The following is a 48,371-nucleotide window of genomic DNA, read 5'->3' as shown; positions in this document are numbered from 1 at the left end:
AAAACAGCGTTTCCACAATTATCAGCTTCATCAGAAACATCACCAGTTACTGATAAGTCGGTAATATCTTGATCACATTCTAAAGTCACTTCAGTTGGAACCGTAAAGGTTGGAGCCGTTGTGTCTTTAATGATTATAGTTTGTGTTTGTATAGTTCCATTTCCACACGTATCTGTTAAAAGCCATGATCTAATGAAAGATGATTCGTTAGCACAAGATCCAGCAGTTACTGGTCCATCAGTGTGCGTTGCTTCTAAACCAGTGTTAGCACAATTATCTGCTTCGTCTGTTACATCACCAGTTAATGTTAAGTCTGTAACATCTTGGTCACATTCTATAGTTACTTTAGGAGGTGCTGTAAATGTAGGAGCAATAGTGTCTTCTATAATGATTGTTTGAGTTTGAGTATTTATATTACCACAAGCATCCGTTACTGTCCAAGTTCTAATAAAGGAGTATTCGTTAGCACAAAATCCTGTGGTTACTGCTCCGTCTGTATACGTTGCTTCAAGTGTTCCAGTATCACAATTATCAGCTTCGTCAGTGACATCTCCAGTTACTGTTAAGTCTGTAACATCTTCATCACATTCTAAAGTTACTGTTGCAGGAACCGTGAAGGTTGGAGCCGTCGTGTCTTTTATATGTATTGTTTGTGATACATTCGTTTCATTCCCACAAGCGTCAGTAGCAGTCCAGTTTTTTGTAATTGAATATTCACCTTCGCAATCTCCAGCTGTTGTTACATCCTCGAATGTTAAAATCACTCGTAAATCGCAATTGTCAGCTCCTTTCGGTTCGGCCCACACAGGAACAGTATCACACTCTATTGTAGTTTCCCCAGGTAGAGCAGTTATTGTTGGAGGAGTAGTATCATTAATTAAAATAGTTTGAGTAGCATTTGCTGTAGAACCACAGTCGTCAGTTATTTTAAATGTTCTAGTTACAGTGATAGGACAAGATCCAGAAGCAGAATCTTGATAAGTTATACTTGCCACATTCTCTTCAGTAAAAACACCGCCTTCAGCAGTAAACTGTGCTTCAGTAATCGAATTTGGTGTTCCATTATATGATAAATCGGTTAAATTACCATTAGTAATATCGCTTGTAGAACACCCTTCAACAGTAATGCTTTCTGGTGCAGTAAGAACAGGAGCAATAGTATCATTTACTAAGATATCAAAGTTTGCAGTTGCAGAGCAACTAGAATCTAAATCATTTACAGTAACTATATAATTACCCGCCGATAAATTAGAAATATCTTGAGTTGTTGAATTCGCTGTATCCTCCCAAGAATAGGTGTAGTTACCAGAACCGCCAGAAACATTAATATCAATAGCTCCATTACTCGTGTTATTACAAGAGTTGGGCGTGTTTGTAATCAAGGTTATGGTGATTTTATCGTAGACTTTTACCACGATTGGAACTCTATTCGGGCTCATACAACTAGCATCGATACCTTCGGCAACATAATAAGTTGTTGTTCCGGGTGTCTCTGTATTAGGTGAAATCGATGATTGCCCATAAGTATTAGGGTTATTATCTGTATAATATAATAGTATATAGTCTGGATTAGAGGGGGTAGCCGTTAAAGGAATGGCAGTCTCGTCTTCACAATACTCAACATCTGTTGCTGTTGGAACCGATATAACTTCTTCTACATTAATTGTGAATTGGTAATAACACGTTGTCGATCCTGGGGGGATAGCATAATAAGTTCCTGATTGTGGAGGGAACGAATTAGAGCTGTTATATTGAATTGTATTGTTTGTTAAGGGGTATTCGTTATAAAATTGTGTTCCTGCCGGAAATTGAGGGGCAACCTCTATTACAGAAATAGGTGTAGAACCAATGTTACAGTAGTAAAAATCTTGAACAGCCGTGTAACTGCCACAATTCTCATTAACAAATTGTGTCGAGTTAATAGGTATTACGGTTGGAGTAGGTATAGGCTCTCCTAAACAATCTCCAGAGGTTTGATACCCTTGTATTAATGGTTGATTAAAAGTAGTTTGAGAGGTTTCTCCAATACCACTTATAGAACCTGTTAACGATACATTAGTACCACAATTAGCATTTACTAAAAGCGCACAATCTGTAGTTGCTACTAAATCAAAAGATAGGTAAGCTAAAACATCACCTGGATTATTGGGTAATGGTAAATCTCCAATTTCCCATACAATGGAACCTGTTGGCCCTAAAGTAATATCAAAGTATGGAGCAGGTACCGTGTTTAAATTTAAGGGAGGGTGAACAGTATAACTAATACTTCCAGCCTGATAGGTAGAAGTATAAGGAATAGGCAGCGTAATTACCGTATTGTTTGTGGTTTCCGTACCGTTATTTGTAATTTCTAAACCATATTGTACACCATCACCCGGTATTACTTCTAAGGGCACAGGATTTGGAGCATCATTTACTGTATTTGCAGTTAAAACACCATTAGTTTCTGGCACGTAAGCGTCCACAGAAAAAGTGACGTTATAAATTATATAAGTATCTCTGGTTGAGCCATATTTAAAACTTGCCGAAGTTTGGTTATTTGCAATTATATTATTGTTTGTATTATCAACATTAAACATACTAATATCCATACCAGTATTGTTTAAAAGATTAGGATTCCTAGTGTTGCCTCCGGTATAAATAGTAGAATTAAAGAAATTACCTGATGAGTTTTCAGGGTGATTTAAACTTACCCAATTATTACTTGTGTTTTTAATTTGAAAATAGTCTCCAGAAATATTTCTATCTCCTTCACCGGCCATCATTCCTAATTTAAAATTAACATCACCATTTTGAACGGCTTTAAATCCTGAGATACCAAAAGTATAATCAGCAACAGTGCTTCCTCTTACATAAGCATACCCATCAAAAACGGTAATATCTCGCCAATTCATTTCAGAATTTTCATAGACCACAACCATTCCCCAACCTCCGTAGTATCCTGTTCCTCCACCGTTTCCTTGAGAGGTTGCAATATCTGCGACAAAATACTCTCCAAGACCGCCGGCTTTAACAGGATCTGTTACTTCTATATAACCTGCAAACATATTGTTATCACCGGGATATTGAATATCATTTGCATTAGCCTCTAAGGTTGTATAAGACGACTGACCAGGAGTTTTAAATTTAACAGTTCTCCTCTCTAAGTTAGTATAATTGTTAGTATTTCTACCCGTCCAATACAAACCCGCATAAATAATGTTAGAACACTCAGGATTCGCACCATTTTCATCTGACAAGTTTAACGTTGCTGAAGATGAGTTGTCCGTAGAGTTATCATTATCAACATCAACATATTTCATTATATTGTTGTTACCAGTATTATCACCGTATGAACTTAATGTAAGGTTCGTGTTCCCTATCATAGTGAAATCACCACGAACATTATAGATCGTTTTTCCAAGAGAATAAATAGAAACTCTTGGGGTAAAGTTTTTTCTTACTTGGCCAAAAGAGTTTCCTACAAAAAAGAGTCCTATACAGAAAGCTATTAAAAAGCGAAAATTATTAAGAGTAAAATTTTTCATAGTTAGTACTATTATTAAGAAGGGATTTCTATTTTAATATATTGCAATATTACGTTAGAAAAACAGTTCGGTTTTGATAATTTTTTTTGGGTATCTAGTTTTGTTTCAATAATGTAAAACACATACTTTAGTGATTTAAACGCAGAAAGTTTAGAACAATCTATACGATCTAAATCGAAGTCTAAATCGGTTACTTTTATTAATAGCATTTCAATGGATTCAGAAAATCGAAACGGTTTATTTAAACGTGATAAATCAGCACTATTTATATATAATTTTTTAATGCCGTTTTCAGCGTTTAAAAAGTGAATTTGGTTGTCTTCAAAATAAGAGATACCAGATTTTTGATCCCCATAAAGTCTTAAAACAGGTTCCAATTTATTCTTAGAAACATAGGCTTTACTATTTAAGTTGGATTCTTTTAATACGACTGGTGTTTGCGCATAGCTGTTGTATGTTACATTTAAAACAAGTAAAAGAAGGAGTACTTTTTTCATATCCTGAAATTTTATTTTTATTACTTAGATTTAGCTGATTATCAATGTAAAAAATAATTTCATATTAAATTAACTACTTTTATTTCGTAAATTAATTGTAATACAACTCAGATTTCACTGTGAAAGGTGGGTAAATAGGTTAATATATAAGAACAAAATTAGATTTGGGTATTGATAATAATAGCTGGTTACAAAATAAACCTGATTTTCAGCACAAAACAAAAAAATGAGGTAAATCACTTAAATAATCGTTAAAAGCGATTACTTAAGTAAATTAACGATAAAAGTATAAGAAAACACGATGAATAACGTAAAAATTTTAATTTTGATTAGACATTCGAAGTCATTATGGCGGCATAACGTGTCAGATATGCAAAGACCATTAAAAAAACGAGGCATTAACGATGCAAATTTGGTTTCAAACTCTTTAAAGGATGGGGCTTCAACTCCAGATGTCATTTTGTGTAGCCCGTCGAAAAGGACGCAAGAAACAGCACAAATATTTATAGATAATTTAGGGTTTAACATAGTAGATTTTAAACTTATAGATAATCTATACGATTTTTCAGGACATGAAGTTATTGAAGTGATAAAATCATGTGATGATATTTTAAATACAATAATGGTTTTTGGTCATAATAATGCCTTAACTGCTATTGCTAATAATTTTGGAAATGAGTACATTGCCAATGTTCCTACTTCTGGTTTTTTAGAAATACATTTTGAGACTTCTTCTTGGAAAAACCTAACTATGGGCCAGACAAAAAAAATAGTATTTCCAAAACATTTAAAATAATCAAATCAATACAATATATTTGTTACTAAATTCATTTTAATGGTTAAGAAAAATTCTAACAAAATATATATAAATCGCGAATTAAGTTGGTTGCAGTTTAATGCTCGTGTATTACAAGAGGCTTCAGATAAAACAGTGCCTTTAATTGAAAGACTGCGTTTTGTTGGTATTTTTTCGAATAATTTAGACGAATTTTTCAAAGTGCGTTACGCCACTATTAAACGAATAGATGAGGCAGGTAAAGCGGGTAAAAGTGAACTTGGAGGAATTACAGCTTCAGAATTGTTAGAGAAAATTACGCAAACCGTAATTACGCAACAATCTAATAGTCTACGAATTTTAAGCGCCATTCAAAGTCAATTAGAAAAAGAAAATATTTTCATCATAAAAGAAGACAATATTAATGAGGAACAGAAAGCGTTCATAAAACAGTATTACATTCAGAATGTTAGTCCGGCATTGGTAACCATTATTCTTAACGACTCTATAAAGCTTCCAAATTTAAAGGATAGTGCAGCCTATTTAGCGATTAAAATGACGTTAACAGATACTGATTATCAATATGCTCTAATAGAGATTCCTAAAAATATAAATCGTTTTGTCGCGCTACCTAAAATAGGTGACAAAAATTGTATTATAATGATGGACGATTTATTGCGTTATTGCTTAGATGATATCTTTAATATTTTTGATTATACTGCTATTTCGGCACATATGATTAAAATAACAAGAGATGCCGAGCTGGATTTAGAAAGTGATTTGAGTAAAAGTTTTATGGAAAAAATTAGCGATAGCGTTAAGGATAGGCAAGACGCCGAACCTGTGCGTTTTGTTTACGATAAAACAATCGATAAAAGCACTCTTAACTTTTTAATGAATAAAATGGGAATTGATGTGTCTGATAGTATTATTCCTGGAGGACGTTATCACAATCGTAGAGATTATATGGATTTCCCAAGTTTGGGACGTGCAGATTTATTATACGCAGCTATTAAACCATTACCAATTAAGGGATTGAGTTTAGAGACTAGTATTTTTACAGACATCGCAAAACAAGATTATTTACAGTATACACCCTACCAAACATTTGCATATACAGTAAAATTTTTACGAGAAGCCGCTCTAGATCCTAAAGTAAAAAGTATTAAAATTACTATTTATCGATTAGCACAAATTTCTCACGTGGCAAGTTCTTTAATAAATGCGGCTAAAAATGGTAAAAATGTAACCGTTTCTATGGAAATTCAAGCGCGATTTGACGAGCATGCGAATATTGAATATGCCGAGCAAATGCAACGTGAAGGCGTGACACTTTATTTTGGCGTTCAAGGTTTAAAAGTTCATAGTAAAATGTGTATTATAGAACGCGAAGAAGATCATAAAATAAAACGTTATGGCTTTATAAGTACTGGAAATTTTAATGAATCTACCGCCAAAATTTACACTGATTATACTTTGTTTACCTCAAATGATAAAATTTTGAAAGACATTAATAAGGTCTTTAATTTCTTTCAAGTTAATTATCGCATCTATCGATATAAACACATTATTACTTCGCCGCATTATACTAAAAACGCTTTTTTTCATTTAATAGATAATGAAATTGAAAATGTAAAAGCAGGAAAGCCAGCATATATAAGGCTAAAAATGAATAGCATTTCGAGCTATAAAATGATTGATAAGTTATATGAAGCGAGTAATGCAGGAGTAAAAATACAAATGATTGTACGCGGTATTTGCTGCTTGGTTCCAGGGGTTAAAGGGTTGAGCGAGAATATTGAAGCGGTTAGTATCATCGATAAATTTTTAGAGCACACACGACTTTACATTTTTTGTAATAATAACGATCCAAAAATTTATATTTCTTCAGCCGATTGGATGACAAGAAATATCGATAACAGAGTAGAGGTTAGCTGTCCAATTTATCAAGATTCTATAAAGTCTGAGATTATGGACACTTTCGATATTTGTTGGAACGATAACGTTAAAGCAAGAATATTAAACGAGACTCAAGATAATACGTATAAACGAAATAACGCCCCAAAAGTACGCTCACAGTTCGCTACTTACGAATATTTAAAAAACAAGCTTAATTAAAAAATATGCTTTCAATAAAAAAATATGGAGCAATAGATATAGGTTCTAATGCTGTCCGACTTTTAATATCTAACATCATTGAAGAAAAAGGTAAACCTGTGCGTTTTAAAAAGAGCTCTTTAGTGCGAGTTCCTATTCGTCTAGGTAGTGATGTCTTTTTAAATAACAAAATATCTAAGGATAATGTTGTTAGAATGATAGATACAATGCAAGCCTTTAAACTCCTGATGAAATCTCATAAAGTTGAAAAATATAAAGCGTGTGCCACCTCTGCAATGCGTGAGGCATCAAACGGAAAAAAAATAGCGGACTTAATTTTAGAAGAAACCAATATTAATATAGATATTATTGAGGGTGAAGAGGAAGCGGCCATTATTGCAGCAACCGATTTGCACGCCTTTATAGATACGAGTAAAACGTATCTTTATGTGGATGTTGGTGGCGGGAGTTCTGAGTTTAGTATTATTGATAAGGGGGAGAAAATAGTTTCAAAATCGTTTAAAATAGGAACGGTTCGTTTATTAAATGATATCGTTAAAAAAGAAACTTGGGGAGAGCTTGAAAAGTGGATAAAAGAGAAAACTAAAAATATTGATAAAATAGATGTTTTAGGTTCTGGAGGAAATATTAATAAAATTTTTAAGATTTCAGGTAAACCTTTGGGTAAACCGTTAACTTACTTTTATTTAACGTCGTATTACAATATGTTACAAACTTATTCTTACGAAGAAAGAATTACGGAATTAGATCTAAATCAAGATAGAGCAGATGTAATTATTCCAGCAACACGTATCTATTTATCGGCTATGAAATGGAGTGGAGCAAAAGATATTTATGTTCCCAAAATAGGGCTATCAGATGGGATCATAAAAAGTATCTATCACGAGACAGTTTTAAGCCATACAAAGTTAAAATAGTACAGTTCGTCTTAATAGTATTTCTTTTCTTAAAAAATTAATATATATTAGCTTGACCAAAATACAGTTAAATTTATTACAAAAAATACACACCAAAAATTATGAAAAAAACATTACTTTTATTAGCACTAGTTATGTGCTCGTTTTATGGCTTTAGTCAAGATGCTTTATACGGAGTTAGAGCAGGTTTCAATATTTCTAACTTAGATTTCGATCCAGAAGTTCCGGCAGGTGTAGAAAATATGCACAGAAATGGTTTTGCAATTGGATTTTTTGGTGAATTTCCTATTTCTAAAGGATTCTCTATTGCTCCAGAAATTCAATTCTCTGCAGAAGGTGCTAAAGAAGAAGCGTTACGTTTAGACTTTATTCAACTTCCAGTGTTATTAAAATTTAAAGTATCAGATCGTATTGCTTTAGGAGTTGGTCCACAAGCAAGCTTAAAAGCACACGAATACCAAGACGGAATTCAAAACTTATCATTCTCAGGTATTGCAGGGTTCGAATATGCTTTAACGGATGAGTTCTTTTTAGATTTTAGATACTCTTACGGTTTAACTAACATTTTTGATGACGAAGTTGAACTAGAAGCAATAAACACTAATATGCAAATTGGATTTGGAGTAAAATTCTAAGCCAAACCTTAACATAATTAAAAAGCCAATATTTACTGAATGTTGGCTTTTTTATGGGTGCTAAGTTCTAACCGTGAATACTTTGGTGTACGCTTAAATCTTTCATTATTTCAGCTTCAAACGCTAATAAGCTTTGCCATTTTTCATTGACTTCTTCAAGGTCTCCATACTGTCTTGCAAAGCCTAAAAACATAGTATAGTGGTTGGCTTCACTTACCATTAATTTTCTGTAAAATTCAGCCAAATCTTTATCTTCTAATTCTTCCGATAATAATCTAAAGCGTTCACAACTTCTGGCTTCAATTAAAGCAGCATAAAGCAATCTGTGTACTAATTGTGTTGTTCTACTACCTCCTTTCGGGAAAAAGGTGATTAGCTTAGCGACATAGTCGTCTTTGCGATCGCGACCTAAAATCCAGCCGTTTTCTAATAACCTGTCGTGTACCATTTTAAAATGACTAATTTCTTCTTTAACTAAAGCTGTCATTTCCTGAACCAAATCAGAGTATTCTGGAAAACTTACTATTAAAGAAATTGCCGTACTTGCAGCTTTTTGTTCGCAAAAAGCATGATCGGTTAAAATATCTTTAATGTTTTTTTCTACGATGTTTACCCAACGCGGGTCTGTTGGTAATTTAAGTCCTAACATAATTATTATCTGTTTCTTTAATGTAAAATGTATTGTCTTTTTGAAAACGCAAAATATATTTTTTACAGCGTTTGTTGCCAGGTTTACAAAACTCTAGATAGAGTTGTGTAGTGTATAATAAGTCTTCGGGCGATTGAAGCAACTCTATATTCGTTAATATATAATCCGTTAACTGAACGTTAATTTGCTGTTCTAAAAACGTTGTATTGATAACTTCAGAGAATATTATTTTTTCTTTTTGAGTGATATCTATATTAGCATTAAAACGTCTGTAATAGTGCTTTATAGAAAGCGCATCGGCTTTGTAGTACTTTATAATACTTGTCGATAAGTCCATATCCGAATAGTATTTTATTTTTACATTATACCCAGAAGCTAAGATCGTATCGTGTTGTATTTCGGTATATTTTTTTGGTGTGAATTGAATACGTTCAGAAAAAGAATCTAACAATTGGTGTCTTTTTAAAACCTCGCTAGCCGATGCATGCCTGAGATCTTGTCCGTCACAACCCAGAATTAACAAGAGGACAATAGAAACGATAACAGCAAGATGTTTTTTCATTTGAAATACAATTGATGCATTATAAAGATACTAGAATTAACGCAAAAAGGGAGAGCCTACCGATTATAAATCTAAATCGAAAGCCTTTCTAAGTAATTCTATATTAGGATTTTTTTCCTTCAACTTTTCGTATTTTTCGTCTGGAGTATAGGCAAATCTACTTTGCATAACTTCATTAACAGTAATTTCTAAGCTAATATCGAAGTTCTTAAGATTTTGTCTTAAAAACTGCATTAAATCATATTGCTGACGCTCAACTTCGACTTTATTTGTAGACGTAGGAAATGTAAGCTGAATTGTAGTGCCTTTCAATTTGGGCTTATCTATCGATAAAATAGAAGCTAAATTCATTTTACCATCGGTTTCTAGCTGTTTAATATAAGCGTTCCAAAACTCATAAAAATCGTCTTCGTGAAATTTTTCGCGAGGCAAATTTTCTTCATCCACCACAACATCCATCTGTTTAATAAGATGCTCTTTTTTTGTACGAATACTTTTTAAAGACAACCCCGAAGTGGCTTTCTTACCACTGTTAATTGTTATTTTTGGCGAAGGTTTACTTGGTGTCTCGCTGTGTTGCGATACCTGATTTTCAACTACAGTGGGTTTTGCAGGTTGCGCTTTAACTGCTGGTTGTTTTACCGGAATAGGTGTAATACCCAGTTTTTTGAAATAAGAGGGCGGGATTATGAAACGACTGCTATTTTTTTTTTCTCCATCGAAAGTGATAGAGGCAAGCTGCATTAAACAAAGTTCAACGAGGAGTCGTTGGTTTTTACTGGATTTATACTTTAAATCGGTGTCGTTAGCTAACTCAATACCTTTTAATAAAAATTCTTGAGTCGCTTTTTTAGATTGTTCTTGATATAATGCTTGCGTTTGTTCTCCAACTTCCAAGAGTTCTAATGTTGCAGGATTCTTGCAGACTAATAAATCTCTAAAATGGGAGGCTAATCCAGCAATATAATGGTGGCCATCGAATCCTTTCGATAAGGTGGTGTTAAATTGCATTAGCAACTCGGGTATTTTGTTCTCGATAATTAAATCGGTACTTTTAAAATACGTTTCATAATCTAATACATTTAAGTTTTCTGTTACCGCTTGTCGCGTTAACTGTTTTCCTGAAAAGCTAACCACACGATCGAAAATGGATAAGGCATCACGCATTGCTCCATCTGCTTTTTGTGCAATTATATGTAAAGCATCGTCATCCGCCGTAATGCCTTGCTCGTTAGCAATGTATTTTAGATACGCTTTAGCATCTTTAACCGTTATACGTTTAAAATCAAATATCTGACAACGCGATAAAATGGTTGGTATAATTTTATGCTTTTCGGTCGTTGCTAAAATAAATATACAATGCTTTGGCGGCTCTTCTAAGGTCTTTAAAAAGGCATTAAAAGCGGCTTGAGATAACATATGTACTTCATCAATAATATAAACCTTGTATTTTCCTACTTGTGGCGGAATACGAACTTGATCGGTTAAACTTCTAATATCATCTACCGAGTTATTTGACGCCGCATCGAGTTCGAAAATATTAAAAGCGTAATCTTCTTCGCCAGTTTCATTACCGTCGCTGTTAATCATTTTAGCTAAAATACGTGCACAACTCGTTTTACCAACACCACGAGGGCCAGTAAATAAAAGGGCTTGAGCTAAATGATTGTTTTCAATGGCATTTAATAAGGTATTTGTAATAGCGTTTTGGCCCACAACATCTTTAAATGTTTGTGGTCTATATTTTCGTGCTGATACTACAAAATGTTCCATTGAAATCTATTTGAAAAACAAAGTTAAAAATTCGATTGTAATTTAGTAAGAATGATTTGCTAAATTAGTACAATTTATTAACAATTTGACTATTTTTGCAGTAAGTAAAGCGCCTTATCGCATCTTATTTATAAGATGAGGAAAGTCCGGACACCGTAGTGCAATATAGTGGTTAATCGCCACCAGTCGTGAGACTAGGAAAAGTGCAACAGAAAGAATGTACAGGTTATGCTGTAGTGAAACCAGGTAAACTCTATATGGTGCAATGCCATGTATACTAATGTTTGAGCGTGCACGCGCGATTGTTAGAGGGTAGGCAGCTAAAGTGTACTAGTAATAGTATGCTCAGATAAATGATAAGGGCTCGAAAGAGTACAAAATCCGGCTTATAGCTTTACTTATTTATACAAAAACCCTTCTTATACCATAAGAAGGGTTTTGTTGTTTTATAAAGTAATGGGTGTTAATACTTTTCTTCTTCTTCTTCTTCTTCTTCGGTGATTTGTTCACCTTCAAAAAAACTGAAGACATTACCACCATAGCTTTTCGAGTAACTAAATTGTGGTAAATGAGATAGTGGCGTGTATTTAGAATGTTCTACAATTAATATACCGCCAGTTTCTAATAAGTTATTCTCGAAAACAAGCGTTGGTATTTTAACGAATGCTTCTAATGGAAAATCGTAAGGCGGATCGGCAAAAATAATAGTTGCTTTTTGTTTCGTGTTTTCTAAAAATTTAAACACATCACTTTTAATGGTCTTAATGGGCATTTCGAAACCTTCAGCGGTATCGTTAATAAACTTAATGCACCCAAAATCTTGATCTATCGCCACTATGTTTTCGGTACCGCGCGATGCAAATTCATAACTTATATTTCCTGTGCCCGAAAATAAATCTAATACCGAAATAGCGTCTAAAAAATATAAATTATTTAATATATTAAACAGTGCTTCCTTTGCCATATCTGTTGTAGGACGGACCGGTAATTTTTTTGGTGCGGTAATTCTTCTTCCTTTAAATTCTCCTGATATTATTCGCATTGTAAGCTTTTTATAAGTGTGAAATCTGAATAACTATTTACTGGTGTTTCAGAGTAATGGTAAGTGTCTAAGCGTTTTCCAAATGTAATATAACGAATGTACTTGTAGGCGATGGTGTATAAATCGTCGTTTTCAATTATAGCTCCTAAAAGTATCGTTTTAATAGTTTCTGGATTGAGTTGTAGTTGTTCGGTAGTGAATAATACGTAATAAATAAAATCTTCTGGCGTCGTGTATTCGAACGTGTTGTAGAGCACTAAATCGCCTTTTGTGACGGCTACTAACTGAAAATGGGTTTTCGAGACGTGTATATATAATTTCGAATCGTTAGCATTTGCTTCAGCATTTAAAATAGCTTCCACCAAAACGGTAGAGTAGTGCTTGAATGTAAAACTGCCAAATTTATCGTAAATATAGTTGTTGATATTTACATAAGGTAAATACACATTTACGCTATCGTTTATAGCAACAGTATCGAAAGTGATGTAATCTGTTTTTAATATTTTAATATTTAATTTTAAATAATCGACTAAAGCATCTTCATTAAAAAGCGCTTTTGGGACTAAAGTCGACCAATCATTTTCGTGAATGATAGTGATTTTATAAAAGGAATCTTTTAAAGCGTCTTCGGTTTCAAATTGCGTTTTAAGTGTCTCTAATAATTCATCTGGCGTTTGCTTTTTAGAGGCGCTGAAATGCTTTAAATGAATAATAGTATTTGTATCTGTGTTAAGAATACAAAAAGAAAGTCCATTCAAACCAAGTTGAATGGACAGTTCTTTAATATGTATTTCGTTTAAAGAATTACTATTTTGTGTCATAAACTTTTGGCCAGTTACCATTAGTTTTTACTTGGTCCATAGAACCAACACGTATAGTATTTCCATTAATTTCTTCAACAGAATTTACTTGGTTTTCTTGAATGATGTAATCTCTTTGCTGATCGTGTAAAATGTCGCTTTTTAAAATAGACGCTTCAAAAACTGCTATTTTTTCACCGACATCTCCAAGCTCACCCGCTTCTAATTTAAATTTAGTACCTTCTTTTGCAAAAGGAACATTCATCATAGTTTTAAAACGTTCAGAAGATTTAAATAAAGAATCTTTTACACTAACAAAACCAAGTGTATCGATAATTCTAATATCTTTCTTCATTTCCACTCCACGATATAGTTTGGTTAATTCTTCGTCTATTATAGTAGAATCTCTACGCTCAATAATAGCATATTGCCCTGTTTCTATAAAGTGTACTAAACTATCGAAGTTATCTGTAAACTTTCCATTAACTTCATTATACGCTAATTCAGAATCTCTAATGTCTACTAGCTTCTCAATAACCTTAACATAACGCTTCTCTTTTACTTGGTTAAATAAAATAGGATTGTAGACCGACATAAAAGTTAAGTACCCTAAATAAGCTATTAGTACCCAAAGGACTATTGTTATAACTGGTTTAATTTTAATTGGTACATACTTATCTATTAGCCAGACTAAGCCAATAGTTACGAGTATTGCAGCGATTGCAATAAGAACAAATGTTATCATAATGATTCTGTTAAATTTAATTAATGATCTACGCAAATCTACAATTTTTTTTTATTCGTAAAAACCAATAAGACTAAAAATCATTATATCTTTGAAGAAAAGCATAAAAAAGAGATCTTTAAATGACCAATTCTGAATTTTATTCCCTTATAAAACAACAATTTCCGTTCGAACCAACTGCTAAACAAGATATTTTATTATTACAGCTTTCTAATTTTATTTTTAATGAGAATTCTGAAGAAGTCTTTTTACTTAAAGGGTACGCTGGAACAGGAAAAACAACAATTGTAGGAACGATAGTAAATAACTTGTCGAAAGCTAATAAAAGTGCGGTATTAATGGCGCCTACTGGGCGTGCGGCAAAAGTGATTTCTAATTATTCTAAGAAAGAAGCGTTTACTATTCATAAAAAAATATACTTTCCGAAGAAAGAAAAAGGCGGTGGTGTAAAATTTGTATTACAACCCAACAAACATAAAAACACCTTATTTATTGTCGATGAAGCATCTATGATCCCGGATACTCCCGGTGATTCTAAATTATTTGAAAACGGATCGTTGCTGGACGATTTAATGCAATATGTGTATTCTGGCCATAACTGTAAATTACTTTTAATAGGCGATACCGCTCAATTGCCACCGGTAAAGCTAGATTTAAGTCCGGCGCTAGACGAGAACACTCTAAGTCTTAACTATAATAAAGACGTCACAAAAATGGAACTTGACGAAGTGATGCGGCAAGGTCAAGATTCTGGAATTCTAGAAAATGCTACCGAAATTAGAGAGGTTATTGCTAGTAATTTTTTCGAAAGCTTTAAATTTAACCTTAAAGGGTTTAAAGATATAGTAAGATTAACTGATGGTTACGAGATACTTGACGCTATAAATGATTCTTACAGTACTTTAGGTAATGAGGAAATGGCAATTATTGTGCGAAGTAATAAGCGGGCCAATTTGTATAATCAGCAAATACGAAGTCGTATTTTATTTAATGAAAACGAGTTGTCGTCTGGCGATTATTTAATGGTGGTTAAAAATAATTATTTCTGGCTAAAACCTACAACAGAGGCTGGCTTTATTGCCAATGGTGATATTATTGAAATATTAGAAATCTTTAGTATTAAAGAACTCTATGGTTTTCGTTTTGCGGAAGTAAAAGTAAGAATGGTGGATTACCCTAATATGCAACCCTTTGAAACTGTTTTATTATTAGATACCATAGATGCTGAAACCCCCTCACTGCCTTACGAAGATTCTAACCGGTTGTACCAAGAAGTGCAAAAAGACTACGAGGACGAAACCAGTAATTATAAAAAGTTTTTAAAAATTAAAGGCAATCCACATTTCAATGCCTTACAAGTGAAATTCTCTTACGCTATAACGTGTCATAAATCTCAAGGTGGACAATGGAATACGGTGTTTGTTGAACAGCCTTATTTACCAAATGGTATCGATAAAGATTATATGCGTTGGTTATATACGGCCGTAACGCGTGCTCAGGAAAAACTGTATTTAATAGGTTTTAAGGACGATTTTTTTATTGAAGAGTAAACTGTGGAATACAGACTTTCCTGGTCTGGTGTGCCGCGCACTCTTTTAAACGCTAAATCAGGTTATTATATAACAGAGCACTTATTTGTTTATTTTAGAAGCTCAATCTTAAAAGCTATGTTATAACAGCGTGGGCCTTTTTAGTGTTGGTTTAGAAATCGGTTTTTTAGTAGCTGTCGATTTTCGCGGTTTTACACTTATTATCTATGCTAAGTTTGGCGGGTTATACCGTTATTTTGATAAGTAATGATTCTTGGCAATGGATTGGAAGTTTGCCTGCAGTATTAATTTTCGGGGAAGTGACTATTATTGATTTTTCCTTTTAAGTTTTATGAAAATTTTAAACGCCGTAAGGCTAGAATAGTCTATAAAATATCCTATTTTTGAAAAAGCAGATTTTGTTAAGAAAAGGCTACATATTTTAAAATTTTATACCATTTGATGAAAATAATTGCAATGATTCCTGCGCGCTATAAAGCCTCTCGTTTTCCTGCTAAATTAATGCAAGATTTAGGAGGCAAACCTGTTATTACGCGTACTTACGAAGCTACAGTAAACACTAATTTGTTTGATGATGTTATTGTGGTAACAGACAGTGATATTATTTATAACGAAATTATAAATACTGGAGGAAAAGCAGTAATGAGTAAGAAAGAACACGAATGTGGAAGCGATCGCATTGCTGAAGCTATCGAATTTATGGATGTAGATATTGTGGTGAATGTGCAAGGTGATGAACCTTTTACAGAAATTGAATCGTTAAAAAAATTAATCAACGTTTTTAAAAAGGATAGCGAAAAAGCTATTGATTTAGCCTCTTTAATGGTCCATATTACAGACGAATACGAAATTAAAGACCCCAATACGGTTAAGGTTATTGTAGATCAACAAAGCTTTGCACTGTATTTTTCGCGAAGTCCAATTCCTTATGCTAGAGATAAAGAAGTGGCTGTAAAGTATTTTAAACATAAAGGTGTTTATGCGTTTAGAAAAGAGGCATTAATGGACTTTTATCGTCTGCCAATGTTAACTCTAGAAGCTTCAGAAAAGATTGAATGCATTCGATATTTAGAATACGGTAAACGTATTAAAATGGTGGAAACAAATGTTCAAGGTGTAGAAATTGATACGCCAGAAGATTTAGAAAGAGCAAAAAAACTTTGGAAATAGACTATAAAAACATAAAAGTTATTGGTTTTGATGCAGACGATACCCTTTGGGTAAACGAGACGTATTTTCGAGAAGCAGAAAATGAGTTTTGCAAACTATTAAGTAATTTCGAGACCTTTAATAAAATAGATCATGAACTGGCTATAAAGCACATGCAACATTTGTCTCTTTACGGCTATGGCGTAAAAGGTTTTATGTTGTCTATGGTAGAAGTCGCTTTAGAATTATCGAACAACACGGTGTCTAGCAAAACTATTAATCAGATTTTAGACATTGGTAAAGAGATGTTAAATAAGCCGGTAGAGCTACTAGACGATGTCGAATTGGTATTAAAAGAATTATCGAAAAAATACAAACTAATAGTGGCCACCAAAGGTGATTTATTAGATCAAGAGCGCAAATTAGAAAAATCAGGATTGTTAGACTATTTTCATCATATAGAAGTATTAAGTGATAAAAAAGAAGCAAACTATTCGAAGTTATTAAATCATTTAGACATTAAACCATCGGAGTTTTTAATGATAGGAAATTCATTAAAATCTGATATTTTACCGTTAGTTAATATAAAAGCGAATGCTATTCATATTCCATTTCATACCACTTGGATTCATGAACAAGTAAAAGCATCTGAGACTAACGGCAAAGTCTATAAAACGATTAATACACTCAAGGAATTAACGGAGCTATTAAATTAAAATGCTGCACCGGTCTTTTAAAAAAATAGTTTACACGAATGTTTAGACAAAAAAAGTATATAAATTAAGAGTTAATGAGTTATAAAAATTTCCCTATGGTTTCCAAAGTGATCTTTGGACGCGGCTGTTTTAACCAGCTAGCAGATATTTTAAGTCCAAGGCGTTTAAATACAAAAGCACCATTTATATTCTTTGTGGATGACGTATTTAAAGGAAATTCGTGGTTAACCTCTCGAATTCCATTATCGTACGACGATAAATTAGTTTACGTTTCTACTAAAGAAGAGCCTAAAACCTCTCAGATAGATCAGTTGGTAGAAGATATTATACTAACGTATAAAGAACGCCCTTCTGGAATAATTGGAATAGGTGGTGGTAGCGTTTTAGATATTGCAAAAGCGGTGGCTATTATGCTTAATAATGATGGGGAATCTAAAGATTATCAAGGCTGGGATTTAGTAAATACGGAAGCCGTTTATCACGTTGGTATTCCTACTATTTCAGGAACAGGAGCAGAAGTATCTCGCACCACTATTTTAACTGGACCAGAACGCAAATTAGGAATTAATAGTGATTTCACGCCGTTCGATCAAGTTCTTTTAGATCCAGAATTAACTAAAGATGTACCAAAAGACCAATGGTTTTATACCGGTATGGATTGTTTCGTGCATTGTATCGAATCGCTTAACGGAACGTATTTAAATGCGTTTAGTAAAAGTTATGGTGAAAAGGCTTTAGAGTTATGTAAAGAAATTTTTATTGATAACGATTGTACTGATGAGGAATCGCAAGATAAATTAATGATGGCAAGCTGGCACGGTGGGATGAGTATAGCCTACTCCCAAGTTGGTGTTGCGCACGCGATGAGTTATGGATTATCTTACTTATTAGGTATAAAACACGGTATTGGAAATTGTATTGTTTTCGATCATTTAGAAGACTATTACCCGGAAGGTGTAGCACTTTTTAAAGTAATGAAGAAAAAACATAATATTACATTACCTCAAGGTATTTGTGCAAACTTGTCTGACGAAGAATTTGATATCATGATAGATGTAGCCTTGAGTTTAGAGCCATTATGGGAAAATGCGATTGGCAAACAATGGAAAAAAATAATTACGAAAGAGAAATTAAAAGCGTTATATTTAAAAATGTAATATGCGTAAACTAGCTCTATTTTTATACTTCAAAGTTTTTGGTTGGCAAATAGTTGGTAATAAAAACTTTTCGAAGGATACAGTAAAAAAAGCAGTTATTATAGCTGCGCCACACACTAGTTTTTACGATTTTTTTGTAGGAATCTGCCTAAGAAAAATAGTCAATGTAAAAACAAATTTTATAGGTAAAAAGGAATTATTTAGGTGGCCTTTAGGTTTGTATTTTAAGTCTGTTGGAGGCGTTGCTTTAGACAGAACGCCAGGTCAAAATAAAGTGCAAGCGATTGCTTTATTGTTTAAAAATAAAAGAGAATTTAGATTAACATTAGCTCCTGAAGGTACTCGGGGCAAAGTTAAAGAATGGAAAACAGGCTTTTACTATATTGCCAAAGAAGCCAATGTGCCAATTATTATGTTTACTTTAGATTTTAAAAATAAACAAAATAAAATTTCAGAACCGTTTTATCCAACTCACGACAGTACTGCCGATCTGGCTTGTATTAGAAGTTTCTTTAAAGATGTTGTGGGTAAGGTGCCAGACTACTCTTAAACTATATATATATCTTTAATTGTTTAAAGCCAATGAGATAAAACTATCTGGAACGGGTGGTAATAAGGTAATTGTGTTTAATGAATATTTACTTTCAATTTCGGGATTAGTAGTATACAAATACTAATTTTAAACGAATATTTAGGCCATAAAAAAAGCTATCTACGAAAGATAGCCTTCTTTTAAGTATTTTAAACTGATTTAGATAACAAGTTAATCAGCACTATTTTCTTCCATAGTGTGATACACGTTTTGCACGTCATCATCTTCTTCAATTTTTTCTAACAGTTTTTCGACATCTGCCGCTTCATCAGGAGTTATTTTTTTTGTCACTTGAGGAATACGTTCAAAACCTGAAGATAATATTTCAATACTGCGCGATTCTAATTCCGCTTGAATTGCTCCAAAACTTTCAAAGGGCGCATAAATTAAAATACCATCGTCATCAGCAAAGACCTCTTCAGCACCAAAATCTATAAATTCTAATTCTAATTCTTCAGGATCTAAACCTTCAGCATCAATTCTAAAATTACACGTATGGTCGAACATAAAAACGACCGAACCTGAAGTTCCTAAACTCCCGTCGCACTTGTTAAAATAACTACGCACGTTAGCTACAGTTCTTGTGTTATTATCGGTTGCTGTTTCTACTAATATGGCGATACCGTGTGGCGCATACCCCTCAAAAACAATTTCTTTATAATCACCTAGACTTTTGTCGCTCGCTCGTTTTATAGCGCGCTCCACGTTGTCTTTAGGCATATTTATCGCTTTCGCATTTTGTATTATCGCTCTAAGCCTTGAATTGCTGTCTGGATCTGGGCCTCCTTCTTTAACAGCCATTACAATATCTTTTCCAATGCGTGTAAAGGCCTTACTCATTGCAGACCAACGCTTCATTTTACGTGCTTTACGAAATTCAAAAGCTCTTCCCATAGTATTTGTTTTATATTTTCTTTTTAGAAAATAGTATTTAATTAATGTTACACAAATTTAAAAATAAATATGAACTGCCTTCGTCTTTTCTTATAAACTAAGTAATAAAAGTGTGTAAAAATCGATTTAAAAGAGTTTTACAACGTCATCTGTTAACGCTTTAGTTTCATATTATAGTCGGTTCTATAATGCATTTACCATAGTTTGTAAAAGCTAGCTAATTTAACAACGTACATTTTAATTGTTGTCCTTAAATTATAAATTAGACAAAAACCGGATCGCGATTGCCCCGAACTGATAAATCACAGTATTTAATTCTTTTAATATTAAAGTTTAAAGTCTATGTACGTAAGGACTATCCTTAAATTATTCCTCTTCTTCTTCTTCAACAATCAATTCAATGGCTTCTGCTAATTTAAAATCTTTTAAAGTCACACCATCAACGTCGTGAGTATTTAGAGAAATTTTAAGCACATTATAAACATTAGTCCATTCCGGATGATGGTTTAAAGCTTCACATTCAAAAGCAATTCTGCTCATTGCGCTAAAGCAATCTTTAAAGTTTTCGAATTCGAATTCTGCGTGAATAGCATTATCGTAATATTCCCATTCTGGAAGGCGTATTAATCGTTTTTCAATATCTTCTTCTGATAATTTTGACATAATAGATGTGTTTTTTGTAAGGTGAATATGTGCTAATAAAATTACGTTATTTTAAATGAAATCGGTTGTATTTTATACCTTTTTAACTGTAGTTATAAAATGAATGACACCTTAAATTTTAATAGTCCAACTCTTCTAAAATTAGAGAGCTCTCTAACTGAAGGTGTTTTGGAAGCGTGTTGCTTTTGGCTAAAATGGCTAAATATCGGTTATCGTTGGTGGTAAAAACCTGTTTAATTAGTGGCCTATTTACGCCTAAAGCCTCAATAATCTCTTTTGTAAAGTCGTCGTGATGCACCAAATCGGTGCTTCCTAAATGAAATACGCCATATTTATTTTGGTTTATGATATAATGAATCTGTTGGGTTACTTTAGTCTCGGTGGTAACATTCATTATTAAATTGGGAAATACTTCTACCGGAAGTCCTTCTTTTACAAACGCTTTAATTTCTTTAATTCGCGGTGATTGCGCTCCAAAAACCATTGGCAATCGTAAAATTGCTACTTGATGAATAGGCAAACGCAGCAGCATATTTTCAATTTTTATTTTAAAATGACCATACGAGCTGTGACTTAGTGTTTTGTCTAATTCGTAACTAGGGAATTTACTGTAAGCATCAAAAACATTGGCAGACGATAAATAAATAAGTTTAGCATCGCTAACTATAAGATATTCTGCGATATGGTGGTGCGCAATAATCTGGGCTGAGAAATTGCCGCGTAACGCCGAAATTATAATAGTAGGCTGTACGGCTTCTAAGATTTCGAAGATATCATCCTCTTCAAAATTATATTGAAAATAATGTTGATTTTTATCGTAGCTATAATTGTCCGTTCGGTAGGTTCCAAACGTTTTAAAATAGGGGCATAGTTCCTTATAGATGGCTTCACCTATAAAGCCGCTGGCGCCTAGAATTAAAATTCTATGTTTGGTATTTCTTTTTATCATTACCCGTTTAACGTTTAAAAAATAGATAAATTGGTTTGCGAAGTAAATTGCTCTAAGGCTTGCATTCCTATTAACGAGTTGCCTCTAGGATTTAATCCTGGTGCCCAAGTAGAAATTATAAAATTATTGGGTAATAGGGCAACGATACCGCCACCAACACCACTTTTTCCTGGTAATCCTACCTCGAAAGCAAATTCACCGGCCTCGTCATAAAACCCGCACGTAAGCATAATTGCATTGATACGTTTGGCTTGCTTTTTAGTAATATGTTTTTTACCCTTCATACATTTTCCACCGTTGGCGAATAAATAAAAGGCTTTAGAGAGTTGCGCGCAACTCATTTCTAGAGAACATTGATGAAAATAAAAATCTAGAACGTCCTCAACTTTGTTATTTAAATTATTGAAGGATTTTAAAAGATAAGCGGCAGCAAAGTTGTTAAAGCCTGTACTTTCTTCAGAATCGGCTACCTTAAAATTATATTTTATGGTTTGATCGTTAGTTATATCGCGAACATAGTTTAAAAAATCTTCTTTCGGGTTTTCTAAGTGTGAAACTAAAATATCTGCAATTACCAGAGCTCCAGAGTTTATTAAAGGGTTTCTAGGAATCCCGTTTTCTAGCTCTAATAAGGATAAATGGTTAAAAGGATTTCCTGAAGGTTCCACATCAACACGTTCCCATATTTTATTGTCCTCGTAAGCAATAGCTTTGGAAAGGGCTAATACTTTAGAAATACTTTGTATGGAAAAGGGCGTAAAAGCATCGCCGGCAGAAAACGATCTGCCGTCGACGTGTTGCATAAATAGTCCAAGGGTATTCACATCCTTTTTCGACAACTCGGGAATGTAAGAGGCCACAATACCTTTTACTTCTTCCGCTTTTAAATCGTCGTGTATGCTATTTAATATACCTTGAAAATCTACCATAACTTATCTTTTATGCTTTGTAAAACGGTGGTTTTACTATGGTTGCAGGAATGGCCTTTTTTCTAATTTGTATGTATATTTTTGTACCTGTTGTAGCGAGTTCTGTTGGTACGTAGCCTAAACCAATACCCTTACCTAAACTAGGAGACATTGTTCCAGAAGTTACTATACCAATAGCTTTACCATCTGCGTCAACAATCTCATAATCGTGTCTTGGAATACCGCGCTCATCTAATTCGAAAGCGATTAACTTACGTTTTGGTCCGCGTTCTTTTTCGGCTTTTAAAGCTTCAGAATTTGTAAACTCTTTAGTAAACTTAGTAATCCAACCTAAACCAGCTTCTATAGGAGAGGTGGTGTCACTTATATCATTTCCGTAAAGGCAATATCCCATTTCTAAACGCAACGTGTCACGGGCAGCTAAACCAGTTGGTTTTGCACCAGCTTCAGTTACTTTATCCCAAATTTGTTTTACTTCAGTATTTTTACAATAAATTTCGAATCCGCCACTTCCAGTATACCCTGTTGCCGAAATAATGACATCGTCAACACCTGCAAAAACGCCAACTTCAAAGTTGTAAAACTTTATAGCCGATAAATCGTGATTTGTTAAGGGTTGCATTTTTTCGACAGCATTAGGCCCTTGAATAGCTAGTAAAGAATAGTCTTCGCTTAAATCGCGAAGTGTTGCACCAACATCGTTTTTAGACGCGATCCAGTTCCAATCCTTTTCAATATTACTCGCATTTACTACTAATAAATATTGATCTTCTTTTAATTTGTAAATAAGTAAATCGTCTACCACACCGCCGTCATCATTTGGTAAACAGGTATATTGCGCTTTCCCAACCTTTAATTTAGAAGCATCATTACTACATACTTTTTGTAATAAATCTAAAGCGTGTTCGCCTTCAACTAAAAATTCACCCATATGCGAAACATCAAAAACACCACAGTCTTTTCTAACTGCTTCGTGTTCGATATTTACACCGTCGTATTGTACAGGCATATTATAACCAGCAAAAGGAACCATTTTAGCTCCAAGAGCCTCGTGAGTAGATGATAATGCAGTATTTTTCATAGGTATAAGCTTAAAGTGCTATTTTGTTATTAAAATGTGATTGATTTTTGCCAAAGGTATCGAAAATTATTCGTTTTCGTAAAACGACTTAGGCATTAAAACGGTGTTACACTTATTTCTTTTGCTTTTTACTGAAGGGCTTATAATAATTCGAAAAAATTGCGTTTCCCTATTTTTATTTTAAGTTCTTTTTTGAGTTTAATTGTTGTAAACGGTGCTTTTATTTTTTCGTTATTTATCTGAACAGCTCCGCTTTCTATTAACGTCGAATGGCAGAATTGGATAATTCGCTTTTTAAGGCTTTACATATATCTAAAAGAGTTATAACGTTTGAAGCTAATTTTAAAGCTATAATTGAAACAGGTTCAAAAATTTTCTCATTAAACCCTCTATTTTGAAACTGATTTTCGAAAAACAGTTCTGCAGCCGTTGCTTCCGATTCATTATATTACTGACTTATTATATTTTTCGCAATGTGTTTTTTTAGAGTCATCGGGTTTGTTCCTGCGCTTATGTCTTTTAAAAATAATGCTTTCTTAACCTCTGAAAAACCTGTAGCAAGCTGTAAAAACTCTGGGATTAAATCGTCTGGCATTGATAAAGTTTTTCCAAACATATCATTGGGAGAATCTATTAATCCTATTATATTGTTTTAGGATTTACTCATTTTCTCTTTACCGTCTAAACCGCGTAGTAACGGCATACACATTACAATTTGTGGTTCTAAATTGTGGCTTTCTTGAAGCTGTCTTCCCATTGTGCAGTTAAAAAGCTGATCGGTGCCGCCCATTTCAATATCGCAGTGTAATTGTACAGAATCGTAACCTTGTAAAATAGGGTATACCATTTCGTGCATTGCGATGGGTGTGTTTTCGTTGTAGCGTTTGTTAAAATCTTTTCGGTGTATTATTTGGGTAACAGTCACTTTAGAAAGGAGTTGAATGACATCAGAAAATGAAAGTGCATCTAACCAATCCGAATTATAAACAATTTCGGTCTTATCGATGTCTAAAATCTTAGATAACTGATTAATGTATGTTTCAGCATTGAATTTAATGGCTTCGATACTTAACGGCTTCCTACTTTTATTTTTACCTGTAGGGTCTCCAATTCGCGCGGTAAAACTTCCCACCAAAATAATAACCTGATGGCCCTGATCTTGAAATTGTTTCAGCTTTTTCAATACCACTGTATGACCCAAATGCAAATCGGGTGCAGTAGGGTCAAAGCCTAGTTTAATTTTTAACGGACGCTGTTCCTTTTTAGATTGTAATAGTTTGTTTTTCAAACCATTTACAGGTAGTGTAATTTCTACGTTTTATTGTAAATTTTTAAGTGTTTGCATAATTTTTTGCATAAAAAAAGCCCGAACAAATTGCTCGGGCTTTACGGGTTATATAAATACTATTAGTTTATTTTAAACAATTATTGTTTTTAAATTTTAGCATATAATTCCTTAGCCACTCTATTATGATAATAGGTGCTGAAAAAAGGAAGACGTAATATGTTATTTAAAAATTTCATTTAGAAACGAATCGTTTAAAGTTTTGTTAAACAATTAATTAAAATCATTACGTCCTTAATTTATTTCTCTTTTCAAAACTACAAAACACAAAGTTTTGAGTCGTATTAAATGGCGTGGTATGATCTTCAGTTTTACAATTTAATTTACTGAAATCTCCCTTAAAAGTGTGCTCTAAAGTATTTTCTGAATATTGTGAAATAGCTAAACCGCTACATTTTTCAGGACCATTCTCAGAGAATGTACCGAGTATCATAAAACCAGAGACGGCATTCTTAGTGAGTTCTATGTAGCAATTAATAGCCTCGGGTGTTGTTAAAAAATGAAATGCTGCACGGTCGTGCCAAATATCATAAGTAGTATTTGGTTTAAAATTAATGATATCACTAACTACCCAATTCACCAATTCTGCACGATCGCCTAATCTTGCTTTTGCTTTATCTATCGCTTTTTTAGAAATATCGAGTACCGTAATATTTTTGTAACCGTCGTCTAGCAAACAATCTACGAGTTTACTGTCACCACCACCAATATCTATAATTTTTGCTGTTTTTTCTGCGTTAAGTGACGCTATAAAATCTAACGAGGTTCTTGGGATTTCCTGGGTCCAACTCACTTGCTCAGGTGTTTTCGTTTTGTATACTGTTTCCCAATGTTCTTTTTTATCTATAGTCATTTTAAGTAAATTTAATCTGTTTGGATAGTCAAAGTTAAAGGTTTTTTAGGAGGTGGCGGTTATTCAAGGCGTAGTGCTTTACTTCTTCTTAAAGAAATTATAAATGGTATTAAACTAAAGTTAAACCGTTAAAAAGAATAGCATTAAGTAATTTATAATAGTAAATTGATCTTATGGAAAATATATTAGTAGCTGGTGCCAATGGTACCACAGGAAAAAAAATAGTACACTTATTAAAGGAATCGCAATATTTTAACCCTGTTGCAATGGTTAGAAAAGAAGAGCAAAAAGCCTATTTTGAAGGACACAATATCGAGTCGGTTTTAGCTGATTTGGAAGACGATGTCACGCCAGCTTTCAAAACCAAAAGTAAAATTGATAAAGTTGTTTTTGCTGCTGGTTCTGGAGGAAAAAAAGTAGTTGAAGTCGATCAAGAAGGAGCAAAAAAACTTATTGATGCTTCCAATAAAAATAGCATAAGAAAATTTGTGATGTTAAGTTCTATGGGAGTAGATAATCCAGAAGAAATGTCAGAATTAAAGGACTATTTAAAAGCAAAACAGAATGCAGACGAACACTTGAAAAATAGTGGTTTGAATTATAGTATTGTGCGTCCGGGGTCTTTAACAAACGAAAAACCTTCAAATGAAATTGAACTAGAAGCTAAGCTAAATAAAAGAGGCGAAATTAGTAGAGATGATGTTGCGCAAACCATAGTCAGAACTCTAAATGATGATGTCGCTAATAAGGCCACCTTTGAAATCATAAAAGGGAATACTTTAATAGGAAAAGCGTTAGATAAAATTTCTAAAATTGATGCATAACTAATGCGACAATAAAAATGATTTAAATGCTTCGTAGCTGCCAATTTTGGTGGCTACTTTTGTTTTTGACAATACCGCTTTAATTTGAGGAGGTAACTCTTGTTTTTTTCCAATAACAGCTTCCACAACGTCTAAGAATTTTGTAGGATGTGCTGTTTCTAAAAATACGCAATGCACGTTTGTGTTATTTTTTAAATACGCTTTACAGCCTAAATAACCAACAGCTCCGTGCGGATCGGCTACATAATTGTATTTGGTATATAATTCTTTTAGGGCGATTTTGGTGTCTTCGTCGGTAAAACTGAAAGACGATAAGTTTTGTTTTAATGTTTCAAAATCGTGATTATAAATTTCTTGAATACGAATAAAGTTACTCGGGTTTCCAACATCCATTGCATTACTAATAGTTTGCACAGACGGTTTTGAGTTGTAATTCTTAGTTTTTAAATAGTTTGTAACACTGTTGTTAGCATTATTAGCTGCAATAAAATGAGAGACAGGTAAGCCTAATTGTTGCGCCATCATTCCAGCACAACTATTCCCAAAATTTCCACTGGGAATAGAGAATACTATGTTTTTATCTGTTTTATTTAGTGTTTTATAGGCAAACATAAAGTAAAACAACTGCGGTAACCAGCGCGCAACGTTGATAGAATTGGCCGAAGTCAGTGACATAGTCTCTGTAATATCCGAATCTAAAAAAGCACGTTTTACCATCTCTTGACAGTCATCAAAAACGCCATCGACTTCTAACGCAGTAATATTTTGACCTAAAGTGGTGAGTTGTTTTTCTTGAATATCACTCACTTTCCCACTCGGGTATAAAATAACAACATTCACGCCTTTTACTCCTAAAAACCCATTTGCAACCGCACCTCCTGTGTCACCAGAAGTGGCCACTAGCACAGTGATTTCTTTAGTATTATTGGTGTTAAAATAAGCCAAACATCGCGCCATAAATCGAGCACCGACATCTTTAAAAGCCATCGTGGGGCCGTGAAATAATTCTAAAGTTGAAATAGTTTTATCAAACGTTACGATAGGAAAATCAAAAGAAAGCGTCTCTTGGATAATCGTTTTTAAAACGGTTTCGGGTATATCTGGTGTTACAAATTGTTTAATGGCTTCAAATGCTATCTCTTCATTGGAATACTGGCTGATGTTTTTAAAGAAATCTTTTGGTAATGGAGTGGTTTTTTCTGGAAAATACAAACCTTTATCTGGGGCTAGCCCTTTAATAACAGCCTCTTTAAAGCTTACTTTTTTAGCTTTTCTATTGAGTGAATAGTATTTCATATTATAATATTTTGATTCCTGTCGGGTTAATTTTTGAAACATAAGTAGTAAAAGTGATTCCTGCTCTAAAATAGATGTCACGCATCACTTTTTCCACATTTTTAGCCATTTCTAAACCTTCGCTTAATGCAAAAACAGAAGGTCCAGAGCCTGAAATACCGCAACCTAAAGCACCTATTCTAAGAGTCTGTTTTTTTACAGTATCAAAGTGGGGGATTAACGTTTTACGGTATGGTTCGATAACGACATCCTGTAACGCAGAACTTAATAATTGGTAATTATTGGTATGTAAAGCGTGAACCAAACTTCCTACATTTGCCCATTGGGTGATCGCTGTTTTTAACGGAATCTGGTCTGGTAAAATCGATCGGGCATGGCGTGTTTTAATTTCAATTTCTGGATGAATGATTGTCGCGTAAAGAGCTGCTGGTGTTGGTAATTTTAAAATAGAAATGGGGTTACAAGATTTTACTAAGGTAAATCCGCCAAACAGAGCAGGAGCAATATTATCGGCGTGTTCTGCTCCGCTGGCAAGCGCTTCACCTTTCATTGCAAAAGCTGTTAATTGATGTGTATTGTAGGGTTTACCTAGTAATTCGTTGATGGCAAAAACGCTCCCCGACGCACTAGCAGAACTACTGCCAATTCCGCTACCAGGTTTTATCTTTTTATAGATTTCAATCTCAAAACCAAAATTAGGTTTTGCCTCTTCTAATAAAGCTAAAGCTGAAACTCCAGCCACATTCTCTAACGGATTTAACGGCAAATCGTAACCTTCAATTTTGGTAATACGAATACCTTTTTGGGGCGTTTTTTTTATAATCATTTCATCACCAATATTGTCTAAGCAAAACCCTAAAACATCAAAACCACAAGAAACATTGGCTACTGTAGCGGGCGAAAAAATTTTTATTTCGTTTCTCATCTGTTTAATTTAGTTGTTTCCAATTCTAATAATATCGGCAAATAAGCCAGAGGCCGTAACATCGGCGCCAGCTCCGGCACCCTTAATAATCATAGGTTGCTCTGGGTACCGTTGGGTGTAAAACATAACGATATTGTCTTTTCCCTCTAGGTTATAAAACGGATGCCCTATCGGAATTTCTTTCAATCCTACTTTTGCTTTTCTATTATTAAATTCGGCAACATATTTTAACCGGCAATCTTTGCTTTTAGCAGAAGCATACCAATTTTGAAAATGTGTTTCGTCTTCAATAAGTGTAGAATAAAAGTCATCTACCGTGTCACTTTTTAAATTATTTTGAGTTAAAAAAGAGTCATTTTTAATATCTTTCAAATCCATTTCGAAGCCACTTTCTCGTGCGAGAATTAATATTTTTCGAGCGACATCTACACCGCTTAAATCTATTCTAGGATCGGGTTCTGTATACCCTTGTAATTGTGCTTGCTTAACAACATCGTGAAATTTTGTGTTTTCATTAAAATTATTAAATACAAAGTTTAAACTTCCTGATAAAACAGCTTGAATACTCGTAATCTTATCTCCAGAAGCCATCAAGTTTCTTAGGGTGTCGATTATTGGTAATCCTGCACCAACGTTGGTTTCAAACAAAAATGGTGCGTTGTATTTTAATGATAATAGCTTTAAAGAAGAGTAGCTTTTTTGAGAACTTGAACAGGCAATTTTATTACAAGCAACCACGGCAATACTTTCTTTTAAATAGTGCTCGTACAACTTAGAAACGTCTCTATTCGCCGTAATATCTATAAAAATGCTATTGCGTAAATTTAATAGTTTTACGGTGTCTAAAAAAGCAGTTAGTGTTGCTTTTTGTCCTTTTTGTAAATCTGCTTTCCAATTTTTTAACGACAAGCCTTCAGCATCAAATAACATCGTTCTAGAATTTGAAAGCCCTATAATACGCACATTAATTTTATGGTGTTTTAATAAATAAGATTTTTGCTGTTTAATTTGCTCCACTAAGCGTTCTCCCACATTGCCGACACCTGTAATAAATATATTTAATTGCTTAGTATTACTTTCAAAAAAGCGCTCGTGAACTACGTTTAGTGCTTTTTTTACATCTTTTTCAGCAATAACGGCCGATATATTTCTCTCGGAAGCTCCTTGAGCAATGGCTCTAATGTTAATGTTGTTTTTACCTAATACGCTAAACATTTTACCACTTACACCTTGGTGATTTTTAATCTTATCACCCACAAGCGCAATAATTGATAATTCCTTTTCTACAAGAATAGGATCGATTTTATACGTTTTAATTTCGTATTCAAAAACTTCATTGATGGATTTTTTTGCCAAATCAGCCTCATTTTCATCAATTCCGAAGCAAATAGAATGCTCTGAAGAGGCTTGAGTAATAAAAATAATATTGATTTTCTGATTTGCCAGTACTTCAAACAACCGTTTTGAAAACCCCGGTACGCCAACCATTCCATTACCTTGAAGCGTTAGTAGTGCGAGATTGTTAATATTTGTAATTCCTGTAGCTGGCGGTTTTTCTGTGCTATAATATTGAGAATCATTAGTGATTATTGTGCCTTTATTTTCAGGCTGTAAAGTGTTTTTTATATGAATGGGTATATTTAAAAACAAGACCGGTTGCACACTTGGCGGATATAGCACTTTAGCCCCAAAATGCGATAATTCCATTGCTTCTTGGTAAGAAATATAAGAAATAGGGTAGGCTTGCTTTACCAGTTTTGGGTTGGCCGTAAACATTCCGCTAACGTCTGTCCAAATTTCTAAGGTCTTTACTTTTAAAGCCGCAGCAACAATAGCTGCCGTATAGTCTGAGCCACCACGGCCTAAAGTGGTTATTTCGCTATGCTCAGATTTTGCAATAAACCCTGGTACAATGGTGATTTTTTGAGTAGCTGTTTTAAAATAGTTTAGAATATTTTTATTCGTTATTTCAAATTTAACTTCAGCCTTGGTGAAATTTGAATTGGTAACAATAAGTTCTTGCGCGTTTTTTCTGGCGACTTTATTTCCTTTTTTTTTCAATGCTTCAGTGATAATAAAAGAGGATAATAATTCTCCAAAACTCACTAGTTTATCTCCCGTTTGCGGCGATAATTCATTAATCAAATAAATGCCATCTAACAGTTTTTTTAAAGCGTCCAATTGACTAATCAGTTCTAGTTGAAACGTTTTGTTTTGTACTGATATCAATTCATCTGCAATTAATAGGTGCTTTTTTTTAATCTGTTCAAACACATTTTTGTAGTTAGCGTTTTTATCTTTTGCCAAATGCCCCGCTTTTAATAAAGCGTCGGTAATACCACCAATAGCCGAAACTACACATATAATTTCACCGTTTCCCGTTTGTTTTTCGACAATTGAAATGACTTTATTTATATTTGTTGATGAACCTAAAGAGGTGCCTCCAAATTTTAAGACTTGCATAGGAAAGTGGTTTAGTTAGTTAATGGGGTATTGGTAGTTAAATAACTACAATTAGGCTGAAGTAAAATAAGTATAACCCTAATGGGTCAATGCCCCTTTATAATAGATATAGCCCGCAGAAATGGCCTCTTTAAAAGCGGTTATTAGAGACGTTAGTATTTTAGTTTTGTTAAACATTTTTCTGTGCTATGCCTTATAAATATATTACTTTTACTTTTAATTAGGTTAAAAATAATGATTTTTATAACCTTTATTAATTATAGGCAGATTGTCTAACCTTTTAAAAATCAAACGGAATGCTAATTTATAGACGATTATAGATGAAAATATTTACTAAAGATCAAATTTACGCTGGTGATGAGTTGACTGCTAAAAAACAAAACATAAGCGCAACCGATTTAATGGAACGTGCCGGAATTGAGATTTTTAATTGGTTGCATAGGCGTATGCAAGGTGCTCAAGTGCCTATTCACGTATTTTGTGGTATTGGTAATAATGGGGGAGATGGCTTGGTTGTGGCGCGACATTTAATTACTCACGGTTATAATGTGCACACCTATGTGGTTAATTGTAGTACTAAGCGTTCTAAAGATTTTTTAATTAATTACGATCGTATTAAAAATGTAACAAAAGAATGGCCAACATTATTAGATTGTAAAGAAGATTTTCCTGCAATAAATGAAAATGATATTATTGTAGATGCCGTGTTCGGCATAGGTATTAACAGGCCGGTAGGGGAATGGGTTAAAGGTTTGTTTAACCATTTTAAAGACTCTAAAGCTTATACGTTATCTGTAGATGTGCCTTCCGGATTACATACCGATCAAGTACCAAGTGATCCTGAAACTGTAGTTTCTGCTTCCCATACTTTAAGTTTTCAAACTCCAAAACTGGTGTTTTTCTTACCCGAAACAGCAAATTATACGGAACAGTGGGAAGTGTTAGATATAGGACTAGATCCTGGTTATTTAGTAGAAACACAAACAGAAGCCGAACTTATAGGGAAAAATGAAGTATTGCCGTTGTACAAGCCGCGAGAAAAATTCTCTCATAAAGGTACGTTTGGGCATAGTTTAATTATTGGAGGAAGTTATGGTAAAATAGGTGCTGTAACTTTGGCGAGTAAAGCAGCGTTGGTTTCTGGGGCAGGAAAAGTAACGGCCTATTTGCCAAAATGTGGTTATACCATTTTACAATCTAGTTTGCCAGAAGCGATGGTAATTACAGATGCTAATGAAGAATACCTTACTAATATTACATTCGATATCACCCCAACCGTTATTGGAATTGGGGTAGGGATGGGCACGGAAGAACGGACGATTAAAGCGTTTACTAAATTTTTAAAAACAACCAAAACACCTTTAGTAATTGATGCTGATGCGATTAATTGTTTAGCCAAAAGTAAGGAAACATTAAAATTGTTACCAGCATTTTCTGTGTTAACACCACATCCCAAAGAATTAGAACGTTTAATAGGGAAGTGGAGTGATGATTTTGATAAATTAAAGAAAACAAAAGCTTTTTCTAAAAAATACAATGTTATTATTGTTTTAAAAGGAGCAAACACCATTACGGTATATAAAGAAAAACTATTTGTTAATACCACAGGAAATCCGGGGTTAGCAACTGCAGGAACTGGAGATGTATTAACTGGTGTTCTTACCGGACTAATATCTCAAGGTTACGAACCATTAATCGCTGCCATTTTTGGTGTGTATTTACACGGAAGAGCTGCCGACGTTATTATAGAAGATTTTGGCTACCAAAGTTTAACCGCAAGCGATGTTATAAACGGTATTGCTGGGGCGTATTTAGACTTATTCAGTCCGCCAGAACCTCAAGAAACTAACCCAACACAAGAGGATGAGACATCTAAGTCTAACGATAAAGGCCAACGTAAAAAATAGAAAGGACTCATTAAAAGTCATAAAAAAAAGCGAACTTAATAGTTCGCTTTTTTTGTATTATTTTATTTTGAAAGTTATATTTCTAAACTATCAAATAGATCAACTAACTTTTCGTCTGATGGTCTTGGAGCATCAGCGCTAACAATATTTCCTGCAGGATCAATTAGTAAAAATCTAGGAATAGAATTAATTTTATAAGCTCTAATAAAATCAGATTGGAACGCTTTATCCGACATTAGTTGGATACCGCCTAATTCCTTTTCTTTCACCATTTCTTTCCATCCATCGTAGGCTAATTTAGCAGATTCTTCTGGAGTTTCAGCTCTATAACCACGACCATTATCTGTAGAAATACTAACAAATTCTATGTTTTTACCGTGGTATTCTTTTTCAAGTTTTTTAAGTGAAGGAATTTCTGCTTTACATGGCCCGCACCAAGTAGCCCAAATATCTACATATACAAATTTACCTTTTAAATCTTTTAAAGATGTTTTGCCGCCTTTAAAATTCTCGTAATTTACAAAGGTTGGCGATGGCGCTCCTTTAGGTAAATCTCTTTTTAAAGCAATCTTTTCTCCAACGTAACCTTTATAAAACTTAAGCATTGGCTTAACATTTTTAGTAGCAGTGTTGGTCAATGATGTGTCAATAGCTTTGTCAGCGTCGTAAAAGGCTAGGAGTTCCTTTTCTATTGCGCTCATTTTATTCTCTAATCCTAAAGAATCTAATTCTGCTAATTTATCAATGTCTAAAAGACGTTCTTCTAAAACTGATTTTTTAGCTAAAAAGTTGCTTTGTTCGGCACCATTTCCAGAATACTTCACGGTTTCATCAAACTTTTTTGTATCTAACGTTAAGTTTAAATCGTAACCATTTTTTAAATATGCTGCTGTTTGCTCGTTTCCATCATATATGGAATAGAGACCAGTGTCAACCTTCAGAGTGTCAGAAAATGTTCCATCCTCATTCACTTTTATGGTTTTCGAAAACTCACGGTTTCTTACAACTATAGAATCACTACTTTTATCTGTGATTTTTCCTGAGAGTGTTACATAATCTTTGGGCGCTTCGTCTTTTTTTGTCCCTTCGTCTTTACACGCAACAATAGCTAATGCAGAGATACATATTAAAAGTTTTTTCATTATTAGTTTATTTTAATTTTAATCAAAAATAGCAGAATAAAATTAGTATTAAATTATTAAGTTGAATTTATTTGCATAATATCTCTTGAATGATGACTTTTGACGGTTCAAAATAAATATATGGAAACAGTACATTATATATCTTCTGAAACCTTAGAGCTAACAACTTTAAGCACTATAATTTCCGAAGAAAAAACATTAGCATTATCTGAAGACTCTAAAAAGCGCATTGTTAATTGTAGAACCTATTTAGACGACAAATTAACTAAACAAGACAAGCCAATTTATGGTATAAACACAGGTTTTGGTTCTTTATATAATGTAGAAATTTCTAACGAAAACTTAACTAAATTACAAGAAAACTTAGTAATGTCTCACGCTTGCGGTACAGGAGATCGCGTTCCCGAAGCTGTGGTTAAACTAATGTTATTATTAAAAATACAATCGTTAAGTTACGGGTATTCTGGAATACAATTACAAACCGTAGAACGTTTGGTGGCCATGTATAACGCCTCTGTATTGCCCATTGTTTATACACAAGGTTCTTTAGGAGCCTCTGGAGACTTAGCGCCATTAGCACATTTATCGTTACCATTAATAGGAAAAGGAGAGGTGGTTTATAAGGGCGAAGAAATGACCTCGGAAGCGGTATTAAAAATATTGAATTGGGAACCTATTACCTTAAAATCTAAGGAAGGTTTAGCGTTATTAAATGGCACACAATTTATGAGTGCTTACGGGGTGTATTTACTTCTGAAGAGTTTTAAATTATCATATTTAGCCGATTTAATTGCGAGTGTTTCTATTGATGCTTTCGATGGCAGACTGGATCCTTTTAATGAGCTAATTCATTTGGTGCGACCGCATAACGGACAATTAAAAACGGCGGAAAGAATTAGAGAGTTTTTAAATGAAAGCGCTATTATTAATCAAGAGAAACAACACGTTCAAGATCCGTACTCATTTCGATGCATTCCACAAGTTCACGGGGCGACAAAAGACACTTTAGATTTTGTTTTAAAAACGTTTAAAACCGAAATTAATTCGGTAACCGATAACCCAAACATATTCTCTAAAGACGACGAAATTATTTCTGGTGGAAATTTTCACGGTCAGCCTCTGGCTTTAGCTTTAGATTATTTAAAGATAGCAATGGCCGAACTTGGTAACATTTCTGAACGTCGTATATTTCAATTAGTTTCCGGTTTAAGAGGTTTGCCCGTATTTTTAGTTAATAATCCGGGTTTAAATTCGGGGTTTATGATTCCGCAGTATACAGCCGCTAGTATTGTTAGTGCTAATAAGCAATTAGCAAGTCCAGCGAGTATAGATAGTATTGTTTCTAGTAACGGACAAGAAGACCACGTTAGTATGGGTGCAAATGCAGCAACACAAGCCTTTACTTTAATTAATAATGTAGAGCGTATTTTGGCTATTGAGTTATTTAATGCCTCGCAAGCCTTAGCTTTTAGAAAGCCTTTACAGTCAAGCCCGTTTATTGAGCAATTATTAAGCTCATATAGAGTAGAAGTTCCGTTTATTGAAGAAGATGAAGTACTACATTACCCAATAGAAAATTCTATTATATTTTTACAGCAATTACAAATTGATACAGCAGAATTATTTTAAGTATGACTAAATAAATTAACGATATTCTTATCTATAAAAAACCTCTTTAAGTTATAAAGAGGTTTTTTTTGTTAGTTTGTTTCGTTAAGTAAATAATTGTTATAAATTATAGTTGCCCAATTTTTGGCTTCGACAACACTGGTAAGTACTTTTAATGGTTTTTTTAAAAATAGACGCTCTATTTCAACGTTGCTTTCATTAAAATGATTCTGCGTAACAATACAGAACGCTAATAAGTTGGTTGCTTGCGATGTTCTTTTATAAATCAAAGGATCTACAGAGTAATTATTTTTCCTATCCGTTATGTAAACAAAGGGTTTATCCTGATAAAAATTTAAAATAACAGCGGTTATTTTTAAACTTAAATCTGACGTCAAAACAATACCTTCTTTTATTATAGAAACAACATAGTATTCATAAAAGGTAAGTTTGCAAAACTCCAAACTATTATTTTCAATTTTCATGAGCTAAATTTAATAAAAAAAGGCTTCAATTATTATAATTGAAGCCTTTTTTTTACCTAATGTAGTACTTAAGATTCAGTCGATTTTTTAGATTTTTCTATCGCTATGCTAATCTCATTAGAGGTTTTATCTAAATCCATTTTAATGATGTCTCCCTCAGAAATATGAGATTTAATAATTTCTTCAGCCAAAGTATCTTCAACATATTTCTGTATTGCTCTTTTTAGAGGTCTAGCACCATACTGCTTGTCGAATCCTTTTTCTGCAATAAATTCCTTTGCAGCTGTAGATAACTCTAAAGTATAGCCCAAATCTTTAATACGAGACAATAATTTATCTAATTCTATATCTATAATCTTATTAATATCTTCTTTCTCTAGAGCATTAAATACGATAACGTCGTCGATTCTATTTAAAAATTCTGGAGCGAACGATTTTTTAAGAGCATTTTCTATTACTGATCGAGTATTGGCATCTTCTTGAGATTTTTGTGATGCTGTACCAAAACCAATACCTGCACCGAAATCTTTTATTTTTCTAGCACCAATGTTAGAGGTCATTATTATGATTGTATTTCTAAAATCAATTTTACGCCCTAAACTATCTGTTAAATAACCATCATCTAAAACTTGTAAAAGCATATTAAACACATCGGGATGTGCTTTTTCAATTTCATCCAACAGAATAACAGCGTATGGCTTACGTCTTACTTTTTCGGTTAGTTGACCACCTTCCTCATAACCTACGTATCCTGGAGGTGCTCCTACTAATCTAGAAATCGCAAATTTCTCCATATACTCACTCATATCAATTCTAATTAAAGAATCTTCACTGTCGAATAATTGTTGCGATAACACTTTTGCTAACTGCGTTTTACCAACACCAGTTTGTCCTAAAAATATAAATGAACCAATTGGTTTGTTGGGGTCTTTAAGTCCCGCACGATTACGCTGAATAGCTTTAACTACTTTGGCTACCGCATCTTCTTGACCAATAACACGACCTTTAATAAGTTCTGGTAATTGAGCCAATTTGTTACTTTCTGTTTGTGCAATACGATTTACAGGAATTCCTGTCATCATAGACACGACATCGGCAACATTATCTTCGGTTACTGTTTCTTTATTCAGTTTGGTGTCTTCTTCCCATTTTTCTTGAGCGATACTTAACTCTTTTTCAAGACGTTTTTCGTCGTCTCTTAAACGCGCAGCCTCTTCGTACTTTTGCTTTTTAACAACCGTATTTTTAGTTTCTTTAACTTCTTCAAGTTGTTTTTCGAGTTCTAAAATTTTCTTTGGCACCACGATATTCGTAATATGCACACGCGATCCTGCTTCATCCAAAGCATCGATAGCTTTGTCTGGAAGGAAGCGCTCTGTCATATATCTACTCGTAAGTTTAACACACGCCTCAATAGCTTCGGGCGTGTACTCTACATTATGGTGTTCCTCGTATTTTTCTTTTATGTTATTAAGGATTTCTATGGTTTCCTCTTCGTTAGTAGGCTCGACAATTACTTTTTGAAAACGACGCTCTAAAGCACCATCTTTTTCAATATACTGTCTGTATTCATCTAAAGTTGTAGCTCCAATACATTGTATTTCTCCACGTGCTAAGGCTGGTTTAAACATATTTGAAGCATCTAAGCTTCCGGTGGCTCCACCTGCGCCAACGATGGTATGAATTTCGTCGATAAACAAGATGACATCATCATTTTTTTCAAGCTCGTTCATTACGGCTTTCATACGTTCTTCAAACTGTCCTCTGTATTTTGTACCTGCTACTAAGCTGGCCAAATCTAGTGTTACGACACGCTTATTAAAAAGAATACGCGACACTTTTCGTTTTACAATTCTATTTGCTAAACCTTCAGCAATAGCCGATTTACCAACACCGGGCTCTCCAATTAATAAAGGGTTATTTTTTTTACGTCGCGATAGAATTTGAGACACGCGCTCAATTTCTTTTTCACGCCCCACCACTGGATCAAGTTTTCCTTCTTCAGCCATTGCTGTGAGGTCGCGCCCAAAATTATCTAAAACAGGTGTTTTAGACTTTTTATTCCCCTTATTAGGTGTCGGTGTATTAAAAATATCTTTAGAGTCGTTATCGTCGCTTGTATTGGCGTCATCATCTGGAAACGATTCTGCTTTTGGTTCTATGTAATTATCGTCGTTTGTTATCATAAACTTAAATTGTTCTTTAACGTTATCGTAATCCACTTTTAACTTATTTAAAAGTTTGGTTGTTGGATCATTTTCGTTTCTTAAAATGCACAGCAATAAATGTGCTGTGTTTATTGATGTACTTTGAAAAAGTTTAGCCTCTAAAAAGGTTGTTTTTAAAGCACGTTCTGCTTGACGGGTTAGGTGCAAATTCTTTTTCTCGTTAGTTACAATTGAAATATTTGGACTTGCTGGGCTTAGTATTTCAACTTTACGTCTTAAGTGGTTTAAATCTATATCTAGAGCATTCAATATATTAATAGCTTTACCATTACCATCTCTTAGAAGACCTAACATTAAATGTTCGGTACCTATAAAATCATGGCCAAGGCGTAACGCCTCTTCTTTGCTAAAAGCAATAACATCTTTTACTCGTGGTGAAAAATTATCGTCCATATAATAGTTTACTTTCTATGCTTAAAATTACTAAATCATATTACCAATGGCAAAAACTATTCCTTAAATAATATGTACTTAGCTAAGAGACAAAAAAAAATTATTAAATCAATATAATTAACAACTTACTTATTAAAAAAGGCAGATTATTAATTGTTAATAAAAAGTGTTAAAAGAAAGGGCTTAAAGGCTTGCTGTCACTAATGAATTGATTATATTAGCACGTTTTGAAACACTCATAAATACTTAATTATATTATATAATGGCAGAAGGAGGAAAACTTATCCCGATTAACATTGAAGATGAAATGAAGTCGGCTTACATTGATTATTCAATGTCAGTCATTGTGTCACGTGCTCTACCAGATGTTAGAGATGGCTTAAAACCCGTTCATAGACGTGTGCTTTTTGGTATGCACGAACTGGGTGTTAGAGCCAATAGTGCGCATAAAAAATCTGCGAGAATTGTAGGGGAGGTTTTAGGTAAGTACCACCCACACGGTGATACCTCTGTTTACGATGCAATGGTACGTATGGCTCAAGAATGGAGTTTGCGTTATATGCTAGTAGATGGGCAAGGGAATTTTGGTTCTGTAGATGGAGATAGTCCAGCAGCAATGCGTTATACAGAAGCACGTATGCGTAAAATATCTGAGGATATGCTTGCCGACATTGATAAAGAAACTGTAGACCATCAATTAAACTTTGATGACACCTTAGAGGAGCCAACAGTGTTGCCTACAAGGGTGCCAGGATTGTTAATTAACGGTGCTTCCGGTATAGCCGTAGGTATGGCAACTAATATGCCGCCGCACAACTTAACAGAGGTTGTCAATGGTACTATGGCTTATATTGAAAATAAAGACATAGAGATCGACGAATTAATGCAGCACATTACGGCTCCCGATTTTCCTACAGGAGGAACAATTTATGGTTATGATGGTGTACGCGAAGCATTCCACACAGGACGTGGTCGTGTTGTCGTGCGTGCAAAAGCAAATATCGAAGAGGTTAATGGTCGCGAGTGTATTATCGTAACCGAAATCCCTTATCAAGTTAACAAGGCAGATATGATTAAAAAAACTGCCGATTTAGTTAACGATAAAAAGATGGATGGGATAGCGAGTATTCGTGATGAATCGGATAGAAACGGAATGCGTATCGTTTATATTTTAAAGCGTGATGCTATACCAAATATTGTACTTAACAAATTATATAAATATACGGCTTTACAATCCTCTTTTAGCGTTAACAATATTGCATTAGTAGCAGGTAGACCTCAATTATTAAACCTTAAAGAATTAATTCATTATTTTGTAGAACACAGACACGATGTTGTCGTAAGACGTACTAAATACGAATTGCGCAAAGCTGAAGAGCGTGCTCATATTTTAGAAGGATTAATTATAGCGTCTGATAATATTGATGAAGTAATCGCAATTATTAGAGCCTCGAAGAATGCCGATGAAGCGCGCTCTAACTTAATTGAACGTTTTAAACTTTCAGAAATTCAGGCCAAAGCTATTGTCGAAATGCGTTTGCGTCAGTTAACGGGTCTAGAACAAGACAAGTTGCGTACGGAATATGAAGAATTAATGAAAACTATCGAAGATCTTAAAGCTATATTATTAAGCAAAGAGCGTCGAATGGAGATTATTAAAGACGAATTGATTGTAATTAGAGATAAATATGGTGATGAACGCCGAAGTATTATTGAGTACGCTGGTGGTGACCTAAGTATCGAAGATATGATTCCAGATGAGAAAGTGGTTATTACTATTTCTCACGCAGGATATATTAAGCGTACATCGCTTTCAGAATACAAAACGCAACATAGAGGAGGTGTAGGTCAAAAAGCGTCTACAACACGTAATGAAGATTTCTTAGAAAATTTATTTGTGGGTACTAACCACCAATATATGTTATTCTTCACCCAAAAGGGGAAATGTTTCTGGATGCGTGTTTACGAAATACCAGAGGGTAGTAAAACATCGAAAGGTAGAGCGATTCAAAACCTTATAAATATAGAACAAGACGATAAAGTAATGGCATTTATTTGTACTCAAGATCTTAAAGATGAAGCGTACATTAACAGTCATTATGTAATAATGGCAACGAAAAAAGGTCAGGTTAAAAAAACCTCTTTAGAGCAATATTCTAGACCTAGAGCTAATGGTATTAACGCCATTACTGTAAAGGAAGACGACGTTTTACTAGAAGCTAAATTAACAACAGGTGAAAGTCAAGTGATGTTAGCTTTAAAATCGGGTAAAGCAATTCGTTTCGAAGAAGCCAAAACAAGACCAATGGGTCGTGGTGCTTCTGGAGTAAGAGGTATTACTTTGCAAAGTGAAACAGACGAAGTTATAGGAATGATCGCCGTAGACGATATGGAAAGCAACATTCTTGTGGTTTCAGAAAATGGTTACGGAAAACGTTCTAGTTTAGACGATTACCGAATTACTAACCGTGGTGGTAAAGGGGTGAAAACAATTTCTGTAACAGAAAAAACAGGAAACTTAGTGGCCATTAAAAATGTAACCGATCAAGATGATTTAATGATTATTAATAAATCTGGAGTCGCGATTAGAATGGCTGTTAAAGACTTAAGAGTTATGGGACGCGCAACACAAGGAGTTCGTCTTATTAATTTAAAAGGAAAAGACGCTATCGCTGCTGTTGCTAAAGTATTGCACGAAGATGAAGACGACGTTATTATTGATGACGATGGTAATGTTATTGAATTGGCTGAAGAGACTGTTGACACAACTGAGGTGTCGGAAGAAACTAACGAAGATTTAACAACAGATAACGAATAATTATTGGCATAACTATTGATTATTTAAGAATTAAAATTAAATACAAATTATAAATCAGATGAAAAAACAATTCATATTTGCTTTAGCAGTAATGGTTACTATTACGACCTTTGCGCAAAAAAGAGAGCTTAGAACTTTAGAAAGGGCCGTAAAAAATAATAATTACGCCGAGGCAAAATCAGTGGTATCAGAATTAGAATCTATGGTAGGTTCTATGGATGATAAATTAAAATCTAAATACTATTTTAATAAAGCGCAAGCCTATTATGCTAATGGAGCAGGATCTAATGCCGATTTTAAAATAGCGATTAGTGATTTGACTAAAGTGGACGATAATTACGTTAGCGAGGTTTCAGAGATTAAGCAATCACTTCAAAACGAATTATTAACTAAAGCTAATAATTTATATACCTCAGGAAAATATAGCGAAGCAGCTAAATTATTCGAAATGCTTTACGCCCTTGTGCCGTCAGATCAAGTGTATTTATATTACGCAGCTGCCAGTGCTGTTAGTGCTCAAGAAGTAGAAATAGCACTTAAGCATTATCTTGAACTAAAAGAATTGGGATATACGGGTGTTGAAATGCAATATCTAGCAACTAACAAAGAGACTGGAGAAGAAGAATCTTTCGATAAAGTAACTAGAGATGTCTATGTAAATAAGGTTAAAACGCATATCAGTCCTAAGGATGTAGAATCGGAATCTAAAACGGCAGAAATCACAAAGAATATAGCTTTAATTTATAATAGTTTAGGTGAATCTGAAAAAGGTTTAAAAGCGATTAAAGTAGCCCGTGAAGCAGATCCCTCAAATATCGATTTAATTCTTATTGAAGCGAATATGCATTACAAATTAGAAGACAGAGAAGCGTATACTAATTTAATAAAAGAGGCGACGCAGAAAGATCCTAATAATAAAGATTTATTATATAACTTGGGTGTACTATCTGCTGAAGCGGGGAATGCAAAGGAGGCAAAAATGTACTACAAAAAAGTGTTACAATTAGATCCGGCTTATGTTAATGCAGCGACTAATATTGCAGCATTAATATTAGAAGAAGAGGTTGCTGTTATTAAAGAAATGAATGGATTAGGAAGTTCTGTTTCTGATAATAACCGCTACGACCAACTTAAGAAGAAAAGATCTGATATTTATTACGAAGCTATTCCTTACTTAGAAGGCGTATTAAAAATTGACGAGGGTAACATCGATGTTGCTAGAACCTTAAAGGGTATTTATAGCGCCATTGGCGAAGAAGCGAAACTTAATGCGATTAAAGCAAAGTATAAAATTTAATCTATTTAAGATTTACCTAGTGAATTCTGAAAAATAAGTATAAAAAAAGCCAACTTGTAAGTTGGCTTTTTTTATTATATAATTTTTTTAATGACTCTTAGTTTGTGGGTGTGCTTTCTAGTATCTACATTATAAATACCAGAGTGATCTAAGCGATCTATTCTCACTTTTCCGTGGGCGTGAATAATGTAATTATCTTGCATTATAATACCCACGTGAGTTATTACGCCCTCATTATTATCAAAAAAAGCGAGATCTCCTGGCTCACTTTCTTCAATAAAACTTAGTGGTTCCCCTTGCATTGCTTGCTGCGATGCGTCTCTTAAAAGGGCGTAACCATTCAGTTTGTAAACCATTTGGGTAAACCCAGAACAGTCAATACCAAAAGGCGTTTTACCGCCCCATAAATAGGGTGCATTTATATATGAAAAAGCAGTACCGATAATAGTACTTTTATCATTAATCGCGCACGATGAGTGTCCTTCGAATGTATGGTTTAATAACTCTGTGCCATTAAGGACAGAACCCATAGGTATTGTGTATAATTGCTTGTCGTTATCCTGAATAAAATCGACTAAATCGGTAGTTAATTGTAACGGTTGGGATGACAAATCAGTGTATTGCTCTTCAGTAAGTTCACTATACTGCTTATTGTCTACCCATCCTTCATATTTATCGAAAGCCAAACGAATTTTACTCCAAGATTTACGGTGTTCTAATACTTTAAAGATATCGCCATACAATACCTGCGAGACTAACTCGCTGGCATCGGAGGCTTCAAATCTTAAGGGAACGATACTTAAATTACAAATTCCGTATTGCATTAGTTCATTTTAACGGCTATTACAAACGCTCGATTACTACAGCAGAAGCTCCACCACCACCATTACAAATAACGGCTGCTCCAGTTTTAGCATCGTTTTGCTCTAAAACATTTAAAAGTGTAATTAAAATTCTAACTCCCGAACATCCAAGTGGGTGTCCTAAAGAAACAGCACCACCGTTTACGTTTACATTTTTATCGGTAAGTCCTAATATTTTCATATTAGCTAAACCAACAACTGCAAATGCCTCGTTGAATTCAAAAAATTCAACATCTTTAAGAGCAATACCTGCTTTATCTAAAGCTTTAGGCAATGCTTTTGAAGGTGCAGTTGTAAACCACTCTGGCTCGTGTGCTGCGTCGGCGTAACCTTTAATAACGGCTAAAGGTTTTAATCCTAATTCATCAGCTTTTTCTCTACTCATTAATACCATTGCTCCGGCACCATCGTTAATTGTCGATGCATTTGCAGCGGTTACCGTTCCATCTTTTGAGAAAGCAGCACGTAAAGAAGGAATTTTATTTAATGTTACATTTTCAAACTCTTCATCTTTAATCACTACAACAGGTTCTCCACGACGTTGTGGTACTTCAACAGGAACTACTTCGTTATTAAATTTTCCTTTCTCCCAAGCATCAGCCGATCTTTTGTAAGATTGTATTGCGTACGCATCCTGATCTTCTCGAGAAAATTTATATTTAGTAGCACAAGCATCTGCAGAAACTCCCATCGCATTCTGATCGTAAGCATCAACCAAACCATCTTTTTGCAGACCATCTATAAGCGTAGCAGAACCAAATTTAGTTCCTTTTCTGGCATACATATAATGAGGAATCATACTCATATTTTCCATTCCCCCAGCAACAATAATACTCGCATCCCCTAAAGCTATAGATTGTGCGGCTTGCATTACAGTTTTCATACCAGAAGCACATACCTTATTAACTGTAGTACATGGCACTGTATTAGGAATTCCGGCAAAAATAGCAGCTTGTCTGGCAGGAGCCTGACCTGTACCTGCTTGCACAACATTTCCCATTAAAACTTCTTCAACCAATTCTGGTTTTAGATTTATTTTTTCTAAAGCACCTTTAATGGCTATAGCCCCTAATTTTGGTGCAGGAATGGTTGATAGTGCGCCTAAAAAACTACCTATAGGGGTTCTGGCTGCCGATACAATAACTACTTCTTTACTCATTTTGTTTTAAATTTTTTATATGTTCAGCGAAATTAATCATTTTTTAGCAAAAAGGAGAACCTTAAATCGATATTAACGTGCTTTAAAAACAATATTTAGTACTTTTGATGTGCTAAACCATTGGGTTAAGATAAAATAATTTACTATTTTTTATTGATGAAAGACTTCATAAATACGTTTTATAAAAACCATTCTCTTTTATATAAGGTAATTCTATTTATAGCCACCACTTTTTTAATAGTGTATTTGTTTCCGAAAAGCGGTCGTTTTAAATACAACTTTGAAAAAGGAAAACCATGGCAGTCGGAAACCTTATACGCACCTTTTAATTTTGCGATTCAAAAAACACCTATAGAACTGTCCAAAGAGAAAGAGGACATAGAATCTAGCGCTGTAAAGTATTTCTCGATAGATACTAAAGTACTACCTATTGTAAAAAGGGATTATCAGGATAATTTTTACAAAATTTTCCCCGATTCTATCTATGGTGATGAAGGGTATTCTCTAAAAAGGCAAGGAGAGCAAATCGTTGATGAGTTGTATGAATTTGGGATTTTAGAAGATAATTTATCTAGCGCAAAAACAACCAACGTCACTATTTTAGAAGATCGGGTAGAGCGCTACAAAACCCAATTTTCTAATATTTATCAGCTTGAAAATATAAAAAATGATGTTTTAGAAAAGCTCAAGAAAGCTAATTTGGAGACGTATGAAAGTGAATATATAGCCTTGTTTTTCGATATTATTAAACCTAATTTAACTTATAATAAAATATTTACGGAGACTGTTTTAAATCAAGCAGTGCAATCTATTTCTTTTACAAGAGGAAGTATTGAAAAAGAGACACTAATCATCTCTAAAGGTGAAATTGTTGAAGGTAATAAATTTTTGATTTTAAAATCGTTAGAATCGGAATATGAATCGCAAGTCTGGAACGAATCTAATTACAATTTAATAGTATTTGCGTACACATTATTGGTTGCTTTGGCTTTAATGATCCTATTGCTTTTCTTACGTAAATACCGACTAGACGTTTTTAAAAATGATACCAAAGTAACGTTCATATTTTTCAATATATTATTAATGGTTTTTTTAACTAGCTTAATGGTTAATTACAACTCTAAATACATTTATATTATACCCTTAGCGATGCTACCCTTGGTTCTAAAAGCCTTTTTCGACGCCCGTTTAGGATTGTTCACTCACGTTATTACGGTGTTGTTATTAGGGTCTATTGTCCCTAATAGTTACGAGTATATGTTCTTACAAATTATAGCGGGTATCGTTACTATTTTAACGGTTTCTGAACTGTATAAAAGAGCTAATTTATTTATCTCTGTTGGACAAATTACTTTGATTTATATTATTGCCTATTTTGCTTTTTTCGTTATTCATGAGGGCAGCGTAGAAACTTTAAAATGGGAAACCTTTGCAATGTTTGTACTGTGTGGGCTAGCAACTTTATTCGTACAGCCATTAATTTATATCTACGAAAAACTTTTCGGTTTGGTATCTGATGTTTCTTTATTAGAGCTTTCAGATACAAACTCTAAACTATTAAAACAACTCTCTAACGATGCGCCAGGAACGTTTCATCATTCTTTAAACGTCGCTAACTTAGCTGAAGCTGCTGCTAACGAAATTGGTGCAAATGCTATGCTGGTTAGGGTAGGAGCGTTGTATCATGATATTGGTAAAATGAGAAATCCTACCTATTTCACCGAGAATCAATCTTCGGGCGTAAATCCGCACGATGATTTATCGCCAATAGAAAGTGCGCGCATTATAGTGGGTCACGTTATAAATGGAATAGAAATAGCTAAAAAAAATAACTTACCAGATCGCGTTATCGATTTTATAAGAACCCATCATGGTACAAGTACGGTGTATTATTTTTATATGAAAGAGAAAAGGGTAAATGAGGATGTTTCTATCACCGATTTCTCTTATCCGGGGCCCAAGCCGTTTAGTAAAGAAACAGCTATCTTAATGATGTGTGATAGTGTGGAGGCGGCATCAAAAAGTTTAAAAGACCCAACGTCTACTAAAATTGATAAATTTGTCGAAAACATACTCAATAAACAAATGGACGAGGACCAATTCTTAAATGCGAACATTACTTTTAAAGAAATTCAGGTGATTAAAAAAGTCCTAAAACGCAAGCTTGCAAATATTTACCATCTTAGAATTGAATACCCCGAATAATTTTTAAAAAAAAGTACTAAAAAATGTTGCGATATATGAGATCTTGTCTTACATTTGCATCCGCAATACGGAGGTAAAAAAAGTTCATTGCAAAATTATTGGAGAGGTGCCTGAGTGGCCGAAAGGAGCGGTTTGCTAAATCGTCGTACCCCAAAAGGGTACCCAGGGTTCGAATCCCTGTCTCTCCGCAATTAGATAACCAAATCGGGGTGTAGCGTAGCCCGGTTATCGCGCCACGTTTGGGACGTGGAGGCCGCAGGTTCGAATCCTGCCACCCCGACAAATTACCGAAATGTCATACTAAAGGTGTGACATTTCAAATTTTATAGTTACGGGCTCGTAGCTCAGTTGGATAGAGCACCTCCCTTCTAAGGAGGCGGTCACAGGTTCGAATCCTGTCGGGCTCACAAAAAGACTTACTGTTTTAGTAGGTCTTTTTTGGTTTATAGGGTTTATTATTAACTCTTCATCAAAAATATTTACAAAACCCGGATCAATCTTAAATAATTACTTTAGCATTTTCAGTGTTCTACGGATCATTCCTAAATGTTGTGTTTAAGCAAAAATAGTAGTCAATCTAGAAAGGAAAAATGGATCAAGGAATATTTTTGGGGAGTGACATAAATTAGGCATATAATTTAGTAAGTCTAAACAAGAAAAACTTAACATCTCTTACGCCTCTAAACATCGACCTGAACTCTTTGATTTTTGCATTAAAAGATTCCGCGGAAGCATTGGTGCTCCTGTTGTTAAAATAATTCAAAATTGGTTTGTAATGGATTTGTATAGACCTTGCAATGGTATTGAAGGACTTAAAATTTGAGTTTTCTACTTCGTTAT

The 48,371-nt window shown here is 34.0% G+C and carries 40 protein-coding genes, 3 tRNA genes and 1 other RNA gene; 19 read left to right on the top strand and 25 right to left on the bottom strand.

What is annotated here, in order from left to right; all coding sequences use genetic code 11:
• Positions 1 to 3,527, bottom strand: a 3,527-nt coding sequence (locus ES676_RS13630; RefSeq protein WP_148370880.1) for a SprB repeat-containing protein, incomplete at its 3' end; no start/stop codon positions are given.
• Between the two features lie 14 nt (positions 3,528 to 3,541).
• The gene (locus ES676_RS13625) at positions 3,542 to 4,024 is read right to left on the bottom strand and encodes a hypothetical protein (RefSeq protein ID WP_148370879.1); all 483 of its coding nucleotides are present in this window, start codon (positions 4,022 to 4,024) and stop codon (positions 3,542 to 3,544) included.
• 301 nt (positions 4,025 to 4,325) lie between these two features.
• Here ES676_RS13625 and ES676_RS13620 point away from each other — a divergent pair, with 301 nt between their 5' ends.
• The 4 genes from ES676_RS13620 to ES676_RS13605 all read left to right on the top strand — a co-directional run bounded on the left by ES676_RS13620 (position 4,326) and on the right by ES676_RS13605 (position 8,469).
• Positions 4,326 to 4,820, top strand: a complete 495-nt coding sequence (locus ES676_RS13620; protein ID WP_148370878.1) for a SixA phosphatase family protein — start codon at positions 4,326 to 4,328, stop codon at positions 4,818 to 4,820.
• A 39-nt stretch (positions 4,821 to 4,859) separates the two neighbouring features.
• Positions 4,860 to 6,917, top strand: coding sequence for a polyphosphate kinase 1 (ppk1, locus tag ES676_RS13615; RefSeq protein WP_148370877.1), 2,058 nt, complete (start codon positions 4,860 to 4,862; stop codon positions 6,915 to 6,917).
• A 5-nt stretch (positions 6,918 to 6,922) separates the two neighbouring features.
• Complete coding sequence (locus ES676_RS13610) at positions 6,923 to 7,834, top strand: Ppx/GppA phosphatase family protein (protein WP_148370876.1); 912 nt, start codon at positions 6,923 to 6,925, stop codon at positions 7,832 to 7,834.
• Positions 7,835 to 7,935: 101 nt separating this feature from the next.
• Positions 7,936 to 8,469, top strand: a complete 534-nt coding sequence (locus tag ES676_RS13605; protein ID WP_148370875.1) for a porin family protein — start codon at positions 7,936 to 7,938, stop codon at positions 8,467 to 8,469.
• Between the two features lie 67 nt (positions 8,470 to 8,536).
• Here ES676_RS13605 and miaE read toward each other — a convergent pair whose 3' ends face one another.
• From miaE to dnaX, 3 genes are all read right to left on the bottom strand, one after another.
• Complete coding sequence (gene miaE, locus ES676_RS13600; protein WP_148370874.1) at positions 8,537 to 9,118, bottom strand: tRNA-(ms[2]io[6]A)-hydroxylase; 582 nt, start codon at positions 9,116 to 9,118, stop codon at positions 8,537 to 8,539.
• Positions 9,105 to 9,680, bottom strand: coding sequence for a hypothetical protein (locus ES676_RS13595; protein ID WP_148370873.1), 576 nt, complete (start codon positions 9,678 to 9,680; stop codon positions 9,105 to 9,107). The genes miaE and ES676_RS13595 overlap by 14 nt, the downstream gene beginning before the upstream one ends.
• 63 nt (positions 9,681 to 9,743) lie before the next feature.
• Positions 9,744 to 11,453: a DNA polymerase III subunit gamma/tau gene (gene dnaX / locus ES676_RS13590; RefSeq protein ID WP_148370872.1), complete on the bottom strand. Its 1,710-nt coding sequence runs from the start codon at positions 11,451 to 11,453 to the stop codon at positions 9,744 to 9,746.
• A gap of 101 nt (positions 11,454 to 11,554) precedes the next feature.
• Between dnaX and rnpB the strand changes: the two genes are divergently transcribed.
• Positions 11,555 to 11,858, top strand: an RNA gene (gene rnpB / locus ES676_RS13585) — RNase P RNA component class A.
• A gap of 58 nt (positions 11,859 to 11,916) precedes the next feature.
• On the opposite strand, the gene ES676_RS13580 is transcribed toward rnpB, so the two are convergent.
• From ES676_RS13580 to ES676_RS13570, 3 genes are read right to left on the bottom strand one after another with little or no spacing between them, the layout of a single operon-like run.
• A complete protein-coding gene (locus tag ES676_RS13580; protein WP_148370871.1) occupies positions 11,917 to 12,495 on the bottom strand; it encodes an RsmD family RNA methyltransferase in 579 nt (192 codons plus the stop codon).
• On the bottom strand, positions 12,486 to 13,316 hold the full coding sequence (locus ES676_RS13575; protein WP_148370870.1) for a DUF3822 family protein: 831 nt from the start codon (positions 13,314 to 13,316) through the stop codon (positions 12,486 to 12,488). Before ES676_RS13575 ends, ES676_RS13580 begins: the two co-directional genes overlap by 10 nt.
• Positions 13,303 to 14,040, bottom strand: a complete 738-nt coding sequence (locus tag ES676_RS13570; protein ID WP_148370869.1) for a hypothetical protein — start codon at positions 14,038 to 14,040, stop codon at positions 13,303 to 13,305. The genes ES676_RS13575 and ES676_RS13570 overlap by 14 nt, the downstream gene beginning before the upstream one ends.
• Before the next feature lie 122 nt (positions 14,041 to 14,162).
• On the opposite strand from ES676_RS13570, the gene ES676_RS13565 reads away from it, so the two are divergent.
• The 5 genes from ES676_RS13565 (at position 14,163) to ES676_RS13545 (ending at position 19,162) form a co-directional block, all read left to right on the top strand.
• Entirely contained in the window at positions 14,163 to 15,590 is a 1,428-nt protein-coding gene (locus tag ES676_RS13565) for an ATP-dependent DNA helicase (protein ID WP_148370868.1), read from the top strand.
• A 441-nt stretch (positions 15,591 to 16,031) separates the two neighbouring features.
• Complete coding sequence (gene kdsB / locus ES676_RS13560; RefSeq protein ID WP_148370867.1) at positions 16,032 to 16,760, top strand: 3-deoxy-manno-octulosonate cytidylyltransferase; 729 nt, start codon at positions 16,032 to 16,034, stop codon at positions 16,758 to 16,760.
• Positions 16,751 to 17,455 carry an HAD family hydrolase gene (locus tag ES676_RS13555; protein WP_148370866.1) on the top strand — a complete coding sequence of 235 codons (705 nt, stop codon included), beginning with the start codon at positions 16,751 to 16,753 and terminating at the stop codon, positions 17,453 to 17,455. Before kdsB ends, ES676_RS13555 begins: the two co-directional genes overlap by 10 nt.
• A gap of 74 nt (positions 17,456 to 17,529) precedes the next feature.
• The gene (locus ES676_RS13550; protein WP_246130371.1) at positions 17,530 to 18,612 is read left to right on the top strand and encodes an iron-containing alcohol dehydrogenase family protein; all 1,083 of its coding nucleotides are present in this window, start codon (positions 17,530 to 17,532) and stop codon (positions 18,610 to 18,612) included.
• A 1-nt stretch (position 18,613) separates the two neighbouring features.
• Positions 18,614 to 19,162, top strand: coding sequence for a 1-acyl-sn-glycerol-3-phosphate acyltransferase (locus ES676_RS13545; protein ID WP_148370865.1), 549 nt, complete (start codon positions 18,614 to 18,616; stop codon positions 19,160 to 19,162).
• Between the two features lie 213 nt (positions 19,163 to 19,375).
• On the opposite strand, the gene ES676_RS13540 is transcribed toward ES676_RS13545, so the two are convergent.
• The 8 genes from ES676_RS13540 to ES676_RS13510 all read right to left on the bottom strand — a co-directional run bounded on the left by ES676_RS13540 (position 19,376) and on the right by ES676_RS13510 (position 25,918).
• Complete coding sequence (locus ES676_RS13540; RefSeq protein ID WP_148370864.1) at positions 19,376 to 20,098, bottom strand: YebC/PmpR family DNA-binding transcriptional regulator; 723 nt, start codon at positions 20,096 to 20,098, stop codon at positions 19,376 to 19,378.
• Positions 20,099 to 20,464: 366 nt separating this feature from the next.
• Entirely contained in the window at positions 20,465 to 20,761 is a 297-nt protein-coding gene (locus ES676_RS13535; protein WP_148370863.1) for a 4a-hydroxytetrahydrobiopterin dehydratase, read from the bottom strand.
• A gap of 118 nt (positions 20,762 to 20,879) precedes the next feature.
• Positions 20,880 to 21,710, bottom strand: a complete 831-nt coding sequence (locus ES676_RS13530) for a sugar nucleotide-binding protein (protein ID WP_148370862.1) — start codon at positions 21,708 to 21,710, stop codon at positions 20,880 to 20,882.
• 14 nt (positions 21,711 to 21,724) lie between these two features.
• Complete coding sequence (locus ES676_RS13525; protein ID WP_148370861.1) at positions 21,725 to 22,639, bottom strand: glutaminase; 915 nt, start codon at positions 22,637 to 22,639, stop codon at positions 21,725 to 21,727.
• Positions 22,640 to 22,649: 10 nt separating this feature from the next.
• On the bottom strand, positions 22,650 to 23,720 hold the full coding sequence (gene gcvT / locus ES676_RS13520; protein ID WP_148370860.1) for a glycine cleavage system aminomethyltransferase GcvT: 1,071 nt from the start codon (positions 23,718 to 23,720) through the stop codon (positions 22,650 to 22,652).
• A gap of 448 nt (positions 23,721 to 24,168) precedes the next feature.
• On the bottom strand, positions 24,169 to 24,315 hold the full coding sequence (locus tag ES676_RS15135) for a hypothetical protein (RefSeq protein WP_246124527.1): 147 nt from the start codon (positions 24,313 to 24,315) through the stop codon (positions 24,169 to 24,171).
• A 57-nt stretch (positions 24,316 to 24,372) separates the two neighbouring features.
• On the bottom strand, positions 24,373 to 25,008 hold the full coding sequence (gene tyrS / locus ES676_RS15130; RefSeq protein WP_246124525.1) for a tyrosine--tRNA ligase: 636 nt from the start codon (positions 25,006 to 25,008) through the stop codon (positions 24,373 to 24,375).
• A gap of 283 nt (positions 25,009 to 25,291) precedes the next feature.
• Entirely contained in the window at positions 25,292 to 25,918 is a 627-nt protein-coding gene (locus ES676_RS13510) for a class I SAM-dependent methyltransferase (RefSeq protein ID WP_148370859.1), read from the bottom strand.
• 173 nt (positions 25,919 to 26,091) lie between these two features.
• Here ES676_RS13510 and ES676_RS13505 point away from each other — a divergent pair, with 173 nt between their 5' ends.
• Positions 26,092 to 26,742: an SDR family oxidoreductase gene (locus ES676_RS13505; protein ID WP_148370858.1), complete on the top strand. Its 651-nt coding sequence runs from the start codon at positions 26,092 to 26,094 to the stop codon at positions 26,740 to 26,742.
• Here the strand turns inward: ES676_RS13505 and thrC are convergent, their stop codons facing one another.
• The 3 genes from thrC to thrA are packed head-to-tail and all read right to left on the bottom strand — an operon-like array spanning position 26,743 to position 31,426.
• On the bottom strand, positions 26,743 to 28,038 hold the full coding sequence (gene thrC / locus ES676_RS13500) for a threonine synthase (RefSeq protein WP_148370857.1): 1,296 nt from the start codon (positions 28,036 to 28,038) through the stop codon (positions 26,743 to 26,745). It lies immediately after the preceding gene.
• A 1-nt stretch (position 28,039) separates the two neighbouring features.
• Positions 28,040 to 28,963, bottom strand: coding sequence for a homoserine kinase (locus tag ES676_RS13495; RefSeq protein WP_148370856.1), 924 nt, complete (start codon positions 28,961 to 28,963; stop codon positions 28,040 to 28,042).
• A gap of 9 nt (positions 28,964 to 28,972) precedes the next feature.
• Complete coding sequence (gene thrA, locus ES676_RS13490) at positions 28,973 to 31,426, bottom strand: bifunctional aspartate kinase/homoserine dehydrogenase I (RefSeq protein ID WP_148370855.1); 2,454 nt, start codon at positions 31,424 to 31,426, stop codon at positions 28,973 to 28,975.
• A 320-nt stretch (positions 31,427 to 31,746) separates the two neighbouring features.
• Between thrA and ES676_RS13485 the strand changes: the two genes are divergently transcribed.
• Positions 31,747 to 33,333, top strand: a complete 1,587-nt coding sequence (locus ES676_RS13485; RefSeq protein ID WP_148370854.1) for an NAD(P)H-hydrate dehydratase — start codon at positions 31,747 to 31,749, stop codon at positions 33,331 to 33,333.
• A 74-nt stretch (positions 33,334 to 33,407) separates the two neighbouring features.
• Here ES676_RS13485 and ES676_RS13480 read toward each other — a convergent pair whose 3' ends face one another.
• Complete coding sequence (locus ES676_RS13480; RefSeq protein WP_148370853.1) at positions 33,408 to 34,475, bottom strand: redoxin family protein; 1,068 nt, start codon at positions 34,473 to 34,475, stop codon at positions 33,408 to 33,410.
• A gap of 120 nt (positions 34,476 to 34,595) precedes the next feature.
• On the opposite strand from ES676_RS13480, the gene hutH reads away from it, so the two are divergent.
• Entirely contained in the window at positions 34,596 to 36,104 is a 1,509-nt protein-coding gene (gene hutH, locus ES676_RS13475; protein ID WP_148370852.1) for a histidine ammonia-lyase, read from the top strand.
• A 71-nt stretch (positions 36,105 to 36,175) separates the two neighbouring features.
• Here hutH and ES676_RS13470 read toward each other — a convergent pair whose 3' ends face one another.
• Together ES676_RS13470 and ES676_RS13465 are read right to left on the bottom strand one after the other, a co-directional pair.
• Positions 36,176 to 36,568 (bottom strand): hypothetical protein, encoded by a 393-nt coding sequence (locus ES676_RS13470; RefSeq protein ID WP_148370851.1) that lies wholly within the window; start codon positions 36,566 to 36,568, stop codon positions 36,176 to 36,178.
• A 68-nt stretch (positions 36,569 to 36,636) separates the two neighbouring features.
• Complete coding sequence (locus ES676_RS13465; protein WP_148370850.1) at positions 36,637 to 39,189, bottom strand: ATP-dependent Clp protease ATP-binding subunit; 2,553 nt, start codon at positions 39,187 to 39,189, stop codon at positions 36,637 to 36,639.
• Positions 39,190 to 39,451: 262 nt separating this feature from the next.
• Here ES676_RS13465 and gyrA point away from each other — a divergent pair, with 262 nt between their 5' ends.
• Both gyrA and ES676_RS13455 read left to right on the top strand, forming a co-directional pair.
• Positions 39,452 to 42,007 (top strand): DNA gyrase subunit A, encoded by a 2,556-nt coding sequence (gene gyrA, locus ES676_RS13460; protein ID WP_148370849.1) that lies wholly within the window; start codon positions 39,452 to 39,454, stop codon positions 42,005 to 42,007.
• Positions 42,008 to 42,065: 58 nt separating this feature from the next.
• Positions 42,066 to 43,304: a tetratricopeptide repeat protein gene (locus ES676_RS13455; RefSeq protein ID WP_148370848.1), complete on the top strand. Its 1,239-nt coding sequence runs from the start codon at positions 42,066 to 42,068 to the stop codon at positions 43,302 to 43,304.
• A gap of 74 nt (positions 43,305 to 43,378) precedes the next feature.
• Here the strand turns inward: ES676_RS13455 and ES676_RS13450 are convergent, their stop codons facing one another.
• Positions 43,379 to 44,128, bottom strand: a complete 750-nt coding sequence (locus ES676_RS13450) for a C40 family peptidase (protein WP_148370847.1) — start codon at positions 44,126 to 44,128, stop codon at positions 43,379 to 43,381.
• A 19-nt stretch (positions 44,129 to 44,147) separates the two neighbouring features.
• Positions 44,148 to 45,326 (bottom strand): acetyl-CoA C-acyltransferase, encoded by a 1,179-nt coding sequence (locus ES676_RS13445; protein WP_148370846.1) that lies wholly within the window; start codon positions 45,324 to 45,326, stop codon positions 44,148 to 44,150.
• A gap of 156 nt (positions 45,327 to 45,482) precedes the next feature.
• Here ES676_RS13445 and ES676_RS13440 point away from each other — a divergent pair, with 156 nt between their 5' ends.
• The 4 genes from ES676_RS13440 (at position 45,483) to ES676_RS13425 (ending at position 47,938) form a co-directional block, all read left to right on the top strand.
• A complete protein-coding gene (locus tag ES676_RS13440) occupies positions 45,483 to 47,531 on the top strand; it encodes an HD family phosphohydrolase (RefSeq protein WP_148370845.1) in 2,049 nt (682 codons plus the stop codon).
• A gap of 100 nt (positions 47,532 to 47,631) precedes the next feature.
• A tRNA-Ser gene (locus tag ES676_RS13435) sits at positions 47,632 to 47,719 on the top strand.
• Between the two features lie 17 nt (positions 47,720 to 47,736).
• Positions 47,737 to 47,811, top strand: a tRNA-Pro gene (locus ES676_RS13430).
• 53 nt (positions 47,812 to 47,864) lie between these two features.
• Positions 47,865 to 47,938: transfer RNA gene (locus ES676_RS13425), tRNA-Arg, on the top strand.
• 218 nt (positions 47,939 to 48,156) lie between these two features.
• On the opposite strand, the gene ES676_RS13420 is transcribed toward ES676_RS13425, so the two are convergent.
• Positions 48,157 to 48,371, bottom strand: a 215-nt coding sequence (locus tag ES676_RS13420; protein WP_148370844.1) for a transposase, incomplete at its 5' end; no start/stop codon positions are given.

The organism is Bizionia saleffrena (assembly GCF_008086175.1).
Classification (GTDB): Bacteria; Bacteroidota; Bacteroidia; order Flavobacteriales; family Flavobacteriaceae; genus Bizionia; species Bizionia saleffrena.
Note: the sequence above shows the minus strand (reverse complement) of the source record. Positions and strands in the feature narration are given on the sequence as shown.

Bases quoted from the DNA above. Each gene is read 5' to 3' on its own strand.
- ES676_RS13545 (WP_148370865.1), top strand. From the start codon at position 18,614: ATGCGTAAACTAGCTCTATTTTTATACTTCAAAGTTTTTGGTTGGCAA.
- ES676_RS13580 (WP_148370871.1), bottom strand. From the start codon at position 12,495: ATGCGAATAATATCAGGAGAATTTAAAGGAAGAAGAATTACCGCACCA.
- ES676_RS13485 (WP_148370854.1), top strand. From the start codon at position 31,747: ATGAAAATATTTACTAAAGATCAAATTTACGCTGGTGATGAGTTGACT.
- ES676_RS15135 (WP_246124527.1), bottom strand. From the start codon at position 24,315: ATGCCAGACGATTTAATCCCAGAGTTTTTACAGCTTGCTACAGGTTTT.
- ES676_RS13470 (WP_148370851.1), bottom strand. From the start codon at position 36,568: ATGAAAATTGAAAATAATAGTTTGGAGTTTTGCAAACTTACCTTTTAT.
- ES676_RS13575 (WP_148370870.1), bottom strand. From the start codon at position 13,316: ATGACACAAAATAGTAATTCTTTAAACGAAATACATATTAAAGAACTG.
- ES676_RS13565 (WP_148370868.1), top strand. From the start codon at position 14,163: ATGACCAATTCTGAATTTTATTCCCTTATAAAACAACAATTTCCGTTC.
- ES676_RS13525 (WP_148370861.1), bottom strand. From the start codon at position 22,639: ATGGTAGATTTTCAAGGTATATTAAATAGCATACACGACGATTTAAAA.
- miaE (WP_148370874.1), bottom strand. From the start codon at position 9,118: ATGTTAGGACTTAAATTACCAACAGACCCGCGTTGGGTAAACATCGTA.
- dnaX (WP_148370872.1), bottom strand. From the start codon at position 11,453: ATGGAACATTTTGTAGTATCAGCACGAAAATATAGACCACAAACATTT.
- ES676_RS13505 (WP_148370858.1), top strand. From the start codon at position 26,092: ATGGAAAATATATTAGTAGCTGGTGCCAATGGTACCACAGGAAAAAAA.
- ES676_RS13445 (WP_148370846.1), bottom strand. From the start codon at position 45,326: ATGAGTAAAGAAGTAGTTATTGTATCGGCAGCCAGAACCCCTATAGGT.
- ES676_RS13530 (WP_148370862.1), bottom strand. From the start codon at position 21,710: ATGATAAAAAGAAATACCAAACATAGAATTTTAATTCTAGGCGCCAGC.
- ES676_RS13440 (WP_148370845.1), top strand. From the start codon at position 45,483: ATGAAAGACTTCATAAATACGTTTTATAAAAACCATTCTCTTTTATAT.
- ES676_RS13540 (WP_148370864.1), bottom strand. From the start codon at position 20,098: ATGGGAAGAGCTTTTGAATTTCGTAAAGCACGTAAAATGAAGCGTTGG.
- gcvT (WP_148370860.1), bottom strand. From the start codon at position 23,720: ATGAAAAATACTGCATTATCATCTACTCACGAGGCTCTTGGAGCTAAA.
- ES676_RS13610 (WP_148370876.1), top strand. From the start codon at position 6,923: ATGCTTTCAATAAAAAAATATGGAGCAATAGATATAGGTTCTAATGCT.
- ES676_RS13620 (WP_148370878.1), top strand. From the start codon at position 4,326: ATGAATAACGTAAAAATTTTAATTTTGATTAGACATTCGAAGTCATTA.
- ES676_RS13570 (WP_148370869.1), bottom strand. From the start codon at position 14,040: ATGATAACATTTGTTCTTATTGCAATCGCTGCAATACTCGTAACTATT.
- ES676_RS13465 (WP_148370850.1), bottom strand. From the start codon at position 39,189: ATGGACGATAATTTTTCACCACGAGTAAAAGATGTTATTGCTTTTAGC.
- ES676_RS13450 (WP_148370847.1), bottom strand. From the start codon at position 44,128: ATGCAATACGGAATTTGTAATTTAAGTATCGTTCCCTTAAGATTTGAA.
- hutH (WP_148370852.1), top strand. From the start codon at position 34,596: ATGGAAACAGTACATTATATATCTTCTGAAACCTTAGAGCTAACAACT.
- ES676_RS13595 (WP_148370873.1), bottom strand. From the start codon at position 9,680: ATGAAAAAACATCTTGCTGTTATCGTTTCTATTGTCCTCTTGTTAATT.
- thrA (WP_148370855.1), bottom strand. From the start codon at position 31,426: ATGCAAGTCTTAAAATTTGGAGGCACCTCTTTAGGTTCATCAACAAAT.
- kdsB (WP_148370867.1), top strand. From the start codon at position 16,032: ATGAAAATAATTGCAATGATTCCTGCGCGCTATAAAGCCTCTCGTTTT.
- ES676_RS13455 (WP_148370848.1), top strand. From the start codon at position 42,066: ATGAAAAAACAATTCATATTTGCTTTAGCAGTAATGGTTACTATTACG.
- ES676_RS13495 (WP_148370856.1), bottom strand. From the start codon at position 28,963: ATGAGAAACGAAATAAAAATTTTTTCGCCCGCTACAGTAGCCAATGTT.
- thrC (WP_148370857.1), bottom strand. From the start codon at position 28,038: ATGAAATACTATTCACTCAATAGAAAAGCTAAAAAAGTAAGCTTTAAA.
- ES676_RS13625 (WP_148370879.1), bottom strand. From the start codon at position 4,024: ATGAAAAAAGTACTCCTTCTTTTACTTGTTTTAAATGTAACATACAAC.
- ppk1 (WP_148370877.1), top strand. From the start codon at position 4,860: ATGGTTAAGAAAAATTCTAACAAAATATATATAAATCGCGAATTAAGT.
- ES676_RS13510 (WP_148370859.1), bottom strand. From the start codon at position 25,918: ATGACTATAGATAAAAAAGAACATTGGGAAACAGTATACAAAACGAAA.
- ES676_RS13480 (WP_148370853.1), bottom strand. From the start codon at position 34,475: ATGAAAAAACTTTTAATATGTATCTCTGCATTAGCTATTGTTGCGTGT.
- ES676_RS13550 (WP_246130371.1), top strand. From the start codon at position 17,530: ATGAGTTATAAAAATTTCCCTATGGTTTCCAAAGTGATCTTTGGACGC.
- gyrA (WP_148370849.1), top strand. From the start codon at position 39,452: ATGGCAGAAGGAGGAAAACTTATCCCGATTAACATTGAAGATGAAATG.
- ES676_RS13535 (WP_148370863.1), bottom strand. From the start codon at position 20,761: ATGTCAAAATTATCAGAAGAAGATATTGAAAAACGATTAATACGCCTT.
- ES676_RS13605 (WP_148370875.1), top strand. From the start codon at position 7,936: ATGAAAAAAACATTACTTTTATTAGCACTAGTTATGTGCTCGTTTTAT.